At 73.4% G+C, this 55,855-nt stretch carries 53 protein-coding genes and 1 pseudogene (2 of these 54 cut by a window edge); 26 read left to right on the plus strand and 28 right to left on the minus strand.

Features of this window, described 5'->3' with window-relative positions; all coding sequences use genetic code 11:
* Both ACQZOG_RS13140 and ACQZOG_RS13145 read right to left on the minus strand, forming a co-directional pair.
* On the minus strand, nt 1-178 hold the 5' portion of the coding sequence (locus ACQZOG_RS13140) for a response regulator (RefSeq protein WP_033277935.1). It extends 497 nt beyond the left edge of the window; the window shows 178 of its 675 coding nt (coding positions 1-178); it begins with the start codon at nt 176-178; its stop codon lies beyond the left edge, outside the window.
* 76 nt (nt 179-254) lie between these two features.
* The gene (locus ACQZOG_RS13145) at nt 255-1,454 is read right to left on the minus strand and encodes a sensor histidine kinase (protein WP_033277936.1); all 1,200 of its coding nucleotides are present in this window, start codon (nt 1,452-1,454) and stop codon (nt 255-257) included.
* 225 nt (nt 1,455-1,679) lie between these two features.
* Here ACQZOG_RS13145 and ACQZOG_RS13150 point away from each other — a divergent pair, with 225 nt between their 5' ends.
* A complete protein-coding gene (locus ACQZOG_RS13150; protein WP_037642764.1) occupies nt 1,680-3,020 on the plus strand; it encodes a 6-phospho-beta-glucosidase in 1,341 nt (446 codons plus the stop codon).
* A 265-nt stretch (nt 3,021-3,285) separates the two neighbouring features.
* On the opposite strand, the gene ACQZOG_RS13155 is transcribed toward ACQZOG_RS13150, so the two are convergent.
* Entirely contained in the window at nt 3,286-4,419 is a 1,134-nt protein-coding gene (locus ACQZOG_RS13155; protein ID WP_380827873.1) for an ATP-grasp domain-containing protein, read from the minus strand.
* A 238-nt stretch (nt 4,420-4,657) separates the two neighbouring features.
* Between ACQZOG_RS13155 and ACQZOG_RS13160 the strand changes: the two genes are divergently transcribed.
* Both ACQZOG_RS13160 and ACQZOG_RS13165 read left to right on the plus strand, forming a co-directional pair.
* Nucleotides 4,658-5,515 carry a metallophosphoesterase family protein gene (locus tag ACQZOG_RS13160; protein WP_033277939.1) on the plus strand — a complete coding sequence of 286 codons (858 nt, stop codon included), beginning with the start codon at nt 4,658-4,660 and terminating at the stop codon, nt 5,513-5,515.
* Nucleotides 5,512-6,171 (plus strand): 4'-phosphopantetheinyl transferase family protein, encoded by a 660-nt coding sequence (locus ACQZOG_RS13165; RefSeq protein WP_058917386.1) that lies wholly within the window; start codon nt 5,512-5,514, stop codon nt 6,169-6,171. The genes ACQZOG_RS13160 and ACQZOG_RS13165 overlap by 4 nt, the downstream gene beginning before the upstream one ends.
* 147 nt (nt 6,172-6,318) lie before the next feature.
* On the opposite strand, the gene ACQZOG_RS13170 is transcribed toward ACQZOG_RS13165, so the two are convergent.
* From ACQZOG_RS13170 to ACQZOG_RS13180, 3 genes are all read right to left on the minus strand, one after another.
* Complete coding sequence (locus ACQZOG_RS13170; RefSeq protein ID WP_033277941.1) at nt 6,319-6,558, minus strand: hypothetical protein; 240 nt, start codon at nt 6,556-6,558, stop codon at nt 6,319-6,321.
* A gap of 138 nt (nt 6,559-6,696) precedes the next feature.
* Nucleotides 6,697-7,242 carry a hypothetical protein gene (locus ACQZOG_RS13175; protein WP_033277942.1) on the minus strand — a complete coding sequence of 182 codons (546 nt, stop codon included), beginning with the start codon at nt 7,240-7,242 and terminating at the stop codon, nt 6,697-6,699.
* A gap of 31 nt (nt 7,243-7,273) precedes the next feature.
* On the minus strand, nt 7,274-7,924 hold the full coding sequence (locus ACQZOG_RS13180; protein ID WP_033277943.1) for a helix-turn-helix domain-containing protein: 651 nt from the start codon (nt 7,922-7,924) through the stop codon (nt 7,274-7,276).
* Between the two features lie 223 nt (nt 7,925-8,147).
* Between ACQZOG_RS13180 and ACQZOG_RS13185 the strand changes: the two genes are divergently transcribed.
* The 13 genes from ACQZOG_RS13185 (at nt 8,148) to ACQZOG_RS13245 (ending at nt 22,463) form a co-directional block, all read left to right on the plus strand.
* Complete coding sequence (locus ACQZOG_RS13185) at nt 8,148-8,810, plus strand: hypothetical protein (RefSeq protein ID WP_203549732.1); 663 nt, start codon at nt 8,148-8,150, stop codon at nt 8,808-8,810.
* A gap of 65 nt (nt 8,811-8,875) precedes the next feature.
* Nucleotides 8,876-10,039, plus strand: coding sequence for an NAD(P)/FAD-dependent oxidoreductase (locus ACQZOG_RS13190; protein WP_430741510.1), 1,164 nt, complete (start codon nt 8,876-8,878; stop codon nt 10,037-10,039).
* Nucleotides 10,036-10,329, plus strand: a complete 294-nt coding sequence (locus tag ACQZOG_RS13195; protein WP_033277946.1) for a (2Fe-2S)-binding protein — start codon at nt 10,036-10,038, stop codon at nt 10,327-10,329. The genes ACQZOG_RS13190 and ACQZOG_RS13195 overlap by 4 nt, the downstream gene beginning before the upstream one ends.
* On the plus strand, nt 10,319-11,713 hold the full coding sequence (locus ACQZOG_RS13200; RefSeq protein WP_430741511.1) for an NAD(P)/FAD-dependent oxidoreductase: 1,395 nt from the start codon (nt 10,319-10,321) through the stop codon (nt 11,711-11,713). Before ACQZOG_RS13195 ends, ACQZOG_RS13200 begins: the two co-directional genes overlap by 11 nt.
* On the plus strand, nt 11,710-12,600 hold the full coding sequence (locus ACQZOG_RS13205) for a dihydrodipicolinate synthase family protein (protein ID WP_430741512.1): 891 nt from the start codon (nt 11,710-11,712) through the stop codon (nt 12,598-12,600). The genes ACQZOG_RS13200 and ACQZOG_RS13205 overlap by 4 nt, the downstream gene beginning before the upstream one ends.
* 12 nt (nt 12,601-12,612) lie before the next feature.
* Nucleotides 12,613-13,614, plus strand: coding sequence for a proline racemase family protein (locus ACQZOG_RS13210; protein ID WP_193456779.1), 1,002 nt, complete (start codon nt 12,613-12,615; stop codon nt 13,612-13,614).
* On the plus strand, nt 13,611-14,279 hold the full coding sequence (locus ACQZOG_RS13215) for a GntR family transcriptional regulator (RefSeq protein ID WP_203549729.1): 669 nt from the start codon (nt 13,611-13,613) through the stop codon (nt 14,277-14,279). The genes ACQZOG_RS13210 and ACQZOG_RS13215 overlap by 4 nt, the downstream gene beginning before the upstream one ends.
* A 58-nt stretch (nt 14,280-14,337) precedes the next feature.
* Nucleotides 14,338-15,336: a LacI family DNA-binding transcriptional regulator gene (locus ACQZOG_RS13220; RefSeq protein ID WP_230229515.1), complete on the plus strand. Its 999-nt coding sequence runs from the start codon at nt 14,338-14,340 to the stop codon at nt 15,334-15,336.
* A gap of 136 nt (nt 15,337-15,472) precedes the next feature.
* Nucleotides 15,473-16,816, plus strand: coding sequence for an ABC transporter substrate-binding protein (locus ACQZOG_RS13225; protein ID WP_037642792.1), 1,344 nt, complete (start codon nt 15,473-15,475; stop codon nt 16,814-16,816).
* Between the two features lie 2 nt (nt 16,817-16,818).
* Nucleotides 16,819-17,769 (plus strand): carbohydrate ABC transporter permease, encoded by a 951-nt coding sequence (locus tag ACQZOG_RS13230; RefSeq protein WP_033277952.1) that lies wholly within the window; start codon nt 16,819-16,821, stop codon nt 17,767-17,769.
* The gene (locus ACQZOG_RS13235) at nt 17,766-18,632 is read left to right on the plus strand and encodes a carbohydrate ABC transporter permease (protein WP_033277953.1); all 867 of its coding nucleotides are present in this window, start codon (nt 17,766-17,768) and stop codon (nt 18,630-18,632) included. The genes ACQZOG_RS13230 and ACQZOG_RS13235 overlap by 4 nt, the downstream gene beginning before the upstream one ends.
* Nucleotides 18,633-18,669: 37 nt before the next feature.
* A complete protein-coding gene (locus ACQZOG_RS13240; RefSeq protein WP_430741513.1) occupies nt 18,670-20,247 on the plus strand; it encodes a glycoside hydrolase family 13 protein in 1,578 nt (525 codons plus the stop codon).
* A gap of 47 nt (nt 20,248-20,294) precedes the next feature.
* Nucleotides 20,295-22,463 carry a discoidin domain-containing protein gene (locus ACQZOG_RS13245; RefSeq protein ID WP_387759862.1) on the plus strand — a complete coding sequence of 723 codons (2,169 nt, stop codon included), beginning with the start codon at nt 20,295-20,297 and terminating at the stop codon, nt 22,461-22,463.
* A gap of 19 nt (nt 22,464-22,482) precedes the next feature.
* On the opposite strand, the gene ACQZOG_RS13250 is transcribed toward ACQZOG_RS13245, so the two are convergent.
* The 8 genes from ACQZOG_RS13250 to ACQZOG_RS13285 all read right to left on the minus strand — a co-directional run bounded on the left by ACQZOG_RS13250 (nt 22,483) and on the right by ACQZOG_RS13285 (nt 28,930).
* Complete coding sequence (locus tag ACQZOG_RS13250) at nt 22,483-23,397, minus strand: ABC transporter permease (RefSeq protein WP_033277956.1); 915 nt, start codon at nt 23,395-23,397, stop codon at nt 22,483-22,485.
* The gene (locus ACQZOG_RS13255; RefSeq protein WP_033277957.1) at nt 23,384-24,181 is read right to left on the minus strand and encodes an ABC transporter ATP-binding protein; all 798 of its coding nucleotides are present in this window, start codon (nt 24,179-24,181) and stop codon (nt 23,384-23,386) included. Before ACQZOG_RS13255 ends, ACQZOG_RS13250 begins: the two co-directional genes overlap by 14 nt.
* Before the next feature lie 40 nt (nt 24,182-24,221).
* Nucleotides 24,222-25,283, minus strand: a complete 1,062-nt coding sequence (locus ACQZOG_RS13260) for an aliphatic sulfonate ABC transporter substrate-binding protein (RefSeq protein ID WP_286199760.1) — start codon at nt 25,281-25,283, stop codon at nt 24,222-24,224.
* 223 nt (nt 25,284-25,506) lie between these two features.
* Nucleotides 25,507-25,608, minus strand: coding sequence for a putative leader peptide (locus ACQZOG_RS13265; RefSeq protein ID WP_315968245.1), 102 nt, complete (start codon nt 25,606-25,608; stop codon nt 25,507-25,509).
* A 146-nt stretch (nt 25,609-25,754) separates the two neighbouring features.
* On the minus strand, nt 25,755-26,213 hold the full coding sequence (locus ACQZOG_RS13270; protein ID WP_033277959.1) for an RrF2 family transcriptional regulator: 459 nt from the start codon (nt 26,211-26,213) through the stop codon (nt 25,755-25,757).
* A 64-nt stretch (nt 26,214-26,277) separates the two neighbouring features.
* Nucleotides 26,278-27,060 (minus strand): sulfite exporter TauE/SafE family protein, encoded by a 783-nt coding sequence (locus ACQZOG_RS13275; protein ID WP_033277960.1) that lies wholly within the window; start codon nt 27,058-27,060, stop codon nt 26,278-26,280.
* 30 nt (nt 27,061-27,090) lie between these two features.
* A complete protein-coding gene (locus ACQZOG_RS13280; RefSeq protein ID WP_033277961.1) occupies nt 27,091-28,323 on the minus strand; it encodes an acyl-CoA dehydrogenase family protein in 1,233 nt (410 codons plus the stop codon).
* A 13-nt stretch (nt 28,324-28,336) separates the two neighbouring features.
* The gene (locus ACQZOG_RS13285; RefSeq protein WP_399571998.1) at nt 28,337-28,930 is read right to left on the minus strand and encodes a winged helix-turn-helix domain-containing protein; all 594 of its coding nucleotides are present in this window, start codon (nt 28,928-28,930) and stop codon (nt 28,337-28,339) included.
* 347 nt (nt 28,931-29,277) lie between these two features.
* On the opposite strand from ACQZOG_RS13285, the gene ACQZOG_RS13290 reads away from it, so the two are divergent.
* The 4 genes from ACQZOG_RS13290 to ACQZOG_RS13305 all read left to right on the plus strand — a co-directional run bounded on the left by ACQZOG_RS13290 (nt 29,278) and on the right by ACQZOG_RS13305 (nt 32,015).
* On the plus strand, nt 29,278-29,361 hold the full coding sequence (locus ACQZOG_RS13290; protein ID WP_352379086.1) for a putative leader peptide: 84 nt from the start codon (nt 29,278-29,280) through the stop codon (nt 29,359-29,361).
* A 69-nt stretch (nt 29,362-29,430) separates the two neighbouring features.
* Entirely contained in the window at nt 29,431-30,717 is a 1,287-nt protein-coding gene (locus tag ACQZOG_RS13295; protein WP_033277963.1) for a sulfite oxidase, read from the plus strand.
* Nucleotides 30,718-30,871: 154 nt separating this feature from the next.
* Complete coding sequence (locus ACQZOG_RS13300; protein ID WP_354793300.1) at nt 30,872-31,018, plus strand: hypothetical protein; 147 nt, start codon at nt 30,872-30,874, stop codon at nt 31,016-31,018.
* A gap of 118 nt (nt 31,019-31,136) precedes the next feature.
* Nucleotides 31,137-32,015 carry a glutathione S-transferase C-terminal domain-containing protein gene (locus ACQZOG_RS13305; protein ID WP_399572001.1) on the plus strand — a complete coding sequence of 293 codons (879 nt, stop codon included), beginning with the start codon at nt 31,137-31,139 and terminating at the stop codon, nt 32,013-32,015.
* 20 nt (nt 32,016-32,035) lie between these two features.
* Here the strand turns inward: ACQZOG_RS13305 and ACQZOG_RS13310 are convergent, their stop codons facing one another.
* Together ACQZOG_RS13310 and ACQZOG_RS13315 are read right to left on the minus strand one after the other, a co-directional pair.
* A complete protein-coding gene (locus ACQZOG_RS13310) occupies nt 32,036-33,124 on the minus strand; it encodes a hypothetical protein (RefSeq protein ID WP_193456787.1) in 1,089 nt (362 codons plus the stop codon).
* The gene (locus tag ACQZOG_RS13315; protein WP_399572005.1) at nt 33,121-33,921 is read right to left on the minus strand and encodes a phosphatase PAP2 family protein; all 801 of its coding nucleotides are present in this window, start codon (nt 33,919-33,921) and stop codon (nt 33,121-33,123) included. Before ACQZOG_RS13315 ends, ACQZOG_RS13310 begins: the two co-directional genes overlap by 4 nt.
* A 220-nt stretch (nt 33,922-34,141) precedes the next feature.
* On the opposite strand from ACQZOG_RS13315, the gene ACQZOG_RS13320 reads away from it, so the two are divergent.
* On the plus strand, nt 34,142-34,756 hold the full coding sequence (locus tag ACQZOG_RS13320) for a TetR/AcrR family transcriptional regulator (protein WP_058917397.1): 615 nt from the start codon (nt 34,142-34,144) through the stop codon (nt 34,754-34,756).
* Between the two features lie 154 nt (nt 34,757-34,910).
* On the opposite strand, the gene ACQZOG_RS13325 is transcribed toward ACQZOG_RS13320, so the two are convergent.
* Entirely contained in the window at nt 34,911-35,612 is a 702-nt protein-coding gene (locus ACQZOG_RS13325; protein ID WP_033278143.1) for a hypothetical protein, read from the minus strand.
* A gap of 345 nt (nt 35,613-35,957) precedes the next feature.
* Between ACQZOG_RS13325 and ACQZOG_RS13330 the strand changes: the two genes are divergently transcribed.
* Entirely contained in the window at nt 35,958-36,407 is a 450-nt protein-coding gene (locus ACQZOG_RS13330; protein WP_380829201.1) for a hypothetical protein, read from the plus strand.
* Between the two features lie 285 nt (nt 36,408-36,692).
* Here the strand turns inward: ACQZOG_RS13330 and ACQZOG_RS13335 are convergent.
* A pseudogene (locus tag ACQZOG_RS13335) lies at nt 36,693-36,809 on the minus strand (DUF2510 domain-containing protein); the annotation flags it as partial.
* A gap of 274 nt (nt 36,810-37,083) precedes the next feature.
* On the opposite strand from ACQZOG_RS13335, the gene ACQZOG_RS13340 reads away from it, so the two are divergent.
* Nucleotides 37,084-39,762, plus strand: a complete 2,679-nt coding sequence (locus ACQZOG_RS13340) for an ATP-binding protein (protein WP_430741514.1) — start codon at nt 37,084-37,086, stop codon at nt 39,760-39,762.
* A gap of 12 nt (nt 39,763-39,774) precedes the next feature.
* Here ACQZOG_RS13340 and ACQZOG_RS13345 read toward each other — a convergent pair whose 3' ends face one another.
* The 6 genes from ACQZOG_RS13345 to pcaH all read right to left on the minus strand — a co-directional run bounded on the left by ACQZOG_RS13345 (nt 39,775) and on the right by pcaH (nt 46,419).
* Complete coding sequence (locus tag ACQZOG_RS13345) at nt 39,775-41,313, minus strand: MFS transporter (RefSeq protein WP_430741874.1); 1,539 nt, start codon at nt 41,311-41,313, stop codon at nt 39,775-39,777.
* 151 nt (nt 41,314-41,464) lie between these two features.
* Complete coding sequence (locus ACQZOG_RS13350; RefSeq protein WP_037638204.1) at nt 41,465-42,463, minus strand: IS481 family transposase; 999 nt, start codon at nt 42,461-42,463, stop codon at nt 41,465-41,467.
* A gap of 119 nt (nt 42,464-42,582) precedes the next feature.
* Nucleotides 42,583-43,704, minus strand: a complete 1,122-nt coding sequence (gene pcaD, locus ACQZOG_RS13355; protein ID WP_430741515.1) for a 3-oxoadipate enol-lactonase — start codon at nt 43,702-43,704, stop codon at nt 42,583-42,585.
* A complete protein-coding gene (gene pcaB / locus ACQZOG_RS13360; RefSeq protein WP_430741516.1) occupies nt 43,701-45,032 on the minus strand; it encodes a 3-carboxy-cis,cis-muconate cycloisomerase in 1,332 nt (443 codons plus the stop codon). Before pcaB ends, pcaD begins: the two co-directional genes overlap by 4 nt.
* Nucleotides 45,029-45,634, minus strand: coding sequence for a protocatechuate 3,4-dioxygenase subunit alpha (pcaG, locus tag ACQZOG_RS13365; protein WP_359596997.1), 606 nt, complete (start codon nt 45,632-45,634; stop codon nt 45,029-45,031). The genes pcaB and pcaG overlap by 4 nt, the downstream gene beginning before the upstream one ends.
* Nucleotides 45,631-46,419, minus strand: a complete 789-nt coding sequence (pcaH, locus tag ACQZOG_RS13370; RefSeq protein ID WP_354793293.1) for a protocatechuate 3,4-dioxygenase subunit beta — start codon at nt 46,417-46,419, stop codon at nt 45,631-45,633. The genes pcaG and pcaH overlap by 4 nt, the downstream gene beginning before the upstream one ends.
* 126 nt (nt 46,420-46,545) lie before the next feature.
* On the opposite strand from pcaH, the gene ACQZOG_RS13375 reads away from it, so the two are divergent.
* Nucleotides 46,546-47,007, plus strand: a complete 462-nt coding sequence (locus tag ACQZOG_RS13375; RefSeq protein WP_037642820.1) for a MarR family winged helix-turn-helix transcriptional regulator — start codon at nt 46,546-46,548, stop codon at nt 47,005-47,007.
* Between the two features lie 9 nt (nt 47,008-47,016).
* On the opposite strand, the gene ACQZOG_RS13380 is transcribed toward ACQZOG_RS13375, so the two are convergent.
* Nucleotides 47,017-48,003, minus strand: coding sequence for a DUF3048 domain-containing protein (locus ACQZOG_RS13380; RefSeq protein ID WP_033277591.1), 987 nt, complete (start codon nt 48,001-48,003; stop codon nt 47,017-47,019).
* Nucleotides 48,004-48,220: 217 nt separating this feature from the next.
* Between ACQZOG_RS13380 and ACQZOG_RS13385 the strand changes: the two genes are divergently transcribed.
* Nucleotides 48,221-49,411, plus strand: coding sequence for a zinc-dependent alcohol dehydrogenase (locus ACQZOG_RS13385; RefSeq protein WP_033277592.1), 1,191 nt, complete (start codon nt 48,221-48,223; stop codon nt 49,409-49,411).
* 25 nt (nt 49,412-49,436) lie between these two features.
* On the opposite strand, the gene ACQZOG_RS13390 is transcribed toward ACQZOG_RS13385, so the two are convergent.
* Entirely contained in the window at nt 49,437-50,504 is a 1,068-nt protein-coding gene (locus tag ACQZOG_RS13390; RefSeq protein ID WP_430741517.1) for an ATP-dependent DNA ligase, read from the minus strand.
* A gap of 546 nt (nt 50,505-51,050) precedes the next feature.
* Between ACQZOG_RS13390 and ligD the strand changes: the two genes are divergently transcribed.
* The gene (gene ligD / locus ACQZOG_RS13395) at nt 51,051-52,073 is read left to right on the plus strand and encodes a non-homologous end-joining DNA ligase (protein WP_430741518.1); all 1,023 of its coding nucleotides are present in this window, start codon (nt 51,051-51,053) and stop codon (nt 52,071-52,073) included.
* Nucleotides 52,074-52,098: 25 nt separating this feature from the next.
* Here ligD and ACQZOG_RS13400 read toward each other — a convergent pair whose 3' ends face one another.
* Both ACQZOG_RS13400 and ACQZOG_RS13405 read right to left on the minus strand, forming a co-directional pair.
* A complete protein-coding gene (locus ACQZOG_RS13400) occupies nt 52,099-54,285 on the minus strand; it encodes an OmpL47-type beta-barrel domain-containing protein (protein WP_430741875.1) in 2,187 nt (728 codons plus the stop codon).
* Between the two features lie 14 nt (nt 54,286-54,299).
* Nucleotides 54,300-55,855 carry the 3' portion of a ThuA domain-containing protein gene (locus ACQZOG_RS13405; protein ID WP_365166218.1) on the minus strand. Its footprint extends 871 nt past the window's final position, so only the last 1,556 of its 2,427 coding nucleotides appear in the window; its start codon lies beyond the right edge, outside the window — the gene reads right to left on this strand; it ends in the stop codon at nt 54,300-54,302.

Raw genomic sequence — 55,855 nt, forward strand, 5'->3', positions numbered from 1 at the left:
CCGGCATGCGGATGTCGAGCAGCAGCACGTCCGGGCCGTGCCGGCGCACCGCCGACACGGCCTCCTGCCCGTCCGCCGCCTCGGCCACCACCTCGATGTCGTCCTGGGCGTCGAGGATCATGCCGAAACCCGCGCGGACCAGCTCCTGGTCGTCCGCCACCACCACCCGGATGCTCAACCGAGCGCCCCTCCCTGTCCGTCGCCGTGCGGACGCCGGGCCGAGCGGCTCGGCCCGTCCTCCGTCGCCCGGGCGGTCAGCCGAGCGCCGTCTCCCTCCGCGCCGCCACCGGAAGCCGTACGGCGACCCGGAACCCGCCGTCCGGAGCCGCACCGGCCTCCGCGCTGCCCCCGCACGCGGCGGCCCGCTCCCGGATGCCGATCAGCCCGTGCCCGCCCGGCCCGCCGGACGGCCCCCGCCCGTCGTCCGTCACCGTGAGCGACACCTGGTCGTCCGCCCAGTCCAGCTCCACCAGCGCCCGGGAGGCGCGGGCGTGCTTCACGGTGTTGGTGAGTGCCTCCTGCACCACCCGGTACGCCGCCACCTCCGTGTCCGAGGACAGCGGACGCGGCTCCCCGGAGGTCCGTAGCTCGGCACGCAGCCCCGTGGAGTGCCCCACCTGCCGGACCAGCTCCGGCAACGCCGTCACGCCCGGCTGCGGCAGCCGGGGCGACCCGGTGCCCGCCTCCGGCAGTTCCTCCTTCAACACGCCGAGGATACGCCGAAGTTGTGCCATCGCGTCGCGGCCGGTTGAGGCGATGGTGTCGAAGGTCGCCTCCGCGCGGTCCGGGTCCCTGCGCACCACCACCGGACCGGCCTCCGCCTGCACCACCATCAGGCTCACCGCGTGCGCGAGGATGTCGTGCATGTCCCGCGCGATACGGGCGCGTTCCTCTGCCCGCGCCCGCGCGGTGTCCGCGGCCCGCTCCCGCTCCAGCCGGCGGGCGCGGTCCTCCAGTGCGGCGGTGTAGGCCCGCTGCACCCGCGCGAGCATGCCCAGTGCGTACGCGGCGACCAGGCCCATCAGGTGGAACGCGTACTCGAAGGGGGCCTGGTGTCTCTGGTGCTGCATGGTGACGACCACGCCGATGATCCATCCGGCGAGCATCAGCCGCCGCTGCCAGGGACGGGCCTGGGCCGCCATCGTGTAGAGGACGACCATGCCGCCGTACATCACGTCCGGCGGGGGCGCGTGGTAGAGCGCCTGAGCGGGGGTGGCGACGGAGACCGCGCAGGCGACGGTGCAGGGGAACCGGCGCCGCCAGATCAGGGGGACGGCGGTGGCGGCGCCGAGGAGCCAGCCCTGCCAGGAGAGGGGGTCGTCGCCCTCGTCGGGGAAGATCCACTGGAGGGAGACGGCGAAGAGGGTGAGGGCGGCGAGGGCCGCGTCCAGGACGTAGGGGTTGGTGGGGCGCCAGCGGGTTGTCGCCTCGGCGACGGTGGAGCGGAGGGTCATGAGGGGGGCTCCTCGGGGCGGGGGTTCCAGTATCGGGAGGGGTGTGGGGACGGCGCCTCGCCGGTGAGAGGGATTTCGGAGCGCCTGTTGGGCGTGGGCCACCGGGGACGCGGCGGGTGCGGGTGGTGGGGGCCGAGCGCGCGGTTCCCCGCTCCCCTTCGGGGCGCGGTGCTGTGCGCGTGGTCTTCGCGTCTCCTCGGGGTGCACGTGTGGAAAGGTGGCGGTGTGAAACTGGTGATTCTTGGTGGTGGTGGGTTCCGGGTGCCGCTCGTCCACGGGGCGTTGCTCGGGGACCGGGGTGCCGGGCGGGTGACCCGCGTGGTGCTGCACGACGTCGACGCGGGGCGCCTGCGGGCCATCGCGCGGGTGCTGGGGGAGCAGGCCGCCGGGGTGCCCGACGCGCCCGAGGTGACCACGACCACCGATCTGGACGAGGCGCTGCGCGGCGCGGACTTCGTGTTCTCCGCCATCCGCGTCGGCGGGCTGGAGGGCAGGGCGAACGACGAGCGGGTCGCCCTCGCCGAGGGCGTGCTCGGGCAGGAGACCGTGGGCGCCGGCGGCATCGCCTACGGGCTGCGCACCGTGCCCGTCGCCGTCGACATCGCCCGGCGGGTCGCCCGCCTCGCCCCCGACGCCTGGGTCATCAACTTCACCAACCCGGCCGGTCTGGTCACCGAGGCCATGTCCCACCACCTCGGCGACCGCGTCATCGGCATCTGCGACTCGCCGGTCGGCCTCGGCCGCCGCATCGCCCGGGTGCTGGGTGCCAAGCCGGACGAGGCGTGGATCGACTACGTCGGCCTCAACCACCTCGGCTGGGTACGCGGTCTGCGCGTGGCCGGCCAGGACCGGCTGCCCCGTCTGCTCGCCGACCCCGCACTGCTCGGCTCGTTCGAGGAAGGCCGCCTCTTCGGGGCGGACTGGCTGCGCTCACTGGGCGCGATCCCCAACGAGTACCTGCACTACTACTACTTCAACCGCGAGGCCGTCCGGGCGTACCAGCAGGCGGAGCGGACCCGCGGGGCCTTCCTGCGGGACCAGCAGGAGAGCTTCTACGCCGGGACGGCCGACCCGGACGTGTCCGCGCTGGAGCTGTGGGACCGTACCCGCGCCGAGCGGGAGGCGACCTACATGAGTGAGAACCGGGAGGCGGCCGGCGCGGGGGAGCGGGAGGCGGACGATCTGTCGGGCGGCTACGAGAAGGTGGCGCTCGCGCTGATGCGGGCGATCGCCCGGGACGAGCGCGCCACCCTGATCCTCAACGTCCGCAACCGCGGCACCCTTTCCCCGCTGGACGCAGACGCCGTGATCGAGGTGCCCTGCCTGGTGGACGCCAACGGGGCGCACCCCGTCTCCGTCGATCCGCTTCCCGGGCACGCCGTGGGTCTCGTCTGTGCCGTGAAGGCCGTGGAGCGCGAGGTGCTGGCCGCCGCCCGTTCGGGATCCCGCGCCACGGCGGTCAAGGCCTTCGCCATGCACCCTCTGGTGGATTCGGTGAGCGTGGCCCGCCGGCTCGTGGACGCCTACAGGGCCGTCCATCCCGGACTCGCCTACCTGGGCCGGTAGCGGCTCACTCACCGGCGCCACCGGAAGGGGAGTTGGCATCGGGCCGGCCGGTCGCTCCCCGTGACAGCGGCCGACCGACCCGAGCTCCCCCCGGTCCCCCGTGCTCCCCCCGGCGGCTTCCCCAGTCGCCGTTCACCATCAAGAGCACGCACACCGGGGCCTGATACACCCTGGCGGAGATTTCTTTCAGAAATTTCCGGAAGCCTGTCGACGGCCCGCTGTCACCCCCGACGCGGTGGCCCTACCGCAGTGCACCGCAGTGGCCCTACCGCAGTGCCCCCGACGCCGTCCGTGGTTCCACGGGCGTGGCGGGCGCCGGAAGGGCGTCCAGCGTGCCCGTGCCCGTGGGCGGTTCGGTCCGCTGCCGTGGCACCGTGACCGGCAGCAGCGGGCGGGGCGCGGACACCACCGTGTAGTCCTGGCCCAGGAAGGGCGGGCTGATCTCGCCGGGGTCGTCGCCGAGCGCCAGCCGCACCGCGGCCCAGGGCGCGTTCACCCCGCACAGCGAGAGCTGGTGCAGCCCGCCCGCGGGGCGGGTGTTGACGTCCATCAGCACCGGCCGGTCGCCGAGCATCCGGAACTGGATGTTGGACAGGTGGTGCAGGCCGAAGCCCTCCGCGATGCGCCGGGCCGGCTCCAGCCACCGCTCGTGCTGCGTGAAGCCCCGGCGGCGGCCGTGCTTGGTGCGGCCGATCGCCAGCCGGACCCGGTTGTCGGACCCGGTGAGGCAGTCCACGGAGACCTCCGGCTGCTCCAGCCGCGGCATCACCAGCCAGTCGACGGGCTCCTCGGCCCGCCGCAGGGACTCCAGCACCAGGTCGAGCGGGACCTCCGGGCTGGGGAAGCCCTTCAACTGGGCGAGCGAGAAGGGCTCGCGGGTGATCATGCGGAAGCCGACCCCGCCCGCGCCGGCCGCGGGCTTGAAGCATGCCCGGTGTCCCAGCCGCTCCAACTCCTCGACCGCGATCACGAGTTCGTCCGCGTCCCGGACACGCCACCACGGCGGCACCGGGACGCCGATCGACTCGACCGCCTGGTAGGCGACCACCTTGTCCTCGAACACGGCCACCGCCTCGGGCGGCGGCGCCAGCAGCGCTGTCCCGGCCGCCTCGAAGTCGGCGCGGTGCGCGACGATCGCCGACTGGTGCAGCCGGGGCACGAACACGTCGATCCCGCGCCGCCGGCACTGGGTGAGCGCGTACTCGACGTACGCCGCGGGGGAGAGGCCTTCCGGCTCCAGCTCGGCCGTGTCGGCCGCGGCGAGGACGGGGGAGTCGGGGTCACCGTGGGTGGCGTGGATCTCGACGGCCCGGTCGCTGGGATTTCGCCGCAGCTGATCCATGAAGAACACGTTCTCCGCGTACGTGCGGTTGAGCCAGACGCGTACGCGAGAGACCATGCGGGCCGCCTTTCAACGGTGTGCGGGCAGGGCGGAGCAGCCCGGGCCCGGGCATGACGTAGGGAGGTGCACCGAACCGCCGTGCGGAAAAGACGTGTCCATGGCGGTGGTGTAGGGCAGATCATACGACCAAGAAGGGTCGTCCTGATACCACGCCCGGGTGGCGGTCCGCGGTTGTTCCGGCGGGGCCGATGTGATCTCGTGGTGAGGTCCGGCGGCTGCTGAAGGGACGACCGTGATGGCGACGGGTGGAGATGGCCCTCAGCTGTGGGCGGTCAGCGATCTGCACATCGGCTACGCCGAGAACCGTGACATGGTCGAGGGCATGCGGCCCGAGTCCGACGGGGACTGGCTGCTGGTGGCCGGCGACGTCGCGGAGACGGTGGAGGACATCCGCTGGGCCCTGAAGACCCTCGCCGGCCGTTTCGCCCGGGTGATCTGGACGCCGGGGAACCACGAACTGTGGACGCACCCGAGTGACGCCGTCACCCTGCGGGGCGTCGCCCGCTACGAGCACCTGGTCGAGCAGTGCCGCGAGCTCGGGGTACTCACGCCCGAGGACCCCTACGCGATCTGGGAGGGCCCCGGCGGCCCGGTCGCCGTGGCGCCTCTCTTCCTCCTGTACGACTACTCCTTCCTCCCGTCCGGCAGCGCCACCAAGGAGGAGGGGCTGGAGTACGCGTACGGCACCGGGGTGGTCTGCACCGACGAGCGGCTGCTGCACCCCGACCCGTACCCGACCCGTGAGGACTGGTGCCGCGCCCGCGTCGCCGAGACGGAACGGCGGCTCGCCGAACTTCCCGAGGACCTGCCCCTCGTCCCCGTCACCCACTGGCCGCTGCACCGCCATCCGACGGAGGTGCTGTGGTACCCGGAGTTCGCGATGTGGTGCGGCACGGTGCTGACCGACGACTGGCACCGCAGATACCCCGTGCACACCGCGGTCTACGGCCATCTGCACATCCCCCGGACGACCCGACAGGACGGAGTCCGCTTCGAGGAGGTCTCGGTGGGCTACCCACGCGAGTGGCGCAAACGGCAGGAACCACCGGGCCGGCTGCGTCGGATCCTGCCCGCGGAGGAGTCGGCCCTGTGATCGAGGATCTGCTCCCGCCGACGGTGGCGGCTGTCGAGGCCTACGGCGACGAGGGCGTGGACGCCCCCCTGTTCCCCGAGGAGGAGGCTCTCCTCACGCGTGCCGTCGACAAACGCCGCCGGGAGTTCACCGCCGCACGCTACTGCGCCCGGCGCGCGATGGAGAAGCTCGGCGTGCCCGCGGCGCCCGTCGTCCCGGGTGAGCGCGGCGCCCCCGTCTGGCCCGGCGGGCTGGCCGGCAGCATGACCCACTGCGAGGGCTACTGCGCCGCGGCGCTGGTGCGCGCCGACGAACTGGCGTCCCTCGGCATCGACGCCGAATCACACGCGCCGCTTCCCGAGGGAGTTCTCTCCGCCATCGCCCTGCCCCAGGAGGCGGCCCGCGTCGGACGCCTCCGCGCGGAACGCCCGGACGTCCACTGGGACCGCCTGCTGTTCAGTGCCAAGGAATCCGTCTACAAGGCGTGGTATCCGCTCACGCGGAAGTGGCTGGACTTCTCGGAGGCGGACATCGTCGTCCACGGGGACGGCACCTTCTCCGCGGAGCTGTTGGTGCCGGGGCCGGTGGTTTCAGGCCGCCGCCTGGGTCACTTCACCGGCCGGTGGACCATCCAGGGTTCGCTCCTCGCCACAGCGGTGGCCGTCCCACACGGGTGAGTCAGGGGCCGGCGGGGGCTGAGCGCCGTTCCCCGCGCCTCTGAGGGCGGCAGTGCCCCGAAGGGGCGCGGGGAACGGCGGCGACAAGCTCCAGCAGCGCCGCAGCCGTCCGACCCCGGGTCAATCCAAGGCGCGACGCGCCGAACCTCAGCCCCCAGGCTGCCAGCCCCCCACCATCCGGAAGAACTCCTCCTCGTTCCCCGCCAGCCCCGCCCCCTCCAACGCGGCTTCCGCCTCCGCGAGTACGGAAGGCGGGACCACCGGCAGCACGGCCGGCCCCGCCGGGCCGGGCCCGTCGTCGCCGAAGGCGGCCCGCACCGTGTGCAGCAGTCTGAGATAGGCCTGGACGGCGGTGCGCTCGCGGTCGGTCAGTACGGCGGTGGGCATCGCTCGGCTCTCCCCGTGTCGTCGTCGTGGGTCCCCGTGCCCCCGGCACAAACGGGGGCGCACCACCAGCTTGCCGCCCACCACTGACAATCGGCCCGAGGCGACGCCCCGCCACCCCGCGCACCCGCCCGGAAAGCGTCAGCTCTGCGGCCCCAGATACCCCAGTGACGCCCCGATCCGCCCCGCCAGATGGTCCCGCTGGACGGGCCCGCGCAGCGACGAACCGGCCAGGTACGTCCGGCACTTGCTGGCCAGCAGCAGCCCGAACGCCTCGGCCTCCTTCTCGTCCGCGAGGTCGAACCGCGTGCGCGCCGCGACCCGCAGCACCGTCGCCCGCAGCGCGTCGTCGTCGAGGGAAGCACCCCATAAACGGGTCGCGACCTCCGCGCCCGCGCCCTCCACATGGTGGCCGCAGTGGCCGGCCTTCATGTGCCACAGCTCGTGGCCGAGGATCACCAACTGGTGGTCGGGAGCCGTGCGTTCCTCGACCACGACGAGGTCCTGGTCCGCCATGTCGAGCCACAGCCCGCTCGCGGTGCCCGGCGGGAAGGCCGCCGTGCGGAACAGCACCGGCCGCCCGCGGCGCCGGCTCATCGCCTCGCACAGGGCCGCGTAGAGATCGGCGGGCCGCGCCGGGACGGGAAGCGTCAGCTCCGTGACCAACTCGCCGCAGAGGCGGCGCATTTCCCTACCGATGCCCACACTTCTCCCCGGGTCACGACTTGGGCCGCTGGACGCTCTCCAGGAGCATGTCCAGCCACTCCGCGACCTTGTCGCGGTGCTGGTCGGTGGGCAGCTGCGCGGCCCGCCAGGCGATGCCCCGCACCCCGTGGTCCTGCAGCAGCCGCTCGAGCGGATCGTCGGCCGCCGTGGCCGACTCCCGCTCCGCGAGCTTCTGGAGCAGCTCCTGCTCGGTGTGCTGGAGGGCGCTCGCCAGCGCCTCCGGGTCCTCGGCGGTGAGAAAACCGGCGTGCACCCGGAAGAACCGCTGGAGGGCGTCGCAGTGCTCCATGGTGGGCCGCCGGTCGCCGTTGATGAGCGCGCCGGCCTGCTGCCGGGACATGCCCGCGCCGTCGGCGATCTCCTGCTGCGTGTACTTGCGGCCGTTCGGCTTCAGCCGCGTACGGCGCAGCAGGTCCAGCCGCTGCAGGAACCGCGCCTGCACATCGGGCTCACCCGCGGGCTGCCCGCTCAGCAGTGCCTTGACCACGGGCTCCGGGACGCCGGACGCCACCGACAGCCGGCCCACGTCGAAGACCTCGCTGTGCGCCACGCCGAGCCGGTCGGCGAGTGCGGTGACCCGGGCGACGACGGCGGGCAGCGCGGTCGTCGGCGCGGTGCCCGGACCCTCGAAGCCACCCGTCACCGAAAGATCTCCTACGTCTCTCACAGGCTTCTCACAAGCGATTGCCGTGAACCTCACGGAGACTAGCCGGTGGATCGAACTCGCATCCAGGTCTCGCCACAACTGTGGCCAATTTCGGCCGTCAACCGTCGCGGAATGCCACGATAGTTGACACGCCGACGCTCCGGGCAGCAGGATCGGGGCGCCGCGTCAAGGCCGCACAGGCAAGAGGGGTGACCTCCCGATGGCATTTCAGGCAGGAGGGCAGCGGCCGGCACCGCGGCCCGGCCCCGGGGCTCCCGAGGCCGCCCACGACTATCTGCGGGACTACGCCGTCCTGCTGGACTCCGTCCCCTTCCCGTCGCTGGTCGTGGACCACCGGTGGGACGTCCTGCTCACCAACGGCGCCTTCCGGACACTTTTCCAGGGCGTGGAGCCGCATCCGACGGCCCACCCCGGCGCCAACTTCCTCCGCTTCGTGCTGTTCCACCCCGACGCCGCCACGGTGCTGGGCGACCACGAGGCGAGCTGGTGCCTGCCCATGCTGGCGGACTTCTCCGCGACCGCCGAGCGGCACCCCCACGACCCCGTGCTGCACGCCGTGCGCCGGGACATCGCCCAGGACCCGATCATGGACGCCGCCTTCCGGCACGGTCTGCCGCACTGGCTGCGTGCCGTGGGCGAGCGGGCCGCCGGACACGACGGCTCCGTACGGCCGTTGCTGCACCCGGACCCCCGCCGGGGGGCCACGGAGTGCCGTCTGCTGGTGGAGACCACCTCCGTGCTCGAGGAGATGGAGTGCCGCCGGGTGACGTTCGTCCTCCGGGAGACGCCCCGCCCCGCCGGCCGGGACCGCAGGACCCGCCGCGCGGCCTCCCACCTGCGCGTGGTCCCCAGCGAGGACTGAGCACCTTCGGGAACGTCCGTTTCCGCCCTGTTCCCCGCCCGTGTGATGTGTGACATAGTACCGGCGTGAGCGAGTCGCTGACCTGCGATGTCGTGGTGGTGGGCGCCGGGATGACGGGCGCCGCCTGCGCCTTGTACGCGGCTCGCGCGGGGCTCGACGTCACCGTCGTGGACCGCGGCCCCGTGGCCGGCGGGACGACCGGCGCGGGGGAGGGGAACCTCCTCGTCTCCGACAAGGCGCCCGGACCCGAGCTCGACCTGGCCCTGCTGTCCCTGCGGCTGTGGGCGGAACTCGCCGCCCTCCACGGCCCGGACGTCGAGTACGACGCCAAGGGCGGCCTGGTCGTCGCGGAGACCCCGGAGGCGTACGACGGGCTGCGGGCGTTCGCCGACGCCCAGCGCGCGGCCGGGGTGACCGCCGAACCCGTGCCCGCCGACCGCCTCCACGACGTCGAACCGCGCCTCGCGCCCGGCCTCCCGGGCGGGGTGCGCTATCCGCAGGACGCCCAGGTGATGCCCGCCCTCGCGGCGGCGCACCTGCTGAAGGCCTCCGGCGCCCGTCTCCTCACCGGCCGCGAGGTGACCCGCGTCCTGCGCGCCCGCGACGGCGCCGTGCGCGGCGTCCGCACCCCGCGCGGCGACGTCCACACCCCCGCGGTCGTCAACGCGGCCGGCACCTGGGGCGGCGAACTCGCCTCCCGCGCCGACGTGTTCCTGCCGGTCATGCCCAGGCGGGGCTTCGTCCTCGTCACCGAGCCGCTGCCGCCCCGCATCCGGCACAAGGTGTACGCCGCCGACTACGTCGCCGACGTCGCGGGCGACACGGCGGACCTGCTGACCTCCCCGGTGGTGGAGGGGACGGCCGCCGGACCGGTCCTCATCGGCGCCAGCCGCGAACGCGTCGGCTTCGACCGCTCCTTGTCCCTGCCGGCCGTACGGGCGCTGGCGGCCGGGGCGACCCGGCTGTTCCCGTTCCTGTCCGACGTGCGGGCCCTGCGCACGTACGCCGGTTTCCGGCCCTACCTGCCCGACCACCTTCCGGCGATCGGCCCCGACCCGCGGGCGCCGGGGCTGTTCCACGCCTGCGGCCACGAGGGCGCCGGCATCGGACTGGCTCCGGGCACGGGGCTGCTGATCACGCAGGCGCTCACCGGGAGGACGCCCGAGCTGGACCTCGCGCCCTTCCGGCCCGACCGCTTCCCCCGCCCGGCGACGGAGGCCGCACCATGAGAACTCCCGAAGACGGCGGCACAGGGCGCGCGTTCGAGGTCACCTTCGACGGGCGGCCGGTCGAGGCGCTGCCCGGGCGGACGGTCGCCGCCGTGCTGTGGGCGGCCGGCGTCACCTCCTGGCGCACCACCAGGGACGGCGGACGTCCCCGCGGGGTGTTCTGCGGCATCGGCGTCTGCTTCGACTGCCTCGTCACCGTCAACGACCGCCCCAACCAGCGGGCCTGTCTGGTCCCGGCGCGCCCTGGGGACGTCATCCGCACCCAGGAGGGCACCGGTCATGAGAACTGAGCTCGCGGTGATCGGCGCAGGCCCCGCGGGGATCGCCGCGGCTCTCGCGGCGGCGCGGCGCGGCATCCGGGTGACGCTGGTCGACGCGGCGCCCGCGCCCGGCGGACAGTACTTCCGGCAGCCCGCGCCCGGCCTGGGAGAGAGCGTCCCGCAGCGCGGCGGACGCACCTGGACCCGGCTGCGCGACGCCCTCGCCGCGAGCCCCGTCGACGTACGGCCGGAGCACCACGTCTGGTGCGTGGAGCGGGAGTCCGGAGGGCTGACGGTCCACGCGCTGCTCGGGCCCGAGCAGCGGGCATCCGTCGAGCTGTGCGCCGACGCCGTGCTGCTGGCCACCGGCGGGTACGAGACGGTCCTGCCGTTCCCCGGCTGGACCCTGCCGGGCGTCGTCACGGCGGGCGGCGCGCAGGCCCTGCTCAAGGGCGGCCTCGTCACACCGGGCGGCACGGTCGTCGTCGCCGGCACCGGGCCGCTGCTGCTGCCCGTGGCCACCGGACTCGCGGCGGCGGGCGTCCGCGTCGCCGCGCTCGTCGAGTCCACCCACCCCGCCCGCCTGCCGCGCCACGCCCGCGCCCTGGCCGGCAAGCTGCCCGAGGCGGCCGGGTACGCGGCGCGCCTTCTGCGCCACCGGGTCCCGGTGCTGACCCGGCACACCGTGGTCCGCGCCCACGGGAAGGACCGGCTGACCGGCGTCACCGTCGCCGCCCTCGACGCGCGGGGCCGCGTCCGGCCCGCCACCGAGCGGCTGCTGCCGTGCGACGCCCTCGCGGTCGGACACGGCATGCTGCCGCACACCGACCTCGCGGAGAGCCTCGGCTGCCGGCTCGACGGCCACGCCGTCGCCGTCGACGCCGAACAGCGCACCGACGTACCGGGGGTGTGGGCGGCCGGGGAGGCCACGGGCGTCGGCGGCGCGGCACTCGCGCTGGCCGAGGGGCACATCGCGGGACGCTCGGTCGCGGCCCGCCTGCGCGGCACGACACCCGACCCGGACGCCTGGGCGCCGGCCGCCCGGGTCCGCGCCCAGGGGCGTACGGCCGCGGCGGCCCTGCACGCCCTGCACGGCCCGCCCGCCCACTGGGGCGAGGGCGTTCCGGACGACACGGTGATCTGCCGCTGCGAGGAGGTCACCGCGGGCGCCGTCCGCGAGGCCCTCGCCCTCGGCGCCGGCGACACCCGCACGGTCAAGCTGCTCACCCGCGCGGGCATGGGCTGGTGCCAGGGCCGCATGTGCGCACCCGGCGTGGCAGCCGTCACCGGATCCCCGCCCGCACCGGCCCGCCGCCCCTTCGCCCGCCCGGTCCCCCTGGGCGTCCTGGCGGCACAGCACCACCGGACCACCTCGCCCGAGCACCGTCCGCGCCCCGAGGAAGGATCCCCATGACCGGTCACCGCCCCTGGCGAGGAGTCCTCGTCGCCACCGCGCTGCCCCTGCGCGACGATCTGACCGTCGACCTCGACCGGTACGCCGAACACTGTTCGTGGCTCATGGCGAACGGGTGCGACGGGGTCGTGCCCAACGGGTCCCTGGGGGAGTACCAGGTGCTCAGCCCCGAGGAGCGGGCCCGCGTCGTCGAGACGGCCGTGGCCGCCGTCGGCGGGGAGCGGGTGATGCCCGGGGTCGCCGCCTACGGGTCCGCCGAGGCGCGCCGCTGGGCCGAGCAGGCCGCCGAGGCCGGATGCCGGGCGGTGATGCTGCTGCCGCCCAACGCCTACCGCGCCGACGAGCGGTCCGTCCTCGCCCACTACGCCGAGGTCGCCCGCACCGGGCTGCCCGTCGTCGCGTACAACAACCCGATCGACACCAAGGTCGACCTGGTGCCGGAGCTGCTCGCCCGGCTGCACAGGGAGGGGTACGTACAAGCCGTCAAGGAGTTCTCCGGGGACGTGCGCCGCGCCTACCGGATCGCCGAGCTCGCGCCCGGGCTGGACCTGCTGGCGGGCGCCGACGACGTACTGCTGGAGCTCGCCGTCGCCGGGGCGAAGGGCTGGATCGCCGGGTACCCCAACGCGTTGCCCCGCTCCTGCGCGGAGCTGTACCGCGCAGCGACCGGCGGGGACCTCGCCACCGCGCTGCCGCTGTACCGGCAGCTGCACCCCCTGCTGCGCTGGGACTCGCGCGTGGAGTTCGTGCAGGCCATCAAGCTGTCCATGGACGTCGTGGGACGCCACGGCGGGCCTTGCCGTCCGCCGCGCGTCCCGCTGGACGCGGAGCAGGAGGCGGCCGTCCGCGCCGCCACCGAGAAGGCCGTCGCGGCCGGACTGGCGTAGAGAGGCGGGGAGATGCGCAGCTCACTGGTCCTGCACGCCGTCGACTCGCACACCGAGGGCATGCCCACCCGTGTGATCACCGGCGGTGTCGGCGTCATCCCGGGCGCCACGATGAACGAACGACGCCTGTGGTTCCGTGAACACCGGGACCACGTCAAGCAGTTGCTGATGAACGAGCCACGCGGCCACGCCGCGATGAGCGGCGCGATCCTCCAGCCGCCGACCCGGCCCGACTGCGACTGGGGCGTCGTCTACATCGAGGTGTCCGGCTACCTGCCGATGTGCGGGCACGGCACCATCGGCGTGGCGACCGTGCTGGTGGAGACGGGCATGGTCGAGGTCGTCGAGCCGGTCACCACCGTGCGCCTGGACACCCCCGCCGGGCTCGTCGTCGCCGAGGTGGAGGTCGCGGACGGCTCCGCCACCGCCGTGACCCTGCGCAACGTGCCGTCCTTCGCCGTCGCCCTGGACCGCGAGGCGACCCTGCCCGACGGGCGCACGGTCACCTACGACCTGGCGTACGGCGGGAACTTCTACGCCGTCCTGCCGCTGGAGCAGTTCGGACTGCCCTTCGACCGGTCCCGCAAGGACGACATCCTCGCGGCCGGGCTGTCCCTCATGGAGGCGGTCAACGCCGAGGGGGAACCGGTGCATCCGGAGGACCCGTCCATCCACGGATGCCACCACGTGCAGCTCACCGCGCCCGGCTCCACCGCCCGGCACTCGCGGCACGCGATGGTGATCCACCCCGGCTGGTTCGACCGCTCCCCGTGCGGCACCGGCACCAGCGCCCGCATGGCCCAGCTGCACGCCCGCGGCGAACTCCCCCTCCACACGGAGTTCGTCAACGAGTCCTTCATCGGCACCCGCTTCACCGGACGCCTGCTCGGCACCACCGAGGTGGCCGGGCGCCCCGCCGTACTGCCCAGCTTCACCGGACGCGCCTGGATCACGGGCACCGCGCAGTACCTGCTGGACCCGACGGACCCCTTCCCCGCGGGGTTCGTCCTGTGACCGCCGGCGGTCCCGCCCTGCCCGCCCTCGGCGGACGCGGCCCCAGCTACCGGGAGCGGGTGGCGGACGCCCTGCGGGCCGCGCTGATCGCCGGTGAACTGCGGCCCGGCGAGGTGTACTCGGCGCCGGGGCTCGCGGCCCGCTTCGGCGTCTCCGCCACGCCCGTGCGCGAGGCGCTGCTCGACCTCGCCAAGGAGGGACTGGTCGACGCCGTCCCCAACAAGGGATACCGGGTCACCGCCGTCTCCGAGCGGCAACTCGACGAGTACACGCACGTACGCGCCCTGATCGAGATCCCGACCACGGCCGCGCTGGCCGCCACGGCCGACCCGGCCCCGCTCGCCGCCCTCCGCCCGGTCGCCGAGGAGATCGTCGCCGCCGCCGCGGCCGGAGACCTCATCGCGTACGTCGACGCCGACCGGCGCTTCCACCTCGGACTGCTGGCGCTCGCCGGGAACGCCCATCTCGTCGAGGTGGTCCGGGACCTGCGCCACCGCTCCCGGCTGTACGGGCTGACCGCGCTGGCGGAGCAAGGGCGGCTGCGGGCGTCGGCGGAGGAGCACCTCGAACTCCTCGACGCGCTGCTCGCCCGGGATACCGAGACCGTACGCGCGGTGATGACCCGTCACCTCGGTCATGTCAGGGGTCTGTGGGCAGCGCCCTGACCCCTGATCTTGCGCGATTATGCAAGCTGTTTGCGTATCTTGCGCTACGCTTGCGGTCATGACGCGACGACTTGCTGTGGTGGCGAAGAAGGTCGGGGTCAGCGAGGCCACGGTCAGCCGGGTGCTCAACGGCAAGCCGGGAGTCTCCGAGGCGACCCGGCAGGCGGTGCTCTCCGCCCTCGACGTCCTCGGTTACGAGCGGCCCACCCAGCTGCGCGGCGAGCGCGCCCGGCTGGTCGGCCTGGTCCTGCCCGAGCTGCAGAACCCGATCTTCCCCGCCTTCGCCGAGGTCATCGGCGGCGCGCTCGCCCAGCTCGGCCTCACCCCGGTGCTGTGCACCCAGACCCGCGGCGGGGTCTCCGAGGCGGACTACGTCACCCTGCTGCTGCAGCAGCAGGTGTCCGGCGTGGTGTTCGCCGGCGGTCTGTACGCCCAGGCCGACGCGCCGCACGACCACTACCGGCAGCTCGCCGAGCGCAACATCCCCGTCGTCCTCGTCAACGCGGCCATCGAGCACCTCGGTTTCCCCGCCGTGTCGTGCGACGACGCCGTGGCCGTGGAGCAGGCCTGGCGTCATCTCGCCTCCCTCGGGCACGAACGCATCGGCCTGGTGCTCGGCCCCGGCGACCACATGCCGTCGGCCCGCAAGCTGGCGGCCGCGCGGGCCGTGGCCGGCGAGGTGCCCGACGAGCACGTCGCCCGCGCCATGTTCTCCATCGAGGGCGGCCACGCCGCGGCCACCCGGCTCATCGAGCGGGGCGTCACCGGTTTCATCTGTGCCAGCGACCCCCTCGCCCTCGGCGTCGTGCGCGCCGCCCGGCGGAAGGGACTCGACGTCCCCGGCCAGATCTCCGTCGTCGGATACGACGACTCCGCGCTGATGAACTGCACCGAACCGCCGCTCACGACCGTGCGCCAGCCCATCGAGGCCATGGGCAAGGCCGTGGTGGAGCTGCTCAACGCGCAGATCAGCGGCAGCACGGTGGCCCCCGAAGAGCTGTTGTTCGAACCGGAGTTGGTGGTGCGCGGCTCGACCGGGCAGGCGCCACGCGGCTGACCCGCCGTCAACTGTCGAATAATTTCAAATTCTGCGCGACATCTTGCGGACCGATGTCGTCGGTGCTTGAGTGTGCCCCGCCCACCGCTCCTGTTCCGAGGGGTTCACTCGCTCCTGTCCCGTAAGGGGTCCACCGATGAGAAGCACCGGGATCCGCCGTACCCTCGTCGCGCTCGGCGTCGGCGCCCTCGCGCTGACGGCCTGCGGCTCGGACGGCGACGACGCCGCCGACGGCACGACACGCATCACCGTCAACTGCATGCCGCCCAAGAGCGCCAAGGTCGACCGCCAGTTCTTCGAGGACGAGATCGCCGCCTTCGAGAAGAAGAACCCGGACATCGACGTCGTCCCGCACGACGCGTTCCCCTGCCAGGACCCCAAGACGTTCGACGCCAAGCTCGCCGGCGGGCAGATGGAGGACGTCTTCTACACGTACTTCACCGACGCCCGCCACGTCGTCGACATCAACCAGGCGGCCGACCTCACCCCGTACGTCAAGGAACTCAAGAGCTACGACACCATCCAGCAGCAGCTCCGCGACATCTACACCGTCGACGGCAAGATCTACGGCATCCCCCGCACCGGCTACTCCATGGGCCTGATCTACAACCGGGACCTGTTCGAGAAGGCCGGCCTCGACCCCGACACCCCGCCCGCCACCTGGGACGAGGTCCGCACAGCCGCCAAGAGGATCGCCGCGCTCGGCGACGGCGTCGTCGGATACGCCGACTACAGCGCCCAGAACCAGGGCGGCTGGCACTTCACCGCCGAGCTGTACTCCCAGGGCGGCGACGTGGTGAGCGCCGACGGCAAGAACGCCACCGTCGACACCCCCGAGGGCCGCGCAGTCCTCCGGACCCTCCACGACATGCGGTGGAAGGACGAGTCGATGGGCAGCAAGCAGCTGCTCGTCATCAACGACGCCCAGCAGATGATGGGCTCCGGCAAGCTCGGCATGTACCTCGCCGCCCCCGACAACATCCCGATCCTGGTGAAGGAGAAGGGCGCCGAGTACGAGAACATCGCCATCGCCCCCATGCCCGGCGGCAAGGCCACCCTCGTCGGCGGCGACGGCTACATGTTCAGCAAGAAGGCCACCCCCGAGCAGATCCGCGCCGGCCTCAAGTGGCTCGACCACATGTTCCTCACCCCCGGTGACGGCTTCCTCGGCGACTACGCCCGCGCCAAGCGGAACGACGCCCCCGTCGGCCTGCCCGAGCCGCGTCTGTTCACCGGCGCCGCCGACGCCAAGGACCAGCAGGTCAAGGAGGCCAACGCCAACGTCCCGGTGGAGAACTACCAGGCCTTCCTCGACGGCAACCAGAAGCTCGAGATGAAGATCGAGCCGCCGCACGCCCAGCAGCTCTACTCCGTCCTCGACGGCGTCGTCTCCGCCGTCCTCACCAAGGAGGACGCCGACATCGACCAACTGCTGAAGGACGCCTCCGGCAAGATCGACGGCATCCTCTCCCGGAGCTGACGGTGACGAAGACGGTCGAACGGCCGCCCGCCGCGCGGGTCCGTCCGGTGAAGGCGCCGTCCCCGGCGGGGGACCGGAGGCGGCGCCGCCTCACCGACCACCTGCGCGCGTACGGCTTCCTCCTCGGCGGGCTGATCTGCTTCGCCCTGTTCTCCTGGTACCCCGCGATCCGCGCCGTCGTGATCGCCTTCCAGAAGTACACGCCCGGCTCCGACCCCGAATGGGTCGGCACCGCCAACTTCACCCGCGTCTGGCAGGACCCCGAGTTCGCCGCCGCCTGGCGCAACACGCTCACCTTCACCCTGCTCGCCCTGCTGATCGGCTTCGCGATCCCCTTCGTGCTGGCCCTCGTGCTCAACGAACTGAGCCACGCCAAGGCGTTCTTCCGGGTCGTCGTCTACCTGCCGGTGATGATCCCGCCCGTGGTCAGCGCCCTGCTGTGGAAGTGGTTCTACGACCCGGGCGCCGGCCTCGCCAACGAGGCGCTGCGCCTGCTCCACCTGCCGACCTCCAACTGGTCCAACGGCGCCGACACGGCCCTGGTGTCCCTGGTGATCGTCGCCACCTGGGCCAACATGGGCGGCACCGTGCTCATCTACCTCGCCGCGCTCCAGTCCATCCCCGGCGAGCTGTACGAGGCCGCCGAACTCGACGGGGCGAACCTGCTCCAGCGCGTCCGGCACGTCACGGTCCCGCAGACCCGGTTCGTGATCCTCATGCTGATGCTGCTGCAGATCATCGCCACCATGCAGGTGTTCACCGAACCGTTCGTGATCACCGGGGGCGGCCCGGAGAACGCCACCGTGACCGTCCTCTACCTCATCTACAAGTACGCCTTCCTCTACAACGACTTCGGAGGCGCCTGCGCGCTCAGCGTCATGCTGCTCGCCCTGCTCGGCGCGTTCTCCGCCGTCTACCTCCGCCTCACCCGCTCCGGAGAGGAGGCCGCATGAGCGCCGGCGTCCGCACCCTCGTCTCCCCTGCCGTCCTGGCCCGCCCCCGCGGCCGGGCCGTCTACTGGACCGTATTCACCGGCGTCGTCCTGCTGTTCACGCTGGCGTTCCTGTTCCCCGTGTACTGGATGGTCACGGGCGCGATGAAGTCACCGGACGAGGTGGCCCGCACCCCGCCCACCCTCGTTCCCGAAAGCTGGAGCACCGCCGGATACGCCGACGCCTGGGAGCTGATGCAACTCCCCACGCACCTGTGGAACACCGTGGTGCAGGCGGCCGGCGCCTGGATCTTCCAGCTCGTGTTCTGCACGGCCGCCGCCTACGCCCTGTCCAGACTCCGCCCGGCCTTCGGCGCCCTGATCCTCGGCGGGATCCTCGCCACCCTGATGGTCCCCGCCCAGGCCCTCGTCGTACCGAAATACCTCACCGTCGCGGACCTCGGACTGCTCAACGACCCGCTCGCCATCTGGCTGCCGGCCGTCGCCAACGCCTTCAACCTGTACCTGCTCAAGCGGTTCTTCGACCAACTGCCCAGGGACGTCCTGGAGGCCGCCGAGATCGACGGCGCGGGGAAGCTGCGCACCCTGTGGTCGATCGTCCTGCCCATGTCCCGCCCGGTGCTCGGCGTGGTGTCGATCTTCGCGCTGGTCGCCGTCTGGCAGGACTTCCTCTGGCCGCTGATGGTGTTCTCCGACACCGACAAGCAGCCCATCAGCGTGGCGCTCGTGCAGCTGTCGCAGAACATCCAGCTCACCGTGCTGATCGCCGCCATGGTGATCGCCAGCATCCCCATGGTCGCGCTGTTCCTCGTCTTCCAGCGGCACATCATCGCCGGGATCAGCGCGGGCAGCACCAAGGGCTGACACCGGACCTCCGTCCACAGAAGAGAAAGGCACCCACGTGGGACAGCCCACCCCTGCCACCGACGACGGCTGGTGGCGCTCCGCCGTCATCTACCAGGTGTACGTCCGCAGCTTCGCCGACGGCGACGGCGACGGCACCGGCGACCTGGCCGGCGTCCGCGCCCGCCTGCCGTACCTCGCCGACCTGGGCGTCGACGCGCTGTGGTTCAACCCCTGGTACCGCTCCCCGATGAAGGACGGCGGCTACGACGTCGCCGACTACCGCGCGATCGACCCCGCCTTCGGCACTCTGGCCGAGGCGGAGAAGCTCATCGCCGAGGCACGGGAGGCGGGCATCCGCACCATCGTCGACATCGTGCCCAACCACGTCTCCGACCAGCACCCCTGGTTCCGCGCGGCCCTCGCGGGCGGCCCCGAACGGGAACTGTTCCACTTCCGTCCCGGCCGCGGTGAGCACGGCGAACTGCCGCCCAACGACTGGCGGTCCGAGTTCGGCGGCCCCGCCTGGACCCGCCTCCCGGACGGCGACTGGTACCTGCACCTCTTCGCCCCCGAACAGCCCGACCTCAACTGGGCGCACCCCGCCGTCCGTCAGGAGCACGAGGACATCCTGCGCTTCTGGTTCGAGCGGGGCGTCGCCGGCGTCCGCATCGACTCCGCGGCCCTGCTCGCCAAGGACCCCGAGCTGCCCGACTTCACCGAGGGCCGCGACCCGCACCCCTACGTCGACCGCGACGAACTCCACGACGTCTACCGCGCCTGGCGGGCCGTCGCCGACGAGTACGGCGCCGTCTTCGTCGGCGAGGTCTGGCTCCCCGACACCGAACGCTTCGCCCGCTACCTGCGCCCCGACGAACTGCACACCGCCTTCAACTTCTCCTTCATGTCCTGCCCCTGGGACGCCGCACGGCTGCGCGCCTCCATCGACGAGACGCTCGCCGAGCACGCCCCGATCGGCGCCCCCGCCACCTGGGTGCTGTGCAACCACGACGTCACCCGCACGGTCACCCGCTACGGCCGCGCCGACACCGGTTTCGACTTCGCCACCAAGGCTTTCGGCACCCCCACCGACCTGGCCCTGGGCACCCGCCGGGCCCGCGCGGCGGCCCTGCTGTCCCTCGCCCTGCCCGGCGCGGTGTACGTCTACCAGGGCGAGGAGCTGGGACTGCCCGAGGCGGACGTCCCGCTGGACCGCATCGAGGACCCGATGCACGCCCGCTCCGGCGGCACCGACCCCGGCCGCGACGGATGCAGGGTCCCGCTGCCCTGGTCGGCCGGCGAGCCGCACGCGGGGTTCGGCGGCGAGCCCTGGCTGCCGCAGCCCGACGGCTGGGCCGCCTACGCGGCCGATCTGCAGGCCGAGGACCCCGGCTCCATGCTCCGCCTCTACCGCGAGGCGATCAGGCTGCGGCCCGTGTTCGGCGACGGCCCGCTGACCTGGCTGCCCGCACCGGACGGCGTCCTCGCCTTCGCCCGCGCCGACGCCCTGTGCGTGGTCAACCTCTCCGACAAGCCCGTCGACCTTCCCGCCCACTCCGCGCTGCTCCTGGCCGGCGGCCCCCTCGACACCGCCGGGCGGCTGCCCCACGACACCGCGGTCTGGCTGCGCGCCTGAGCCGCGGCCCGTCTGTTCCCGCACCCCCACACGAAGGGACCAGCACCATGACCACCCCCCGCACGACCGGAAGGAGCGTGCCGGCGGCGGCCACCGCCGTCGCCCTCGCCGCCGGCCTGCTCGTCGCCGTCGCCCCGGCACCCGCCCACGCCGCGGCCGGCGCCACCCTCCCGTTCACCTCCGTCGAGGCCGAGTCCGCCGCCCACACGGGCACCCGCATCGGCCCGGACCACACCCAGGGCACCCTCGCCTCCGAGGCGTCCGGCCGCCAGGCGGTGCGCCTGAACGCGGGTCAGCGCGTGGAGTTCACCGTGCCGCGCGCCGCCAATGCCGTCACCGTGGCGTACAGCGTCCCCGACGGCCGGTCCGGCTCGCTCGACGTGTACGTCAACGGGCAGCGGCTCGACCGGACCCTGCCCGTCACCTCCAAGTACAGCTACGTGGACACCCCGTGGATCCCGGGCGCCCGCACCCACCACCTCTACGCCAACGCGCGCATGCTGCTCGGCCGGGACGTCCGGGCGGGCGACACCGTCGCCCTCCAGGCCACCGACGTCCAGGTGACCGTCGACGTCGTCGACTTCGAGCAGGCGCCCGGCGCCGCCACCCGCCCTTCCGGTTCCGTCTCCGTGACCGACAAGGGCGCCGACCCCACCGGGCAGGGCGACTCCACCCAGGCGTTCCGCGAGGCCGTCGCAGCCGCCCAGGGCGGGACCGTGTGGATACCGCCGGGGGAGTACCGGCTCACCTCGTCCCTGAACGGCGTCCAGAACGTCACCCTCCAGGGCGCCGGCCACTGGCACTCGGTGGTGCGCACCTCCCGCTTCATCGACCAGACGGCCTCCGCCGGCAACGTGCACATCAAGGACTTCGCCGTGATCGGCGAAGTCACGGAACGCGTCGACTCCAGCCCCGACAACTTCGTCAACGGCTCACTCGGCCCGGACTCCACCGTCTCCGGCATGTGGCTCCAGCACCTCAAGGTGGGGCTCTGGCTCACCGGGAACAACGACAACCTGGTCGTCGAGAACAGCCGCTTCCTCGACATGACCGCCGACGGCCTCAACCTCAACGGCAACGCCCGCGGGGTGAAGGTCCGCAACAACTTCCTGCGCAACCAGGGCGACGACGCCCTCGCCATGTGGTCGCTCAACGCGCCCGACGTGAACAGCGTCTTCGAGAACAACACGATCACCCAGCCGAACCTCGCCAACGGCATCGCCATCTACGGCGGCACCGACATCACCGTCCGGAACAACCTGATCGCCGACACCAACGCCCTCGGCAGCGGCATCGCCATCTCCAACCAGAAGTTCCTCGACCCGTTCCACCCGCTGTCCGGCACCATCACCGTGGACGGCAACACCCTGGTCCGCACGGGCGCGATGAACCCCAACTGGAACCACCCGATGGGCGCCCTGCGCGTCGACTCGTACGACAGCGCCATCGACGCGCAGGTGCGGATCACCAACACCACGATCACCGACAGCCCGTACAGCGCCTTCGAGTTCGTCTCCGGCGGCGGGCGAGGCCTCGCGGCCCGGAACATCACCGTCGACGGCGCCACCGTGAACCGGGTCGGGACCGTCGTCGTCCAGGCGGAGACCCAGGGCGCGGCCACCTTCCGGAACGTCACCGCGACGGGCGTGGGCTCGGCCGGCATCTACAACTGCCCGTACCCGGCCGGCTCCGGCACCTTCACGGTCACCGACGGCGGCGGCAACTCCGGCTGGGACAGCGCGTGGTCGGACTGCTCCACCTGGCCCGAGCCCGGCGAGGGCGAACCCCAGCCCGACCCGGACCGGAACCTGGCCCTGAACCGCCCGGCCACCGCCACCGGCTCGCAGGACGTGTACACCCCGGGCAAGGCGGTCGACGGCGACCCGAACACCTACTGGGAGTCGGCCAACCACGCCTTCCCGCAGACCCTGACGGTCGACCTGGGCGCCACCCGCGACGTGCGCCGGGTGGTGCTGAAGCTGCCGCCGCAGGCCGCGTGGCAGGCCCGTACCCAGACGCTGTCCGTGCAGGGCAGCACCGACGGCTCCGCGTACACGACGCTGGCCGCGGCCCGGGAGCACCGCTTCGACCCGGCGACCGGCAACACGGTGACCGTCCCGGTCGACGGCACCCTGCGTCATCTGCGGCTGCACGTCACCGGCAACACCGGCTGGCCGGCCGCCCAGTTCGGCGAGGTGGAGGTGTACGGGTCCTGACCTCGGGGAGCGGGCGGGGTCAGCGGCTGACGAGCAGACCCCGCCCGCGCAGCACGCGCCGCTCCAGCGGGCTGAAGATCAGCAGGTCGATGGCGATGCCGACGCACAGGATCAGCAGGATCGCCAGGAACACCTGCGGCATGCTGCTGTTGTTGCGGCCGTTCTCCAGCAACTGGCCGAGGCCGACACCGAGATCCGGCGAGGAGGCGATGATCTCGGCGGCCATCAGCGAGCGCCAGGAGAACGCCCAGCCCTGCTTGAGACCGGCCACGTAGCCGGGGAGCGCGGCGGGCATCACGATGTACCGCGCGCCGCGCAGCCCGGTCGCGCCCAGGGTGCGCCCGGCGCGCAGGAACAGCGGCGGGATCTGGTCGATGCCCGCCACCAGGCCGTTGGCGATGGACGGCACCGCGCCGAGCAGGATCACCGCGAACATCATCGAGTCGTTCAGACCCAGCCAGATCACGGCCGGCGGCACCCAGGCGACCGACGGCAGCGACTGCAGGCCCGACAGGATCGGGCCGATGGCCGCCCGGACGAAGGACACCCGCGCCACCAGGAGCCCGAGCGGGGTGCCGATGACGAGCGCCAGCAGGAAGCCGAGCAGACCGCGTGAGACGGACGTCCAGATGTAGTCGAGCAGCGTGCCCTGAAGCCAGGCCGCACGCACCTCGCCCCACACGTCGGACGGGGAGGCGAGCTTGTACGGGGGCGCGACCTCCGCCCACACCAGGATCTGCCACACCACCAGCACCAGGGCGACGGCGGTGACCGGCGGCAGCACCTTGCGCAGGAGCGTCTGGCTCAGCGGGGTGCGGACCGTCTGCGTCGAGTCGAGCGCGTCGAGGCCTGCTTCGAGACCGGCGAGGTCGTCCGGGTCCTGGGGCGCGGTGGTCCTCCCCGTGGCGTCGGCGGCTTTCTCAGTGCTGGCCATGACGGCGGATCTCCCCACGCAGTTCTTCGGTGATCTCGGCGGACAGCTCCGCGACGGCGGAGTCCTCGAGACGGCGCGGCTGCGGCAGGCCGACCGTCCACTGCCGGGCGATGCGGCCCGGCCGCGACGACAGCAGGACGACGCGCTGCGCGAGCCGCACCGCCTCGCGCACGTTGTGCGTCACGAACAGCACCGACAGGCCCGTCTCGCGCCAGATGCGGGTGAGTTCGTCGTGCAGCACGTCCCGGGTGATGGCGTCGAGCGCGGCGAACGGCTCGTCCATCAGCAGCAGCCGGCTGTCCTGGGCGAGGGCGCGGGCCAGGGCGACGCGCTGGCGCATGCCGCCGGACAGCTCGTGCACCCGCTTGCCGTGCGCGTCCTTCAGCCGCACGAGCTCCAGCAGCCGCTCCGCCTCCTGACGGCGCTCCGGCTTGCCGACTCCGCGCAGTTTCAGGGCGAGTTCGATGTTCTTGCCCGCGGTGAGCCACGGGAACAGGGCGTGCTCCTGGAACATCAGGGCGGGCCGGCCGTCGGTGCCGACGGTGCCGGCGGACGGCCGGTCGAGCCCGGCGACCAGGTTGAGCAGGGTGGACTTGCCGCACCCCGAGGCGCCCAGGAGGGTGACGAACTCGCCGGGCGCGACATCGAGGGTGATGTCGTCCAGCACGAGCTGCCGTCCGCCCGGGGCGCCCGGAGCGGGAAAGGACTTCGAGACGTGCTCGACCCGTGCGGCGTACTCCGCCGTCGTGGTGTCCTCGGCCGTCCCGGCCATCGTCGTGGCCATGGTCGTCACCTCCTGGCTTCTCGTCGGGGTGCGGGCGTGGTCAGCGGACGCCGAGACCGGCGTCGTCGACCGTCGGCCTGCCCTCGGCCTCGAGGACCTTGTTGAGCGGCTCGAGGTCGTAGATGCCCTTCAGGTTGGGCTTCTCCAGCAGGCCGGCCGACACCGCGTGCGAGGCCTGGGCGTCGAGGGTGGAGGCCAGCGGGTCGTCGAGGAAGGTGATGGACTCCCACGCGGGGTTGAGGACCTCCTCCGGCAGGGCCTTGCCGGACAGCTTCTCCAGCGCCTTGTTCGCGGACGCCTTGGCCTCGTCCGGGTTGGCGTTGATCCACGCGTTGGTCTTCACCGAGCCGCGTAGGACGGCCTCGACGACGTCCGGGTGCTCCTCGAGGAACGTCTGCGACACGATGATGTTGGTGATCACGAACTGCTTGTCCGGCCAGATCTCGGATTCGTCGAGCAGCACTTTCGCGCCGTCCGCGACCAGCTTGGAGGCGGTGGGCTCGGGCACCCAGGCGCCGTCGACGGAGCCGGACTTGTAGGCGTCCGGGGTGATCTTGTTCTCGGTGCGCACCACGGACACGTCGCCCTTGCCGCTCTGGGCGTCGACCTTCCAGCCCTTCTCGGCGATCCAGTGCAGGAAGGCCACGTCCTGGGTGTTGCCGAGCTGCGGAGTGGCGATCTTCTTGCCCTTGAGGTCGTCCAGTGTCTTGATCTTGTCGGGGTTCACCACGAGCTTGACGCCGCCGGAGGCCGAACCGCTGATGATGCGCAGGTTCTTGCCGGCGGACTTGGTGTAGCCGTTGATGGACGGGGAGGGGCCGATCCAGCCGATGTCGATGGAACCGGCGTTGAGTGCCTCGATCTCGGAAGGACCGGCGTTGAACGTCGACGGCTTGATCCTGGTGCCGCCCAGCTCCTTCTGGAGCAGGCCCTCCTGCACGCCGACCAGGGCGGTGGCGTGGGTGAGGTTGGGGAAGTAGCCGATCTTCACCTCCGAGGCGGACAGCTTCTTCGCGTCCGCCGCGACCTCCGCCTGCGGGGCGTCGTCCTCGGCGTCGGAACCGTAGCCGCAGGCGGTGAGCAGGAGCGGAAGGGCCGCCATGGCGGCGACGGTGCGCAGGATGGTGAGCGGTCGTGCGGCAGACACGGAGGTGTCCTCTCGGGAAAGCGCGGTCCGGGACGGGACCGGCGTACGGGTGTGGCTCAGGGGCGCGCGGCCGTCGGGCCTGCCTCACGAGGGGAGGCGGCCGCGGCTTCGCGTGCGGTGCGGGGAGCGAACGGGCTCGGGGGCGTCGCCGGCCGCGCGGTGCGGTTCCGGCGGGGCCTCAGGCCGGCCGACAGATGGCGCTGGACGTGCGGCCGAAGTCGATGTGGCGGCGCGAGGTCAGCAGGAGGCGTGCGGCGACGTCGTACGGACGTGCGGTCATGGCCACCCCCTGTGGATCGATCCCTAGTTTTCCTACCTGGCTGCTAGGGATCGTGGCAGAAAGCAGCCCCTACCCCAAGAGGCAGCTCATATGATGGACGCCGGTCGCTCACATGGTGAGAAACGCCTGGTCGGCGGCGACGGGGGTCAGGGATTCACCCAGGCCTTCGGGGCGTCCGCCAACGCGGCCACCCCGGCCGGGAGCCGGGACGACGCCACGTCGGCGAGGGACACGCCCTCCAGGATCTGGCGCACGTTCGACCGCAGCGCGATCCACAGCGGCAGCAGCGACTCGGCCGGACCGGAGTAGGACAGCTCGGGCGGACGGACGCCGCGCACCGAGACCAGCGGGCCCTCCACGACGCGGATGACGTCGGCGATGCTGATCGCGTCGGCGGGCTTCGCCAGCCGGTATCCGCCGTTCCCGCCGCGCTGGCTCACCACGAGCCCGCCCCGGCGCATGTCGTTGAGGATGCTCTCCAGGAACTTGTGCGGGATGTCCTGCGCGTCGGCGATCGCCTCGGCCTTGAGCGGCCCGTCGTCCCCGGACGACGCGAGTTGCAGCGCGGCGCGTACCGCGTAGTCCGCCCTGGCTGAGATCCGCATGCGGTCATTATCCCGTACGGTCCGCGCCGCCCTCCACCCGCGGTCGACGGCGTGCGGTCGCGGGTCAGCCCAGCGCCTGCACGGCGTAGAGGAGGCCCACCGCGGTGGCCAGGATGCCCAGCAGCAGACGCAGCCCGGTCTCCGGGAGGCGTGGCTGGAGCCGCGCCCCGAGATACCCGCCGATCAGCCCGCCCAGTCCGCAGGCCAGCCCCAGGTACCAGTCCGGGGCCACGTCTCCGGTGCCCGTCAGGGACAGCAGAGCGAAGGCGCCCGCGCCGGCCACGGAGGTGACGAACGTCGAGGCCAGCGCCGCCGGGGCCACCCGGGCGACGGACATGCCCCGCCCGACCAGCAGCGGCCCGAGCAGCGAGCCCCCGCCGATGCCGTAGACGCCGCCGACGACGCCGACCGCCAGGGCCAGCCCGGTCACGGCGCGCGGTGACGGCTCGGCGTCCCCGGCACCCCGGGCGGGCCTCACCGTGCGCCGGATCAGCCACAGTCCGAGCGGCACCAGCAGCACGGCGGTCAGCAGCCGGAAGACGGTGGCGCCCGGGACGGCGAACACCCGCACGGCCGCGCCCACGACCACTCCGGGCAGGGTGCCGCTCACCAGACGGCGGGTCAGCGGGTCGCGCGGCAGGCCCGCGCGGTGGTGCCGCAGCAGCGCGCCGGGCCCGGCCACCACGTTGAACAGCAGGTTCGTCGGCGTGACCGCCGGGCTCGGCACCCCGAGGACGCTGAGCTGCACCGGCAGCAGGAACACCGCGCCGGACACCCCGGCGGGCGTGGTCACCACCGAGATGACCAGGCCCGCTGCCAGTCCGGCGAGTCCGGTGGACCAGGTCACGGCACGTCCTAGGAGAAAGGTCCCGAGGGGTCAGGCGGGCAGCACGAACGGGGGGTGGGCGCCGTTGAGGAAGTAGTCCCCGACGTCACGCAGCCGGTGCGCGACGGGCTCGTACAGGGTATGTGTCCGGGCGTTGCGCCAGAAGCGGTCGAAGCCGAGCCGCGCGGACGCCGAGCGCGGGCCGACGATGTCGAGCGCCCGGGTCGCGGACTCCTGCGCCGCCCGGGAGGCCGCCGTCTCGGCCATGGACACCAGCGCGGACACGTCCGCGTACTCGTCGTACGTCAGGTCCTCGCCGCGCTCCAGCCCTCGCCGTACGGCGTCCAGGGCCTGGTCGCACAGCGCGGACGCGGACCGGGCGAGCACCGTCAGCTCGCCGTACGCGGTGAGCGTCTGCGGGTCGTCGGGCGCGCCGGCGGACGGGACGGGCGACCACGGGCGGTGCCCGGCCCTGCTGTACTCGCGCACCTCGGCCAGCACCCCCTCGGCCATGCCGAGCAGCAGCTGTACGGAGAACAGCCGGCCCACCGGCGCGGCCAGGGCGGCCCGGGGGACCAGGTGGTCGTCGTCCGCGGACAGTGAGCCCAGGACGTCGTCGGCGTCCACCGGCACGTCGTCGAACTCCACGCTGCCGCCGCCCGCGAGCCGCAGCCCGAAGGTGTCGCCCGCCGCGTCGACCACCACGCCCCTGCGGGCCGGGTCCACCACGACGGCCAGGGGCTCGCCGGTGTCCTCGCGTACCGCCCGCACGGCGAGCCGGTCGGCCACCAGGACGCCCGCCGGGTAGCTCTGGCGGCCGCCGAGCACCGGGCCACGGGAGGTGCGGGAGAGCGTCAGCGGCGGGTCCTGCGGGGCGAACCCGCCACCCCAGCACCACTGTCCGGCCGCCGAGCGCTCCACGGTCCGCAGGGCCGTCCCGGGATCGGCGAAGAACCGGGCGCTCCACGAGAGGAAGTAGTGGGAGCCGAGGAGCTGGCCTATGGCGCCGTCGGCCGTGGAGATCTCCCGCACCACCGCGTACGCCGTGTCCCAGTCCGCGCCCGCGCCGTTCGGTCCGGCCGGGGTGAGCAGGGTCAGCAGCCCCGCCTCGCGCAGCCGGGACACCTCGTCGACGGGGGCCTTGCCGGCCTGTTCCCGGACGACGGTGTCCGTGGCCAGGTCGTCCGCCGCCTCGCGGGCCACGCGCAGCCAGTGCGCCCGGCCGTGCGCGACGGGTTCGGCCGGGGGTGCGGGGCGGGCCGGCGCGGCGGCGGCAGGGCACATGGCGGTGCTCTCCTCAGGATCGGCCGCAGGGCGCGGCGTGGGGGGTGTCCTGCTGATCGGGGACGTACTTGTAGCCGATGGACCGGACGGTCACGATGCGGTGGCGGTGGGCGGCGCCCAGCTTGCGGCGCAGGCGTGCGACGTGGACGTCGACCGTGCGGCCGTCGCCGACGTGGTGGTAACCCCAGACGGCCGCCACCAGCGTCTCGCGCGACTGCACGAGGTGCGGCCGCCGCACCAGATGCGCCAGCAGCTCGAACTCCAGGTACGTCAGGTCCAGTTCGCGCCCGTCGACCTCGGCGGTGCGGCGCGCGGTGTCGATCCGGACGGCGTCGTCCGCCGGTAGCCGCACGGGCGGCGCGGTCACCCCGGCCGTCACGTCCGCGGTCGTGTCGGCGGCCACCAGGCGGAACTCGGGCCGCGGCCGGTCCTTCACGAACAGGTCCAGGGGATCGGTGCCCTGGGGGACCAGCAGGAGGTAGCCGACGAGCGGCGGGGAAGCGGGGTCCTCCGCGTCGTGCCGCACCCCGTCGGCCACCAGGTGGAGGTGGCGTGCGTCGGGCAGCGGACGGTGCGAGGCGGTCGGGTGCGGCAGTGCCGTGGTCATGGCGTCAGTCCCTCGGGAAAGGTGTGGGGTCCCGGCGGACGCGGGGGTGGTGCGTGGAAGCCGGGAAGGGGGCCGGAGTGCGCGGCCGGCGTGCGAGCCGTGCGTTCAGGCGCGACAGCAGGCGGCGCTGACGACGTGACCGAAGTCGACATGCCGACGACGTACGAGTCGCTGCTGCACAGGGGACATGTCCCTCATGCTGCGCACCCCCCGTGAACACCGTCAAGCTTTTCCTAGTAAGTCTGTAGGAAAAGGGGGGAACGTCTCACATGCTGAACATGCGGCGCCGGTCGGCGGGACCTGACGACGCGTTGACACCTCCGAAAGGCGCGTGCTTGCATCCCGCCATGCCGCCGCTGGAGCCCCTGACGCGCCGCCGTGCCGTGGACCTCGTCCGCGTGGCCGCGGCGCTCTGTCGTCCCACGGACTGAACACCGCACCCCCTCCCGGCCCGCCGGGCACCCTCCCGCTCCACCCCTCCGACGACGAGGACCGCCGTCATGCCTTCATCCGCCGTGCCCTCACCCCGCCCCGACGAGACCGCCTACGACCGGCACCGGCTGCGCCAGTGGCTGGCCGGCGAGGCCAGGGCGGACGGCGTGAGCCGCCGCCGTCTGCTCACCCTGCTCGCCGGGGTCGGAGCCGCCGGCGCGCTGCCCCTGTCCGTGCCCGTTCCCGCCCGCGCCGCCGACGGCGACACCGTCGTCAAGCCGCTGCCGCCCGAGAAGTTCGTGCGCCACGGAACCAACGCCGAGACCCGCTGGGAGGCCCTGCGCGGCACCGGTCACCACACGCCGAACGACCTGTTCTTCGTCCGCAACCACACCGCCACCCCGCGCATCGACGCGGACGACTGGCGGCTGCGGCTGTGGGGGAGCGGCCTGCGCGGCGGGCCCGCCGAGGACAGGCCCGTCGAGTTCGGCCACGACGACCTGCGCCGGCTGCCGTCCGTCACCCGCACCGCGTTCGTCGAGTGCGCGGGCAACGGACGCAGTGGTTACGCCACCCGGCAGGGCGAGACGGTCTCCGGCACGCCCTGGGGGCTCGGCGCGATCGGAGTGGCGCGCTGGCGCGGCGTCCCCCTGTCCACCGTGCTGCGCCGGGCGGGCCTGTCCCCGTACGCCGTCGACGTGCAGCCGCGCGGCCTGGACGCCGAGTACGTCAGCGGCGGGGAGAGCCTCGGCCGGGTGCGCCGGCCGCTGCCGCTGTCCAAGGCGCTGCACGACGTCGTGCTCGCCTACGAGATGAACGGCGAACCGCTCCCGCCCGACCACGGCCACCCGGTGCGGGTGCTGGTGCCCTCCTGGGTGGGCATCGCGTCGGTCAAGTGGGTCGGCGACATCGAGGTGTCCGCGCAGCCGCTGTTCTCGCCGTGGAACACCGCCCTCTACCGGCTGTTCGGGCCCGCGCACCCCGAGGGCGGCAGCGCGCCGCTGACCCGTCAGACCCTCAAGAGCGCCTTCGAGCTGGCGAGCGGCGCCGTCTTCCGGGTCGGCCACGGGCACGTGCTGACGGGCCGTTCGTGGTCGGGCGCGGGCCCCGTCGCCCGGGTCGACGTCAGCACCGACGGCGGGGCGAGCTGGCGCCCGGCCCGGCTGCTGGAACGGCCGCGTCCCGACACGTGGACCCGGTGGTCCGTCACCTGGAAGCCCCGCACCCGGGGCACGACCCGCCTGCTGGCCCGCGCCACCGACACGGCGGGCCGCACCCAGCCGGACGTCTCGCTGTACAACACGCAGGGATATCTGTTCGACGCCGTGGTCCCGCACGAGGTGACGGTGGTCTGACCAGGGCGGACCGTCCCCCCCGGGGCAACGGCCCCCGCGCCGCCGTTCTCGCTTGGTGAGACGCTCCGGTGCGGGGGCCGTCGGCCTCTTGACGCGGGCGGAGTCTGCCTCGAGACTCCTGTACGGGAATCCTAGTGAATCGGTAGGGAACGCGATGGGCCGTGCAGCTCCTGACCTCGGCGGGGACACCGTGCGTGTCGCCCTCGGTCAGCTGCCCCTGCTGACGTCCCGGCTCCACATCGACCTCGCGCGCGTGTGCAGCGCGGCGGGCTCCCCGGACGACGCCCCCACGCGCCTCTGACATTCCTTTTTTTCTCTCACCCTTTCCGTCCCCGACACCGCATCCCGGCCGGGCCCGACGGCCCCCGCGTGCGCCATGCCACGCCCGTACGCCCGTCACCGAGCACCCTGGGAGACGCATGTCCGCCTCATCCCCGACCGTCGCCGTGCCGCCGTTCCGGGGCAGGATCGGCGACGACCCGCGCAGCGGGTACTACGCCGCACCCCACCGCTACCGCCTCCACCTGTCGCTCACCTGCCCGCACTGTCTGCAGATCGCGGTCACCCACAGCCTCCTCGGCCTCGGGGACGTCCTCCCCGTGACGTTGCTGCCCGCCGTGCCCGACGCCCCTGACGGCGGACACCGGGCCCTGCGCCCGCTGTACGAGGCGAGCGCGCACCTCCATCCGGGCCCCGCCCTCGCGCCGGTCCTGCACGACAACTGGACCGGGACCGTCGTCAGCACCCACGCCCCGGACATCGTCCGTGACCTGGCCCGGCGGTTCGGCGGACACGGGTCCTGTCTGCTCCCGCCCGACGCCGACGAGGCGCACGCCGCCGTCGAGCGGCTCTGCGAGCAGGGCGTCAACGCGACCGCCCAGCGGGCCGGGCTGCACGGCGGCGACCGCGCGGAACGCGACACCGCCCTCGCCGCACTGCTCCGCGCCCTGGACGTGCTGGAACTCCGGCTCGCCTCCCAGGAGTACGTCCTGGGCGACGAACTCACCCTCGCCGACGTGCGGTTGTGGGTCACGCTGGTACAGCTGGACACCGTGCACCGCCACCACCTGGACGCCTCGGCGGTGCACCGCATCACCGAACACCCGCGGCTGTGGGCCTACGCCCGGCGCCTCACCGCGCACCCCGCCTTCGGCGCGCACCTCGACCTGGACGGCATCGCCCGCCGGCACCACGCCCACTGCCGGGGCACGGAGGCGGCGGGCGCGGCGGTGCCGATCATGGACTGGCAGGCGTACGTCGACCGGAGAGCGCCGGAACCGACCCGCCGCTCGGTCTGACGCCGGACGACGCGCGAGGTTCAGGCGGCCCGGCGCTCCCCGGCCCTGCGTCCGGGACACCGGTGCCGCCTCCGCGGCCGCCCCGGCGGTCTCCGGGTGGGGTGGGGTCCCGGGCCGTCCTGGGCGCGAGCGGAGGGGAGGGCGACCGGGCCCGGCGCGTACGGTTCCGCGACCGACGAGGGCGTCCACCGCGCGAAGCCGGACGTGCCCGTGCTCGCCGGAACCAGTGCGTCCACCGCTGCCGGGGACCTGTCCGGCTCGCCCGGAGCCTCCGCCGGACCGGTGGACGTCCCTTCGGCGGCCCGTGACAGCAGGGCCACCCCCCATGCCGCGAGGCCGGCGCCCGACAGACCGAACACCACGCCGGGCGCGCCGCCCCGGAGGTGTTCGCCGAGCAGACCCAGGCCGATCACCGCCGCCGCCAGCGGGTTGGCGAGCGTGACCATCGCCAAGGGGGCCCCGAGGCCGCCCCGGTACGCGGTCTGCGCCAGGAGGAGGCCGCCGGCGGAGAAGGCGGCGACCAGCAGCGCCACCCCGATCACGCGCACGTCGAGCAGGGGGCCGGTGCGGTCCGTCACCGCGACCGTCACCGTCTGGGTCAGCGCGGACGCGACTCCCGACGCGATGCCCGACGCCGTCGCGTGACGCAGACCGGGACGGCTGCCGGGCCAGGACAGCAGGCCGATCAGCGACGCCGTGCCGCCCGCGACGGCCAGCGCCTCCGGCACACTCAGCACGTCGTCCGGCGCCGGTCCGGACGCCGTGGCGAGGAGCGCCGCCAGACCGGCCAGGGTCAGAGCCGTGCCCCGCCACTCCACCGCGCTCACCGGCCGCCCCGCCATCCGCGCCCCCAGCGGCACCGCGGCCACCAGGGTGAGCGCGCCCAGCGGCTGGACCACCGTCAGCGGACCGTACTTCAGCGCCACGACGTGCAGCAGCGCGGCCGCCGCGTTCAGGGCGACCGCGCCCCACCAGGCGCCGCTGCCCAGCAGCCGCAGCGCCCCGGCGCCGGAGCCGCGGGTGGCCAGCCGCGCCTGTGTCACGGCGGCGAAGGCGTACGCGACGGCCGAGACCAGGGAGAGCAGGACCGCCGTCAGCAGGGCGCTCATCGGCCCGCTCCCACGAGTGCGCCCGGACGCCGGGGACGGGGGACCCGTGTCGACGCGGGGGCCTGACGCGGTCGGCGCACCACCGCGAGCGCGAGACCGAGCAGGGCCGCCGCCGCGAACGCGTCCAGCCAGAAGTGGTTCGCCGTACCGACGATCACCAGCAGGGTCACCAGCGGATGCAGCAGCCACAGCCACCGCCATGCCGTCCGGGTCACGGCGATCAGGCCGATCGCCACCATCAGCGCCCAGCCGAAGTGCAGCGACGGCATCGCCGCGAACTGGTTCGACAACTGGTCGGCGTCGGGCGGCCCGTACACCGACGGCCCGTACAGCCGCGCCGTGTCCACCAGTCCCGTCGTCGGGAGCAGCCGGGGCGGGGCCAGCGGGTACGTCAGATGAAGCACCAGCGCGGCCGCGGTGACCGCCGCCAGCGCGCGCCGGGCCCACACGTAGTGGCCGGGGCGGCGCAGGTACAGCCAGACCAGGAAGGCCGCGGTGGCGGGGAAGTGGACGGCCGCGTAGTAGGTGTTGGCGAGCTGGACGAGCGTGTCGCCGTGCAGCAGCGAGGACTGCACCGCGCTCTCCCCGGGGAGGTGCAGCGCCCGCTCCAGGTTCCAGACCTCATGACCGTTGCGGTACGCCTCGGCCGTGTGGCCGGCCGCGAGCTGCCGGCCCAGCTTGTAGACGAGGAACAGGCCCGCCACCAGCAGCAGTTCGCGCAGCAGCGGCGGCCGGTCGTGGGTGCGGGGTCCCGGTGGTACGGGTCCGGGTTCCTCGGACTCCTCGCGCGCGTGCATGCCCCCGGTCCCTTCGCTGACGGTGGTGCGTGTCGTGATGCGGGCGGAGCTGCTGACTCGGGGACCGGGTCCAGCTCATCGGTGCGGACCATGATCGATACGCGAACGTACCGATACGGAGCCGTACCGATACGTCAGTGTACCGATACGCTCGCGTACCGGTACACTCGAGTACCGATTGCGTACGACACACTCCGCCGAGGGAGAGGGAGCCGAACCGATGACGTCGCAGGACGCGGACCGACCGGGACCGGCCGGTGCCTCGCGCCGCTCGAAGATCACGCCTGAGCGGGAGCGGGAGTTCTTCGACGCCGTCCTGGAGCAGATCCGGACGTGCGGGTACGACGCCGTCACCATGGAGGGTGTCGCCGCCAGCACGCGGTGCAGCAAGTCCACCCTCTACCGGCAGTGGCGGACCAAGCCGCAGTTCGTCGCCGCCGCCCTCCGGTCGAGCGCGCGGGCAAGGTTCGCGCTCATCGACACCGGCACCCTCGCGGGGGACCTGCGGGAGGCCGCGCGCTGCGCGGGGGAGTGGTCACCGAAGGACGCGACGCTGTTCCAGGCGCTCGGGCACGCGGTCCTCCAGGACCGGGAACTGGCGGAGGCTTTGCGGGAGGCGCTGATCGACCCGGAGATCGCCGCGCTGAACGAGATCCTGCGGCGGGGCGTGGAGCGCGGGGAGGTGTCCGCGGACAACCCGGCGCTGGAGTACATCCCGGCGCAGATCTTCGGGGTGCTGCGGGTCAGGCCCGTGCTCGAGGGGCGCAACGCGGACCCGGACTACGTGCTCCGCTTCGTCGAGGCGGCGGTGCTGCCGGCGCTCGGACTGACGTGAGACCCGGGCCCCGCCGGTCATGGGGACGACCGGACGGAGGCCCGACCGCGCCGCACCGTGGGGACGGGGGCGGCGCACCACCCGGCCGGGTGGGGCACCTCTTGAGCGGAGAGGTGCCCCACCCGGCCGTACTACGTCGGGCGCGGGCGGCCCGTCAGACGTCCTGCCCGTTGCCGCGGCCGCCCTCGGCCACCTCGATGCCCTCCGTGATCTCGTCGAGGATCTTCTCCTGCTGGTCGGTGTCCACGCCGAACCGGACGACCACGATCTGGTCCGGGCGGGACGGGGACGGGAACGCGAGGGACTGCACGAAGCCGTCCGACCCCTCCTGCGTCACCGCCTTCCAGCGGACCAGGTACCCCTTCTGCCCGGCCACGGTCACCGCCTTCGACGCCAGCACGTCGTGCGAGGTGATCCGCCCGTACGCCTCGCCTCCGTAGCTCTCCTCGGCGTTCGCCGCGATGTCCGCCTTCGCGACCTCCTCGGCGGTGTCACCGCGCGTGCCGAGCACCACGGCCGGGGCCGAGTACGCGCCGCCCTTGACGCAGGTCTTCGAGGTGTCGCCGGGGCAGTCGTACGACGTCTTCGACGTGAGCGCGGCGCCGACCTGCAACTCCTCGCCGTACCACCCGTCGGGCACGGGCAGACTGATCCCGCTCAGCGGGTCGGTCACGGCGCCGCTCTCGACACGGCGGGGGTCGTCACCGCCGTCGCCGCTGTCGCCGTCGCCCTCGCGATCGGGAGCGTTGTCCTCCGGCGCGCCGGGCTGCTGGGAGGTTGCGGTACGCGGCCCCCCGCCGTCGTCGGTCAGGGCGTACACCCCCACACCGATGCTCGCCAGCACGGCGGCGGCCACGGCGACGGCTATCCCGATCCGCAGCCGACGGCCGCGTGAGGGCGGGGGCGTGGCGGGATGGACGGGGTAACCGGGGTGACCAGGGTGCCCCCCGCCGACGGTCTCCACGGGCCCCCAGCCCCCGCCTTGCCCCACGCCGGGCCCGTACGCGGGAACCATCCCGGGAGCGGCCTGCCCCCCACCGGCCCACCCACCGGCCGCCTGCACCGGGGCACCCTGACGCGCGTCCGCGGGCCCGGCACCGAGCTGCCCCTCGGCCGCCCGACCGGCATCGGCCTGTTCCCCGGCCGCCTGCGTCGGGGCGATTTGACCGGCGCCTCCCTGACTCGCGGTCGCCGGCCCGGCGTGGAGCTGTTCGTCGGCCGCCCGACCGGCATCGGCCTGTTGCCCGGCCGCCTGCGTCGCGTCGCCCTGACTGACCGTCGCCGGTTCCGCAGCAGTCTGGCTGTCGGTCACTCGCGCCGCGTCGGGCCCTTCGGCACCGGCCGGGCTCTCGGCTGCCGGCGCCGCATCCGCCTGACCGGCAGCGGCCTCACCTTCGGTCGCCTGCACCGAGGCGCGGGAGCCCTCGTCCGCCTGGCCGGCGTCGGCGCGCCCGGCGCCCGCCTGCCCAGGGACGGTCAGCCCCGGGGCAGCCTTCTCGGCTCCGACCGCCCGGTCTTCGGCCTCGTGCTTGGCAGCAGTGCCAGTGCCGGCCGGGCTCGGGTCGCCCTGTCCGGCCGCGGCTCGCTCCGTACCGGTCCGCCCCGCAGCGTCCCGCCCCGCGAGGGGCTGCCCCGCGTCGCCCGGCGCTGAGGCAGTTCCTTCCGCGCCGGTCTGCCCGGCAGGGGCGTCGTCCGCACGGGCCTGTCCTGCGGCGGTGCGACCTGCGTCAGATGCCCCCGCGGCACCGGCGCGCCCGGTGCCCGCCTGCCCGGGGAAGGACTGCCCCGCATCCCCCGGCCCCGAGGTCTTTCCCTCCGCACCAGCCCGCCCCGCAAGGGCGTCCTCCGCAGGGGCGTCACCCTCAGGGCGCCGCCCAGGAACCGTTTCCGTCCGCCCCGCGGCAGTACCCGAGTCCGGCTGTGCCGAAGCGGCCGTGTCCGTCCTCCGGATGCGCGCCGTCCAGGCCGTGCCGTCCCACCACCGTTCCGTCGGCGGGCCGTCTTGCTTCTGTCCGGGGTCGGGGTACCACCCGGCGGGAGTCACCTGCGTCATGCCCCCACCGTATGAGGCGTCGGTGAAAGGCGGATGAGAGAGTCCGCGGACGGCGCGGAGAGGCCCTTTACCGGCACGGCCCGTGCCCCGTCAACGGGTCGGAAAGGGCCAGGTGTTGACCGACAGGTCCCTGGTGAGGGGCGGGCCGCGTCGACTCGCGGTACCCGGTGTCACTCGTCACGGCAACACGTGCCGCGACCGGGCTCCGCTCGGCCGGGCGGAGGACTACGCTCGGGTCCGGTACGTCATTCGGGCGACTCGGGGAGGTAGCGGGATGACGGAGGCACGGCCCCCGGCGGCACCCTCGGCCGCCCTGTGGGAGCGCGACGAGGAACTCGCCGCCATCGCGGAGGCCGTCGACGTCCTGTGCGCCGACCGCCACTCGCCCGGCACCCTGCTGGTGCTGCGCGGCGAGGCGGGACTCGGCAAGACCGCCCTGCTCGCCGAGACCCGCCGCATCGCGGAACGGCGTGGCTGCACCGTCTGGTCCGCGCGCGGCGGCGAGACCCTGCGCACCGTGCCGTTCAACGTGGTGCGGCAACTCCTCCAGCCCGCCCTGGTGTCCATGCTGCCGGAGGAGGCCCGCGAGTACCTGGGCGACTGGTACGGCATCGCCGGCCCCGCCCTCGGCATAGCCGACCCGGGCGACGGGCAGGCCGACCCGCAGGGTGTGTGCGAGGGCCTGGTCGCCGCCGTCCGCCGGCTGGCCCGCCGCGACTGGCCGCTGGTGCTGCTCATCGACGACGCCCACTGGGCCGACCAGGAGACCCTGTACTGGCTCGCCGTGTTCGCCGAACGCCTCGCCGACCTGTCGGTGCTGGTCGTCGTCGCCCGCCGCCCCGGCGAGATCACCGGGGTGAGCGCCCGTCACCTGGACGCCGTCGCGGACGCGGCCGGACGCCCCGTCACCAACCTCAGCGCCCTCACCCCCGAGGCGGCGACCGGACTGACCCGGGCCACGCTCGGGGAGAACGCGGACGCCGCGTTCTGCCGCGAGGTGTGGGCCGTCACCGGAGGCAACCCGTACGAGACGGTCGAGCTCCTCGCCAAGGTGCAGGACACCGAGCTGGACCCGGTCGAGGCCCACGCCGGCGAACTGCGCGAGCTGAACCGCTCCGCCCGCGGCGGCGGCCTCGTCGCCCGCCTGGAGGAACTCGGCATAGACGCCACCCGGTTCGCCTGGGCGGCCGCCATCCTCGGCGACGGCATCACCGTCGACCTGGTCGCCCAGCTCGCCACGCTCGGCCCCGACGAGGCGGCCCGCTGCGCCGAACGCCTGCGCGCGGCCCGCATCCTGACGGTGCGCGACCCGGCGTCCGCCGGACCCGCCGAGCTGGAGTTCGTGCACCCGCTGATCGCGACCGCCGTCTACAACTCCATCCCGGACGCCCTGCGCCGCGCCATGCACGGCATCGCGGCCCGTATCGTCACCGACTCCGGGCGCGGGGCCGCCGTGGCCGCCCGCCACCTCCTCGAGGTCCACCCTGACGACGACGAGGAACTCGTCTGGCAGCTGCGCGAGGCCGCCCGCGAACACCTCGCCGTCGGCGCACCGGACGCCGCCCGCCGCTGCCTGGAACGCGCCCTGGAGGAACCGCCCCGCCCCGAGGTGCACGCACACGTCCTCCACGAACTGGGCAGCGCCACCTTCCTCACCGCGCCCGCCCGCACCATCGGCCATCTGCGCACCGCCCTCGGCATGCCCGGCCTGGACGGCGACCGGCGGGTCGACGCCGTGATCCGCCTCTCCCAGGCCCTGCTGCACAACGACCAGATGGAGGAGGCCGTCCGCACGGTCGAGGCGGAGGCCGCCCGGATGCCGCCGGGGCCGACCCGGATGCGGCTCCAGGCCGTGCAGTTCATGTGGGAGGGCGTGCACGCCGGCGAGTCCCTCACCCCCGGCCGCTCCGAACGCCTGGCCGAGCTCGCCGCCACCTGCACCGGCCGCGACAACGCCGAGCGCGCGCTGCTCATCCTGCGCGGCTTCGACGCCATGATGCGCGGCGAGAACGCCGAGGAGATCGCCGAGATCTGCGACCGCGCCCTGGTCAACGGCCGCCTCGCACCCGGCCTCGGCTGGACCGACAACGAGTGGGGCGTCGAACTGTTGCTGATGCTGGCCAGTTCCTACGCCTACACCGACCGCCTCGACCGCGCCGAGGCCCTCTACAGCGAGGCGCTCCAGGCGTACGACACGGCGGGCTGGGGCGGCGGCCACCTCGTCCTCGCCCACGCCTACGTCGGCCTCGCGCACCGCAGGCGCGGCAGGCTGGAGGCGGCGGAGAACTCCCTGCGCGAGTCGCTGCGCCTCGCCGAACGAGTCGGCCGCGGACTGCCGCTGTACTGGACGGCCACCTGCAACCTCGTCGACACGCTCCTGGCTCGCGGCCACGTCGACGAGGCGTGGGCCATGGCCGAACGGCACGGGTTCGCTCCGCCCTACCCGTCGACCGTCGTGCTGCCCGACCCGCGCTCCGTGCGCGGCCGGCTGCTGCTCGCCGTGGGCCGCACCAAGGAGGGCGTCAACGCACTGGAGGCGGCGGAGAAGGCCGCCGCCGCGCGCGGACACCTCAACCCGGTGCACGTCTTCGCCGCCGCCGACCTGGCCCGCGCCCTCGCCACGGAGGACCCCGCCCGGGCGGCCCGGCTCGCCGTCGACGTCCGCCGCCGCGCCGAACGCCTCGGCACCGACACGGCGATAGGAGAGGCGCTCCGGGTGGCGGCCGCCCTGGACACCGGGCAGCGCGCGGTCCGTCTCGCCGGCCAGGCGGTCGCCTACCTGGAGTCCTCGCCCTGCCAGTACGAGCACGCCGCCGCCCGCATCGAGTACGGCGTCCTCGCCCGCTCCGTGCCCGACCTGGAACGGGGAGAGGCGCTGGCCCGCTCGTGCGGCGCGGACGGCCTGGTGGAACGCGCCCGCGCCGAACTGGCCACGGGAGTCGGACGCCGTTGACCGCCGGGCCCGTCACCCAGCGGGCGCGTGTCGCGGCCGCCGGCCGTCTTCCGGTGTCGCCTCGGCCGCCCGGCCTCCCGGGTGCCGCAGGGCGCAGAACCAGCCGATGCCGAGGGCGATCGCCATGCCGTAGAAGACCCACTGGTTGGCCTCGGCGAAGTCCATGCGGATCGCGGGCATCGCCTCCCGCATCGCCGTCGCCGGCGCGCCGTCGCCCGTGGGGATGCGGTCGTCCGCGTGTCCGGTGACCGCCTCGGTGATGTCGCGGGCGACGGACGCCCGCGCGTCCGGCGGGACGCCGCTGCCGCGGAGGGTCTCCGTGACCCGGTCGGTCATCGTGTGCGTCAGAACCGTGCCGAACACCGCCAGGCCCACGCTGGCCGCGTAGTTGCGGACCGTCTGGGTGATCCCCGTGACCTCCCCGTACGAGGCGTCGATCGCGCGGTTCACGGCGTCCGTCGAGGCCGGAGCCAGGATGAACCCGATGCCCGCGCCCGCCAGCGCGGCGTAGGGCCACTGGTCGTGCAGGGAGAGATCGGTGAGCTTGCCCGCCCAGAGGGCGAAGCCGACGGCGCCGACGACGCAGCCGAGCCGCAGGGCCGGCCGGGGCCCCCGCTTGTCGAGGATGCGGCCGCCCCACTGGGAGGCGAGCGCGAACCCGGCGAAGAAGTACAGCAGGTACAGCGCGGCCTGGTTGGGGGAGGCGCTCAAAGAGACCTGGGCGTAGACCGAGGCGAAGAAGAAGACGGGGACGAACGCCAGCATGGCGAAGAAGAGCACCAGCGTGTCCACGGTGAAGGCACGGCTGCGGAAGACGGCCAGGTCGACCAGAGGGTGCCGTTGCCGCGGCTCGTAGCGGCAGAACACCGCGAGCACGGCGAGGCCGCCCGCGACGCACAGCCAGGTCCACGCGCTGTCCCAGCCCCACGCCGACGCCTGCTGGAAACCGAGGACGCTCAGACCCATGCCGGTGACGATCAGCAGGGCGCCCGTGACGTCCAGCGGCTCCTCGCGCCGCCGGTCGGAGATGCGGGCGAGCACGGTGAGGACCAGCGCGACGACCGCGACGGGGACGTTCACCCAGAAGACCGCGCGCCAGGTCCAGGCCGTCAACCAGCCGCCGAGCAGCGGCCCCAGGGCCGTCAGGGCGCCGGTGAGGCCGAAGAACAGGGCGAGGGCGCGGCCCCTCCGCTCCACGGGGAACACCGCGACGACCACGGCGAGCGCGGCGGGGAAGAGCAGCGCCGCGCCCAGACCCTGGGTGGCGCGGAAGACGACGAGCCAGGGCAGCGCGTAGCCGTCGTCGGGGACGCAGCCGCACAGCACCGAGGAGACGACGAAGACGAGGGTGCCCGCCATGACGACCCGGCGCGGACCCCAGAGGTCGGCGAGGCGGCCGCCGAGGGCGAAGAAGGCGGCCAGGGACAGCAGATAGGCGTTGATCACCCACTGCATGCCCGAGGCGGACAGGCCGAGTTCCGACACGATGTCGGGGGCGGCGATCGACACGATCGTCTGGTCGATGAACGTCATCGCCACCGCGCACATCATCGCCGCGAGCGCCAGCGGCTGGGAGGCGGCGTGACCGGCACGCGGGGTGCTCCCGCTCGGATCGGTAGGCCTTCCACTCACGCGTCCACTCTGCGCCCACCGGATCAAGGGTGCATCCGGAGCCGGGCACGTGGGCGCGGGCCGGCCACGGCTAGCTGTATTGCCCTGTGAGGTTGGGGACGCGGCTGGCGGGTGGTTGCCCTTTCAGCGCGGTGTGTCCGCGGTGGTGATTGTAGGTGTGCAGCCATTGCGGGAACGCTTGGCGGCGCTCGGCTTCTGACCGGTAGGGGCGTGCGTAGGCCCACTCGTCCAGCAGGGTGCGGTTGAAGCGTTCGACCTTGCCGTTCGTCTGGGGCCGGTAGGGCCGGGTTCGCTTGTGGGCGATCCCGGTCGCTGCCAGGGCATCGCGCCAGTCGCGTGAGCGGTAGCAGGAGCCGTTGTCGGTCAGTACCCGTTCGACGGAGATCCCGGCCTGGGTGAAGAAGGTGTGGGCCCGCTGCCAGAAGGCGGTGGCGGTCTCCTTCTTCTCGTCCGCGTGGATCTCGCTGTAGGCGAGGCGGGAGTGGTCGTCGACGGCGGTGTGCAGGTAGCTGTAGCCGAGGTTGGGACGGCCGTGGACGGCGCGGGGCCGGGCGGGGTCGCGGTGCGCGGAGCTGTTGCGGCTGCCCTGAGCCCTGCCATGGACCTTGTGTCCGCCGCCGTCGGGGATGTTGCCCAGTTTCTTGATGTCGACGTGGACGAGTTCGCCGGGCCTGGCGCGTTCGTAGCGGCGCACCACGCGGCCGGTGGTCCGGTCGAGATGAGACAGGCGGGCCAGGCGGTAGCGGGTGAGCACGCGGTGCACGGTCGAGGGCACCAGGTGCAGGAAGTGCGCGATGCGGGCCGGTCCCCACCGGCGCAGCAGACGGACCTTGATGATCCGCCGCTCGGTACGGGTGGGAGTGCGGCCCGGGCTCGTGCGTGGGCGGCTGGAGCGGTCGGCCATGCCGGCTTCCCCCAGGCGGCGGTAGCGGTCGGCCCACCGCTGGGCGGTGGTGGGCGAGACCTGGAAGCGTTCGGCGGCCCGGCGCAGGGGCCAGCCGTCCTCGACCACGCAACGGGCCAGGCGCAGCCGTCCGGTCTCGGTCAGGGGTGCATTACGGTGGGGCACGAGGGCCTTTCTGGTTGGTGTAGACGTCGCAATCCACACCGAACCGGAAGGCCCTCACCCGTTCAAGATCCCTCGGCCGAGACCTGTCTCACCGTTCACAACCTCCCCGGACAGAACAGCTAGCGCTCGTCCTCCTCGTCGAGCACCCGCTGCGCGACGGCGAAGGCCGCGTTGGCCGCAGGGACCCCGCAGTAGACGGCCGTCTGCAGCAGCATCGCGCCGATCTCCTCCGGGGTGAGCCCGTTGCGCCGGGCCGCCCGCACGTGCAGCGCCAGTTCGTCGTGGTGGCCGCGCGCCACCAGCGCGGTGAGCGTGACCAGGCTGCGCTCGCGGCGGGTGAGGGTCGGGTCGGTCCAGATCTCGCCCCAGGCGTAGCGGGAGATGAAGTCCTGGAAGCGGGCGGTGAACGGCGTCTGCCGCGTCTGCGCCCGGTCCACGTGCGCGTCGCCCAGCACCTCGCGGCGTACGGCCGTCCCCCGGCCGGCGTGCCCTCCCAGGTGCGCCCGCAGCGCCGTGAGGACGGCCTCCGGGCGCTGTGCGACCGCCAGGTGCGAGGCGCCGGGGATCTCCACGAGGGACGCGCCCGGCACCGCGTCCGCGATCTCCCGCAGATGCGCGGGCGGCGTCGCCGGGTCGTCCCGGCCGGCCACGGCGAGCGTCGGCACGGGGATCTCCGCCAGCCGGCCGCGCAGGTCGAACGCGGCGAGCGCGTCGCAGCAGGCCGCGTACGCGCCCGGATCGGCGTCCCGGTGGTCCCGCACCAGGCGTGGCACGGTGAATCCGGGGGTGAACCAGCGGGCGTCGGCGTTCGCGGCCAGGTCCGCGAGCCCCTCGCTTCGTACCGTGGCCGCCCGCTCCCGCCATCGCTCCGGGTCGCCGAAGCGGGCGGAGGAGCAGATCACGGCCAGGGACGACAGCCGGTGCGGATGGTGCACCGCGAGATGCAGCCCCACCGCCCCGCCGAGCGAGACACCCGCGTAGGCGAACCGCTCGACGCCCAGCGCGTCGGCGAGCGCCAGCACCAGGTCCGCCAGGTCGCCCACGGTCGCGCCGGGGCCGACGGGTCCGGGGTCCGCCCCGCCGTGCCCGGGCAGGTTCCAGCGCACGGTGCGGTGGGCGACGGCGAGCTCCGGCGCCACCGCGTCCCACAGCGCGTAGGAGGTGCCGAGGGAGGGCCCGAGGAACAGCGGAGGCGCCGAGTCGGGGCCCTCGACGCGGTGGTCGAGCACGGTGTCGGTCAACGTCGCTCCAGTGCACGGTCGGTGAGGACACCGGCGGACCCGGCGCAGCGTACGGGATCGGCCAGCGCGTCGAGATCCACGTCCCGCATCTCCGGCTCGTCGGCCAGGGGTTCGACCAGAGGGCGGCCTTCGGCGCGGGCGCGCCGGGCGGTCTCCGTGAGCAGCTCCTTCGCCCGCGCCCGGCCCAGCACCGGAGTGAGCGACGCGGTCAGCCACTCCGACAGCACGAGGCCGCCCGTGAGGTCCAGGTTGCGGCGCATGGCGTCCGGGCGCACCCTCAGTCCCTCGGCGAGTTCGGCGGCGTCCCGGGCGGCCCCGCCGACGAGACGCAGCAGGTCCCTCAGCGGCTCCCACTCGGCGTGCCAGGCCCCCGCGGGCCGCTCGTCCTCGGCGGCCAGCGCGCCGTACAGCGTGGCCGCGAGCTGCGGGGCGCGCCGGGCCGCCGCCGCGGTCAGCGTGGCGCGCACCGGGTTGGCCTTGTGCGGCATGGCCGAGGAGCCGCCGCCGCTGCCCTCGGACACCTCCGCGATCTCGGTGCGGGACAGGGTGAGGACGTCCGCCGCGACCTTGCCCAGCGCACCGGCGGTGAACGCCAGGCACCCGGCGAGGTCGGCGACCGGCGTGCGCAGCGTGTGCCACGGCAAGGCGGGCGCGCGCAGGCCGAGTTCACGGGCGTAGGCGGTGGGCAGCACCGTCGCGTCCTCGGCGCCGTACGCGGTGAACGCGGCCAGGGTTCCGGCCGCGCCGCCGAGTTGGGCGGGCAGCGCGTCCCGCACCGCCGTCGCCCGGTCGCGGGCGTCCAGCACCAGCGACCGCCACCCGGCGGCCTTCAGCCCGAACGTCGTCGGCACGGCGTGCTGCGTGAGCGTGCGGCCGGCCATCGGCGTGTCACGGTGCTCGGCGGCCAGTCCGCCCAGCGCCCGCGCGCAGCGCTCCAGATCGGGGAGGACCACCGCGAGCACGCGGCGGGCGACCAGCATCGTCCCCGTGTCCATGATGTCCTGGCTGGTCGCCCCCCGGTGCACGTACGGGCCGTGCTCCTCACCCACCGCCCGGGTCAGGTCCGCGACCAGCGGGACGACCGGGTTGCCGCTCTCCCGGGCGCGCTCGGCGAGCGAGGCGAGGTCGAAGCGGCGCGGGTCGGCGGCCTCCGTCACCGCCGAGGCGGCCGCTTCCGGGGCGAGCCCCAGCGCGGCCTGGGCCCGGGTCAGTGCCGCCTCCGCGTCGAGCAGGGCCCGCAGATACGCGGCGTCCCCGGCCTCCTCGGCGGCCGGGGAGGCGGCCCGGCCCGGGGAGAGCAGTCCGGTGTCGGCTGCGGCTGCTGTCACGGGAACTCCAGGAAGACGGTCTCACCCTCGCCTTGGAGGCGGATGTCGAAACGGTACGTGCCGGCGCCCTCCTCGCCCGCGACCAGCGTGTCGCGCCGCTCCCGTTCCAGCCGCGTCAGCAGCGGGTCCCCGTCCGGCGCAGGCTCGTCGCCCGGCAGGTAGATGCGCGTGTACAGGTGGGTGAGCAGACCGCGCGCGAAGACGCACACGCTCAGGTAGGGCGCGCTCCGCCCGCGTGCCCCGGGGCGCAGGGTGCGGACGTACCAGTGGCCGTCCGCGTCGGTCTGGACGCGCCCGAAGCCGGTGAACTCCACGCCGTTGCGGCCCGCGTACCCTCCGCTCGCCGGGTCGCGCCGCATCGAGCCGTCGACGCGCGGCATCTCCCCGTGCGGATCCGGCCCCCACACCTCCAGCAGCGCGTCCGGCACCGGGTCGCCCGCGCCGTCGTACACGTACCCGTGTACGGTGACCGTGTCCCGGTGGCCGAGCGGGGCGACGTCCTCGCCGCCGGGGAAGGGCAGCGCGTATCCGTAGAAGGGGCCGACGGTGTGCGAAGGGGTGGGCGGCAGATGTCCCGTGCCGCCGCTCGCGTGCTGTGTCATGACGGTCGGTGCCCTTCCTCGGTCCAGGTGGCCCCCGGCCCGTCGAGCACGATGTCCCAGCGGTAACCGAGGGAGAACTCCGGCACGGACAGGCCGTGGTCGTAGACGGCGACCAGCCGCTGCCGCGCCGCGTCGTCGGTGACCGACTGCAGGATCGGGTCGTAGGGGAACAGCGGGTCGTTCGGGAAGTACATCTGCGTCACCAGCCGCTGGGTGAAGGCGGAGCCGAAGACGGAGAAGTGGATGTGCGCCGGTCGCCAGGCGTTGACGTGGTTGCGCCACGGGTAGGGGCCCGGGCGGATCGTGGTGAACCGGTAGTGGCCGTCGGCGTCGGTGAGGGTGCGGCCCACCCCGGTGAAGTTCGGGTCGAGCGGCGCGTCGTGCTGCTCGCGTCGATGGGCGTACCGCCCCGCCGCGTTGGCCTGCCACATCTCCACGAGCTGACCGCGCACCGGACGCCCGTCGCGGTCCAGCAGCCGCCCGGAGACGGTGATGCGCTCACCGATCGGCTCTCCGGTGTGCTGCCGGGTCAGGTCGCTGTCGGTCTCGGTGACGTCCCGCTCCCCGAAGGCGGGGGAGGACAGCTCCACCAGCTCAGGGTCCCGCGACACGTCGATCGCGACCGGAGGGCGCTTCGGGTGCCGCAGCGTTGAGGACCGGTAGGCCGCGTAGTCACGGCGCGGATGGTGCTCGACGGGCGCGCCCCCTTCGACCCGCTCCCGGTACGCCGCGCGCTCCGCAGCGATCTCCCGGTCGATGTCGGCCTGCGTGAGCGCGTCGGCCACGACAACCCCTCCCCATCGAGCGCTGAACTCGTCAGTGCACTGAGTATTGGGCCGGGAAAGCACTGTGTCCAGTAGTCTTCGGCCAGCGATCGACCCTCAGCACACGGACCATCTCCGGGAGCGCGCATGGCCGCCGTGGACCTCACCACCCACCCCGGGCACCTGGCGCGCCGGCTCCAGCAGGCGCACCATCTGCTGTGGACCACGATGGTCTCCGAGGAGACGACCTCGCCGCAGTACGCCGTCCTCAACACGCTCGTCGCCGAACCGGGCCTCGATCAGCGCACCGTGGGGGAGCGGGTCGGGCTGGACCGCTCCACGATCGCCGAGGTCGTCGGCCGGCTCCTGCGCCGCGGCCTGCTCGACAAGGTGCGCGACCCCGGCGACGGGCGGCGGTCCCTGCTGCGCGTCACCGACGAGGGCACCCGCGTCCACCGCAGGCTGACCGTGCGCACCGCGCGCATGAACCAGGTGCTCCTCGCCCCGCTCGACCCCGCCGAGCGGGAGGTGTTCATCGACCTGATCCGGCGGGTGGCCGACGCCGCCGAGACGCTCCGCGACCCGGACCGGCCGGCCGCCGCGCGGTGACGCGGACGCTCAGCGCCCCGACGTCAGCAGCACCCACACCGGTCCCGGCGCGACGTTCACCGGGTCGCCGTCCGGCGTGGTGAGGGACGTGCCGTCCTCGGCGGCCGGGCGGCTCCAGGACGCCGGGTGGGCGCGCCCGTCGCGCAGCACCGTCGCCTTCCCCGACCCCACCGTCTCGGTGTACGGCGTGTTGTTGCCCAGGAAGTCGCGGAAGCCGGACCGGCGTACGGTCACGTCCTGCACGACCACCGTGCCCGCCGTCAGCCGGTCGCCGTCCCGGGTGGTCGCGGGGGAGCCGTCCATCGACACCTGCCAGCGCCCGTCGGCGTCCGACCAGGTGAAGGTGAAGCGGGCCGCCGGGAAGCGCACGGTCACCTCCTCCTCGGGCGTCCCGCCGGAGGGCGCGGGACCCTCGTGGAAGCCGGTGGTCAGCGCGGCCTCGCCGGGCGGATCGTCCAGCACCCGGTCCGGGCGCAGGAACAGGTTGTGCGGGGCCGCCCGGCCGGGGTCCCGGTCGAAGGCGTCGGCCTCGGACGCGGGGTCCACCGGGGTGAGCGGCGCCTCGTCGATCAGCGGCAGCAGCTTGCTCTGGGCGCCGGAGAAGGCCAGCAGGGGCTTGTCGAACTGGCGCAGCAGTTCCAGGTCGGACTCGCGGGCGCTGCGCACCGGCCCCACCGACTCGGGCAGCCGGGTGGCGTACACCGCCATCAGCCGGCTCAGCCCGCCTTCCACCTGCTCGACGTAGACCACGTCGGCCGCGTCGAGGCCTGCCTGGGGCCGGGCGGCGGGCGCGTTGTCGATCTTCACGGCGAGGGCGGGAGGCGCCGCCCCGTCCCGCGTGGCGGTGGGCGACTCCCGTGCTCCGCGTCCGTCGTCCCCGTCGCCCGACGTGCATCCCGCCGCCAGTCCTGCCGCCAGCAGGGCGGCCAGCAGCACTCCGGCCCGCCTTCCGCCGCGCCGTCGCCGCGCCCCTCGTTCCGTGCCCACCGTCGCCACCGGCCGTCCTCAGTCATCCGTTGATTCGATTGTGCGCTTTTCCGATCGTCTACGCCGCTGCCCGAGCAGCCGGGATTCCGCGCGGTGGAGTCCGCCGATCGGCCCAGCGATCGGCGGTTCGGCGTCCGGCGCCTCGGGTACCCGGACGCAACCGCACGGGCGGCGCACGGACCCGTACGGCGCGACACACCGGCCGGCACGGAGGGAGCAGGCGGCGATGAAGGCACTGACCTGGCAGGGGAAGCGGGACGTACGGGTCGAGACCGTCCCCGATCCCAAGATCGAGGAGCCCACGGACGCGATCATCCGCGTCACCTCCAGCGGGCTGTGCGGATCCGACCTGCACCTGTACGAGGTGCTCACCCCGTTCATGACACCCGGCGACATCCTCGGCCACGAACCGATGGGCATCGTGGAGGAGGTGGGAGCGGCCGTCCCCGACCTCCAGGTCGGCGACCGGGTCGTCGTGCCCTTCCAGATCGCCTGCGGCAACTGCTGGATGTGCCTGACCGGGCTGCCCACCCAGTGCGAGACCACCCAGGTCACCGCCGAGGGCATGGGCGCGCCCCTCTTCGGCTACACCCGGCTGTACGGCGCGGTGCCCGGCGCCCAGGCGGAGTACCTGCGGGTGCCGCAGGCCCAGTTCGGCCCCATCAAGGTGCCGGAGGGCCCGGCGGACGACCGCTTCGTCTACCTCTCCGACGTGCTGCCCACCGCCTGGCAGGCCGTCGCCTACGCCGAGGTGCCCAAGGGCGGCAGCGTCGCGGTGCTCGGCCTCGGCCCCATCGGCGACATGGCCTGCCGGGTCGCCCAGGTCCAGGGCGCCGGACGGGTGTTCGGCGTGGATCTGGTCCCCGAGCGGCTGCGTCGGGCCAAGGAACGCGGTGTCGAGACCTTCGACCTGCGCTCCTTCGACGACGAGAAGGAACTCGTCGAGGCGATCCGCGACCAGACCGACGGCCGCGGCCCCGACGCCGTGATCGACGCCGTCGGCACCGAGGCGCACGGCAGCGCCACCGCCCGCATGGTGCAGAACGCCTCGGCGCTGCTGCCCCGCAAGATCAGCGGCCCGATGGCCGAACGCTTCAGCGTGGACCGGCTCGCCGCCCTCTACACCGCCATCGAGCTGGTCCGCCGCGGCGGCACCATCTCGCTCTCCGGCGTCTACGGCGGCATGGCCGACCCGATGCCCATGCTGACCCTGTTCGACAAGCAGGTGCAGATGCGCATGGGCCAGGCCAACGTGCGCCGCTGGAGCGACGAGATCATCCCGTACCTCACCGACGAGGACCCGCTGGGCGTCGACGACTTCGCCACCCACCGCGTGTCCCTGGCCGAGGCCCCCGAGGCCTACGACATGTTCCAGAAGAAGCGCGACGGCGCGGTCAAGGTGCTGTTCCAGCCCTGAGCGGCGGCCTCGTACTCCCGTGTGCTCACGGCCCGCCGAGGATCTCGGCGAGGTCGTAGCGGACCGGCTCCTCCAGCTGCGCGTACGTGCAGCTCTCGGGGGTGCGGTCGGGGCGCCAGCGGCGGAAACGGGCGGTGTGCCGGAAGCGCTGCCCGTTCTCCATGTGGTCGTACGCGACCTCCGCCACCCGCTCCGGCCGCAGCGGCACCCACGACAGGTCCTTCTTGCCCGTCCAGCGGCTCGGCGCCCCCGGCAGCCTCGCCGACGCGTGCGCCGCCTCGTCCGCCCAGGCCGCCCACGGATGGTCCGACACGTCCTCCATCCGCAGCGGCTCCAGCTCCTCCACCAGCTCCGCGCGCCGCTTCATCGTGAACGCGGCCGACACGCCCACGTGCTGGAGGGCGCCCTGCGCGTCGTACAGACCCAGCAGCAGTGAGCCCACCACCGGGCCGCTCTTGTGCAGCCGGTACCCGGCGACCACCGCGTCCGCCGTGCGCTCGTGCTTGATCTTGAACATGGCCCGCTCGTCCTGCCGGTACCGCAGGTCGAGCGGCTTCGCCACCACCCCGTCCAGACCCGCGCCCTCGTACTGCTCGAACCAGCCCTCCGCCACCTCGACGTCCGTCGTCGCCGGCGCCACGTGCACCGGCGGGGTGACCTCCCGCAGCGCCCGCACCAGCAGCTTCCTCCGGTCGGTGAGAGGCACGTCCAGCAGCGACTCGTCCGCGAGGGCCAGCAGGTCGAACGCCACGAACGACGCGGGGGTGCGCTCGGCGAGGGTCCGTACCCGGGAGTCGGCCGGGTGGATGCGCTCCGTCAGCGCGTCGAAGTCCAGGTGCCCTTCGCGGGCGATGACGATCTCCCCGTCCACGACGCACCGCTCGGGCAGCCGCTCCCGCAGCGCCTCCACCAGCTCGGGGAAGTACCGGGTGAGCGGCTTGCCCGTACGGCTGCCCAGCTCCACCTCGTCCTTGTCGCGGAACACGATCGCCCGGAAGCCGTCCCACTTCGCCTCGTACTGCATGCCCGGCGGGATCTTCGCCACCGACTTGGCGAGCATCGGCTTGACGGGCGGCATCACCGGGAGGTCCATGGCTCGACTGTAAGGACGGAGGCGGTGCTCCGCGCCTCGAGGAAGGCTCCGCAGCCTGCGGGCAGTCGTGCCGCTTGGGCGGCACGGGTGGGCGCAGGCGGCACCCTCCTGGCGGGCCTCGGTCTCAGCGCCGTACCTGCGGCGGACGGGGTGCCCCGCGTTGTCGTACGCCGGGTGCGGGCCGGCGGGGGCTGGTCGCGCAGTTCCCCGCGCCCCTTGGGACGCCGTAGCCTGCGGGCAGTCGTGCCTCCCCCAGTGCCTTAAGGGCCTGGGAGGTACCCCCAGGGGCGGCACGGGTGGGCGCAGGCGGCACCCTCCCGGCGGGCCTCGCCGTCAGCGCCGTGGCTGTGGCTAAAGGGGTGCCCCGCGTTGTCGTGCGCCGGGTGCGGGCCGGTGGGGGCTGGTCGCGCAGTTCCCCGCGCCCCTTGGGGGCGCCGCCAGTGCGGGCCGGTGGGGGCTGGTCGCGCAGTTCCCCGCGCCCCTTCGGGGCGTAGGGGTGGGCGCCTCCGGTGTGCGGGGTGTCGCGCCCGCGCCTACCGTGGCCGCATGGGTGATGCGGTGGAGCTCGAGGTCGGCGGCCGGACGGTGCGGCTGTCCAGCCCGGACAAGGTGTTCTTCCCGGAGCGCGGCTACACCAAGCTGGACGTCGCCCGCTACTACCAGGCGGTGGCCCCCGGCATCCTGCGCGCCCTGCGCGAGCGCCCCACCACCCTCCAGCGCTACCCGGACGGCGTCGAGGGCGAGTGGTTCTACCAGAAGCGCGCCCCCAAGAGCATGCCCGACTGGATCCCCACCGCCCACATCACCTTCCCCAGCGGTCGCAGCGCCGACGAGATGTGCCCCACCGAGGAGGGCGCCGTGGTGTGGGCGGCCCAGTACGGCACGCTCACCTTCCACCCCTGGCCGGTGCGCCGCACGGACGTCGACCACCCCGACGAACTGCGCATCGACCTCGACCCGCAGCCCGGCACCGACTACGACGACGCCGCCCGCGCCGCCCACGAACTGCGCGCCGTCCTCGACGAGTACGGGCTGCGGGGCTGGCCCAAGACCTCCGGCGGCCGCGGCCTGCACGTCTTCGTGCCGATCGAGCCGCGCTGGACCTTCAGCCAGGTCCGCCGCGCCGCCATCGCCGTGGGCCGCGAGATGGAACGCCGGATGCCGGAGAAGGTGACCATCAAGTGGTGGAAGGAGGAGCGCGGGGAGCGCATCTTCATCGACTACAACCAGACCGCCCGCGACCGCACCATCGCCTCCGCCTACTCGGTCCGGCCCCGCCCGCACGCCCCCGTCTCCGCGCCGCTGCGCTGGGACGAGGTGGGTGTCGCCCACCCGCAGGACTTCGACATCACGACGATGCCCGCGCGCTTCGCCGAACTGGGCGACGTGCACGCGGACATGGACGACCACGCCTTCTCCCTGGAGCCCTTGCTGGAGCTGGCCCGCCGCGACGAGCACGAGCACGGGCTCGGCGACCTGCCCTACCCGCCCGAGTACCCGAAGATGCCGGGCGAGCCCAGCCGGGTGCAGCCGAGCCGGGCCAGGAAGCCCAAACCCTCGGCCTCCTGACCCGGCTCACGTACCGAACAGCCGGCTACAGATCCTTGATCCGCACGTCCCGGTAGGAGATGACGTCCGTCGTGCTGTGCACCTGGAGCCCGATGTAACCGGAGGCGTACCGCCGCCCGTCCGTGCCCGGGTCGTCCGAGCGCGGCGGGGAGAAGTCCAGACCGCCGATGTTGTCGAACTCGTTGATCAGCACGCCGTTGCGGTAGACCTCGTAGTGCTGGTCCACCACCCGGATCTCGTAGTCGTTCCAGGTGCCCTTCTGCGTCACGCCCGCGCCGGCCAGGCCCACACGGTCGAAGCCGTACACCGAGCCCGTCTTGTACATGTCGCCGGTGGGCGAGTCGAACACCTGGATCTCGTGCCCGAACTTGATGGCCGCCCACTCGGGCCGGGACTCCTCCGGGTGGTCGTGGATCTGCGGGAACCGCACGAACACACCGCCGTTGGCGTTGCCGGTGCCCGGGGCGTCGTCACGCCACTGGAGCTTCAGCGAGAAGTCGCCGTACGTGCGCTCCGGGAACCACAGCATGCCGAGCCCGTCCCGGGTGGTGCCCGAGGTGATCGACCCGTCCGGGTTCAGACTGAACGAACCGCCGCCCACCTGCTCCCACTTGGCGAACGACGCCTCGGTGCCGTCCAGGATGGCGCGGTACCCCTCGGTCTGGCCGGGCGTGCCGATGCCGGACTGCTTGGCGGCCTGGTTGACCGCCCGGTACTCCCGCCGGTCGACGACCCCTTCCTTCCTCAGCGCGTCCGTCACCGTCCTGACGTGCTTCAGGAACAGCGCCTGCGAGGTCCACTCCTTCTCGTCCTCGATCAGCTCACCGATCCGGCACCGGTTGTTGGTGACGCGGTTCGGCACGCCCGAGTCGACCGTGCCGACGATCACCGTCAGCCGCTCGTCGTACTCGGGGCAGGGCGGCGCGGGGACCCCGCCGGACACCACCGTGAAGCTCACCGTGAGCGGCTCGGAGGTGTTGCCGGCCTCGTCGGTGGCCCGGTAGGCGAGCGTGTGCCGGCCCGCCCGGTCCACGACCACGGGTGCGGTGTACGTCAGGTACGGCCCGGCGTCGAGGGAGTACTCGACGCGTGCCACACCGGACCCGTCGTGCCCGTCGTCGGCGCCGACCGTCACCGTGGCCCGGCTGACGTAGGCGCCGTCGGAGTTCTTCGTGCCCTCCACGGTGACACCCGTGGTGGGCGGGGTGGTGTCCTGCGGGGGAGCGGCGACGACCGTGAACTCCACGCTCTTCTCCGCCGCGGCGTTGCCCGCCTTGTCGGTGGCCCGGTAGCGGACGGTGTGCGTGCCCGCCTCGTGCACCATCACCGGACCGGAGTACGCCTGCCAGGCGCCGTCCGCGCCGAGCGCGTACTCGATGGTGTTGACGCCGGAGCCGGTGTCGGACGCGGTGACGGTGACCGTCGCCATGTCGATGTAGTGGCCGTCGGCGTTCCTCTCGCCGTCCACGGTCGCCGAGGTCTCCGGCGGCGTGGTGTCGTCCGTCGGCGGCGCGACGACGGTGAAGTCGACGCTCTTCTCCTCCGACACGTTGCCCGCCTTGTCCAGGGCGCGGTAGCGGAGGGTGTGCGTGCCGACCTGGTCGACCACGACCGGGGCGGTGTACGGCTGCCAGGCGTCGTCGTCACCGAGCGCGTACTCGATCCGGTCGACGCCCGACCCCTCGTCCGTGGCCTCCACGGTCACGCTCGCGGACCCGACGAACTCGCCCTGGCCGTTCTGCGTGCCGGTCACCTTCGCCGTGGCCTCCGGCGCGGTGGTGTCCTCGCCGCCGCCTTCGGTGACGGTGAGCACGCCCCGCATCTCGCCGTGGCCGGGGATGGTGCAGTGGTAGAGGTACCTGCCCGGGGTGAGCGTCACCTCCGCGGTGTGCCGGCCGCCCTGCGCGTCGGACGGGTTGGCCAGGATGTTCAGATGGACGTCGCTGTTGTACTCCGGGTCGGAGGTGACGAACGTCAGGGTGTGCGGCATGCCGGTGGTGTTACCGGTGGCCTCACTGTTCTCGAAGACGATCGTCGCGGAACCGGCCACCGCGGTGGCCGGCGCGGACAGGTACGTGTCGATGTCGTTGCCGGCGGTCCAGGTCAGGACCTGGGCCGCCGCGCGGCCGCCCTCGGCCTTCGGCTGCCCGGCGGCGGGCAGCGCCTGCAGGCCGAGCACCATCATCAGGCCGGCCAGCAGCGCGGCCCACACTCTCGGTCGACGTGTCACTGAGTCCCCCTCGCCAACTGGCCGGCGGCCGGGGTCGGCCCGCCGCCCGTGTAGGTGACGCGCCACAGCGCGGACTTGGCGTCGGAGGTGAAGAACCCGCGCCCGTAGTCCAGCACGTACAGCGCGCCGTCCGGACCGAACGTCCAGCCCATCAGGTTCTTGATGCCGTCGTTGCCGACCGGCACGATCTTCTTCAGGGACTCCGAGTGCACCGGCAGACTGCCGTCGCCCTGCGTCCTCGGGTCCATCAGCACGGCGTTGCGCGGCTGGTCGGCGTCGTAGAAGTCGCCGACGAACCACTTGCCGTCCCAGTACGCGGGCCACTTGACGTCGCTGCTGTTCGCGTCGTCGTAGCGGTAGACCGGGCCGTTCATCGCGGCCTGCCCGCCGCCCTTGAGCCAGGGCAGCCGGTACGTCGCCTCGTCCTGCTCGTAGGAGGGGACGCCGTTCTCGTCGCGCGGGAAGTCCGGCCCGCCGCCCTGCGGCGAGTACCAGATGTTGTTGCCGGTGACCGGCGGCAGGTTGACCAGGCCGTCGTTGTTCGGCGACTCGTTCTTCGGGTGGTCGCAGTCGTACCAGCCGAGCGGCTTGGTCGGGTCGGGCAGGTTGCGGTCCCGGTAGGGCTGCTTGTTGCCCATGCAGTACGGCCAGCCGCGGTTGGACGCCTCGGTGATGACGGCGAACGTGTCGTACTTGGCCGGGCCCCAGGTCGCCGACGGGGCGCCCGCGTCGGGGCCGACCCAGCCCGCGTAGAGGACGTCGGTCTCCTGGTCGACCGAGATCCGCGCCGGGTTGCGCACGCCCATCACGTAGATCTCGCCGCGGGTCTTGCCGCCGCCCTCGTCGGTCTCCCTGCCGGTGAACAGGTTGCCCTCGGGGAGGGTGTACGTGCCGTCGGGCTCCGGGTGGATGCGCAGGATCTTGCCGTTGAGGTTGTTGGTGTTGCCCGCGGTGCGGCGCGCGTCGGCGAAGGACACGCCCTTGTAGTTGGGCTCCGGGTTGTTGCCCGAGTAACCGTCGCTGAAGCCGCTGGAGTTGTTGTCACCGGTGGCGATGTACAGGTTGCCCTTGGAGTCCCAGGCCATCCCGCCACCCGCGTGGCAGCAGCTGTGGATCTGCACCGGCCACTCCAGCAGCACCTTCTCGCTGCTCAGGTCCAGCTTGTTCGTGGCGTGGTCGAGGGTGAAGCGGGAGACCCGCCGCTCGGCCATGTGCTTGTCCCGGTCGATTCCCGAGTGAGGCGTCCAGTGCAGGTACACCCACCCGTTCTGCGCGAACTTCGGGTCGAGCTCGATGCCGAGCAGGCCCTCCTCGACCTTGACCAGTTCGTCGCCGCCGCCCTTGTTGCCGAAGACGGTGAGCGCGCCGGCGAGGGTGACCTTCTTGGTCTCCGGGTCGTAGACGTGGATCTCGCCCGTGCCCTTGCCGACGTCCGGGTCGTTCCAGTCGGTGACCACGGGCTGCGAGGCGTCGGCACCTCCCCGGCCGATGTAGAACACGCGGCCGTCGGGCGCGGTGACCAGCCCGTGCGGCTCGCCGATCTGGTCGTTCT

It is taken from the genome of Streptomyces sp. P13-3-3 (assembly GCF_050571355.1).
Lineage (GTDB): Bacteria > Actinomycetota > Actinomycetes > Streptomycetales > Streptomycetaceae > Streptomyces > Streptomyces althioticus.

Coding starts and splice junctions, on each gene's coding strand:
- ACQZOG_RS13145 (WP_033277936.1), bottom strand. CDS start 1,454: ATGACCCTCCGCTCCACCGTCGCCGAGGCGACAACCCGCTGGCGCCCC.
- ACQZOG_RS13155 (WP_380827873.1), bottom strand. CDS start 4,419: ATGGTCTCTCGCGTACGCGTCTGGCTCAACCGCACGTACGCGGAGAAC.
- ACQZOG_RS13160 (WP_033277939.1), top strand. CDS start 4,658: ATGGCGACGGGTGGAGATGGCCCTCAGCTGTGGGCGGTCAGCGATCTG.
- ACQZOG_RS13170 (WP_033277941.1), bottom strand. CDS start 6,558: ATGCCCACCGCCGTACTGACCGACCGCGAGCGCACCGCCGTCCAGGCC.
- ACQZOG_RS13175 (WP_033277942.1), bottom strand. CDS start 7,242: ATGCGCCGCCTCTGCGGCGAGTTGGTCACGGAGCTGACGCTTCCCGTC.
- ACQZOG_RS13185 (WP_203549732.1), top strand. CDS start 8,148: ATGGCATTTCAGGCAGGAGGGCAGCGGCCGGCACCGCGGCCCGGCCCC.
- ACQZOG_RS13195 (WP_033277946.1), top strand. CDS start 10,036: ATGAGAACTCCCGAAGACGGCGGCACAGGGCGCGCGTTCGAGGTCACC.
- ACQZOG_RS13200 (WP_430741511.1), top strand. CDS start 10,319: ATGAGAACTGAGCTCGCGGTGATCGGCGCAGGCCCCGCGGGGATCGCC.
- ACQZOG_RS13205 (WP_430741512.1), top strand. CDS start 11,710: ATGACCGGTCACCGCCCCTGGCGAGGAGTCCTCGTCGCCACCGCGCTG.
- ACQZOG_RS13210 (WP_193456779.1), top strand. CDS start 12,613: ATGCGCAGCTCACTGGTCCTGCACGCCGTCGACTCGCACACCGAGGGC.
- ACQZOG_RS13220 (WP_230229515.1), top strand. CDS start 14,338: ATGACGCGACGACTTGCTGTGGTGGCGAAGAAGGTCGGGGTCAGCGAG.
- ACQZOG_RS13225 (WP_037642792.1), top strand. CDS start 15,473: ATGAGAAGCACCGGGATCCGCCGTACCCTCGTCGCGCTCGGCGTCGGC.
- ACQZOG_RS13235 (WP_033277953.1), top strand. CDS start 17,766: ATGAGCGCCGGCGTCCGCACCCTCGTCTCCCCTGCCGTCCTGGCCCGC.
- ACQZOG_RS13245 (WP_387759862.1), top strand. CDS start 20,295: ATGACCACCCCCCGCACGACCGGAAGGAGCGTGCCGGCGGCGGCCACC.
- ACQZOG_RS13250 (WP_033277956.1), bottom strand. CDS start 23,397: ATGGCCAGCACTGAGAAAGCCGCCGACGCCACGGGGAGGACCACCGCG.
- ACQZOG_RS13255 (WP_033277957.1), bottom strand. CDS start 24,181: ATGGCCACGACGATGGCCGGGACGGCCGAGGACACCACGACGGCGGAG.
- ACQZOG_RS13260 (WP_286199760.1), bottom strand. CDS start 25,283: ATGGCGGCCCTTCCGCTCCTGCTCACCGCCTGCGGCTACGGTTCCGAC.
- ACQZOG_RS13265 (WP_315968245.1), bottom strand. CDS start 25,608: ATGACCGCACGTCCGTACGACGTCGCCGCACGCCTCCTGCTGACCTCG.
- ACQZOG_RS13270 (WP_033277959.1), bottom strand. CDS start 26,213: ATGCGGATCTCAGCCAGGGCGGACTACGCGGTACGCGCCGCGCTGCAA.
- ACQZOG_RS13280 (WP_033277961.1), bottom strand. CDS start 28,323: ATGTGCCCTGCCGCCGCCGCGCCGGCCCGCCCCGCACCCCCGGCCGAA.
- ACQZOG_RS13285 (WP_399571998.1), bottom strand. CDS start 28,930: ATGACCACGGCACTGCCGCACCCGACCGCCTCGCACCGTCCGCTGCCC.
- ACQZOG_RS13290 (WP_352379086.1), top strand. CDS start 29,278: ATGCCGCCGCTGGAGCCCCTGACGCGCCGCCGTGCCGTGGACCTCGTC.
- ACQZOG_RS13295 (WP_033277963.1), top strand. CDS start 29,431: ATGCCTTCATCCGCCGTGCCCTCACCCCGCCCCGACGAGACCGCCTAC.
- ACQZOG_RS13300 (WP_354793300.1), top strand. CDS start 30,872: ATGGGCCGTGCAGCTCCTGACCTCGGCGGGGACACCGTGCGTGTCGCC.
- ACQZOG_RS13305 (WP_399572001.1), top strand. CDS start 31,137: ATGTCCGCCTCATCCCCGACCGTCGCCGTGCCGCCGTTCCGGGGCAGG.
- ACQZOG_RS13310 (WP_193456787.1), bottom strand. CDS start 33,124: ATGAGCGCCCTGCTGACGGCGGTCCTGCTCTCCCTGGTCTCGGCCGTC.
- ACQZOG_RS13315 (WP_399572005.1), bottom strand. CDS start 33,921: ATGCACGCGCGCGAGGAGTCCGAGGAACCCGGACCCGTACCACCGGGA.
- ACQZOG_RS13320 (WP_058917397.1), top strand. CDS start 34,142: ATGACGTCGCAGGACGCGGACCGACCGGGACCGGCCGGTGCCTCGCGC.
- ACQZOG_RS13340 (WP_430741514.1), top strand. CDS start 37,084: ATGACGGAGGCACGGCCCCCGGCGGCACCCTCGGCCGCCCTGTGGGAG.
- ACQZOG_RS13345 (WP_430741874.1), bottom strand. CDS start 41,313: ATGATGTGCGCGGTGGCGATGACGTTCATCGACCAGACGATCGTGTCG.
- pcaG (WP_359596997.1), bottom strand. CDS start 45,634: ATGACACAGCACGCGAGCGGCGGCACGGGACATCTGCCGCCCACCCCT.
- ACQZOG_RS13375 (WP_037642820.1), top strand. CDS start 46,546: ATGGCCGCCGTGGACCTCACCACCCACCCCGGGCACCTGGCGCGCCGG.
- ACQZOG_RS13385 (WP_033277592.1), top strand. CDS start 48,221: ATGAAGGCACTGACCTGGCAGGGGAAGCGGGACGTACGGGTCGAGACC.
- ACQZOG_RS13390 (WP_430741517.1), bottom strand. CDS start 50,504: ATGGACCTCCCGGTGATGCCGCCCGTCAAGCCGATGCTCGCCAAGTCG.
- ligD (WP_430741518.1), top strand. CDS start 51,051: ATGGGTGATGCGGTGGAGCTCGAGGTCGGCGGCCGGACGGTGCGGCTG.